The sequence below is a fragment of the Fontibacillus forbon genome, from assembly GCF_046559655.1.
Taxonomy (GTDB): Bacteria; Bacillota; Bacilli; order Paenibacillales; family Paenibacillaceae; genus Fontibacillus.
Window position 1 is genome coordinate 343,932 of the sequence record NZ_JBKGFV010000004.1, and the last position, 57,671, is coordinate 401,602.

At 50.7% G+C, this 57,671-nt stretch carries 38 protein-coding genes and 1 riboswitch (2 of these 39 cut by a window edge); of the genes, 11 read left to right on the forward strand and 27 right to left on the reverse strand.

From position 1 onward, the window contains the following. The 3 genes from ACLB09_RS17360 to ACLB09_RS17370 all read right to left on the reverse strand — a co-directional run. Nucleotides 1–737 carry the 5' portion of a glycosyltransferase family 4 protein gene (locus ACLB09_RS17360; RefSeq protein ID WP_410771118.1) on the reverse strand. It extends 598 nt beyond the left edge of the window, so only the first 737 of its 1,335 coding nucleotides appear in the window; the start codon lies at nucleotides 735–737; its stop codon lies beyond the left edge, outside the window. A gap of 10 nt (nucleotides 738–747) precedes the next feature. Beyond that, nucleotides 748–2,574, reverse strand: coding sequence for a non-ribosomal peptide synthetase (locus ACLB09_RS17365; protein WP_410771119.1), 1,827 nt, complete (start codon nucleotides 2,572–2,574; stop codon nucleotides 748–750). Between the two features lie 195 nt (nucleotides 2,575–2,769). After that, complete coding sequence (locus ACLB09_RS17370; protein WP_410771120.1) at nucleotides 2,770–3,474, reverse strand: response regulator transcription factor; 705 nt, start codon at nucleotides 3,472–3,474, stop codon at nucleotides 2,770–2,772. Nucleotides 3,475–3,872: 398 nt separating this feature from the next. On the opposite strand from ACLB09_RS17370, the gene ACLB09_RS17375 reads away from it, so the two are divergent. Continuing rightward, nucleotides 3,873–5,540 carry an alpha-amylase family glycosyl hydrolase gene (locus ACLB09_RS17375; RefSeq protein WP_410771121.1) on the forward strand — a complete coding sequence of 556 codons (1,668 nt, stop codon included), beginning with the start codon at nucleotides 3,873–3,875 and terminating at the stop codon, nucleotides 5,538–5,540. Nucleotides 5,541–5,615: 75 nt separating this feature from the next. On the opposite strand, the gene ACLB09_RS17380 is transcribed toward ACLB09_RS17375, so the two are convergent. The 5 genes from ACLB09_RS17380 to ACLB09_RS17400 all read right to left on the reverse strand — a co-directional run bounded on the left by ACLB09_RS17380 (nucleotide 5,616) and on the right by ACLB09_RS17400 (nucleotide 13,255). After that, a complete protein-coding gene (locus tag ACLB09_RS17380; protein ID WP_410771122.1) occupies nucleotides 5,616–7,286 on the reverse strand; it encodes a glycoside hydrolase family 13 protein in 1,671 nt (556 codons plus the stop codon). A gap of 250 nt (nucleotides 7,287–7,536) precedes the next feature. Beyond that, nucleotides 7,537–9,600 carry a methyl-accepting chemotaxis protein gene (locus ACLB09_RS17385; RefSeq protein ID WP_410771123.1) on the reverse strand — a complete coding sequence of 688 codons (2,064 nt, stop codon included), beginning with the start codon at nucleotides 9,598–9,600 and terminating at the stop codon, nucleotides 7,537–7,539. 102 nt (nucleotides 9,601–9,702) lie between these two features. Continuing rightward, on the reverse strand, nucleotides 9,703–10,548 hold the full coding sequence (locus tag ACLB09_RS17390; protein WP_410771124.1) for a sugar ABC transporter permease: 846 nt from the start codon (nucleotides 10,546–10,548) through the stop codon (nucleotides 9,703–9,705). Further along, on the reverse strand, nucleotides 10,545–11,840 hold the full coding sequence (locus ACLB09_RS17395; RefSeq protein ID WP_410771125.1) for a sugar ABC transporter permease: 1,296 nt from the start codon (nucleotides 11,838–11,840) through the stop codon (nucleotides 10,545–10,547). Before ACLB09_RS17395 ends, ACLB09_RS17390 begins: the two co-directional genes overlap by 4 nt. Before the next feature lie 83 nt (nucleotides 11,841–11,923). After that, nucleotides 11,924–13,255, reverse strand: coding sequence for a sugar ABC transporter substrate-binding protein (locus tag ACLB09_RS17400; RefSeq protein WP_410771126.1), 1,332 nt, complete (start codon nucleotides 13,253–13,255; stop codon nucleotides 11,924–11,926). Between the two features lie 668 nt (nucleotides 13,256–13,923). Here ACLB09_RS17400 and ACLB09_RS17405 point away from each other — a divergent pair. Beyond that, nucleotides 13,924–15,669: an alpha-glycosidase gene (locus ACLB09_RS17405; protein ID WP_410771127.1), complete on the forward strand. Its 1,746-nt coding sequence runs from the start codon at nucleotides 13,924–13,926 to the stop codon at nucleotides 15,667–15,669. A 65-nt stretch (nucleotides 15,670–15,734) separates the two neighbouring features. Here ACLB09_RS17405 and ACLB09_RS17410 read toward each other — a convergent pair whose 3' ends face one another. Beyond that, nucleotides 15,735–20,993 carry an alpha-amylase family glycosyl hydrolase gene (locus ACLB09_RS17410; RefSeq protein ID WP_410771128.1) on the reverse strand — a complete coding sequence of 1,753 codons (5,259 nt, stop codon included), beginning with the start codon at nucleotides 20,991–20,993 and terminating at the stop codon, nucleotides 15,735–15,737. A gap of 460 nt (nucleotides 20,994–21,453) precedes the next feature. Here ACLB09_RS17410 and ACLB09_RS17415 point away from each other — a divergent pair, with 460 nt between their 5' ends. The 3 genes from ACLB09_RS17415 (at nucleotide 21,454) to ACLB09_RS17425 (ending at nucleotide 25,681) form a co-directional block, all read left to right on the forward strand. Beyond that, a complete protein-coding gene (locus ACLB09_RS17415; RefSeq protein ID WP_410771129.1) occupies nucleotides 21,454–22,488 on the forward strand; it encodes a LacI family DNA-binding transcriptional regulator in 1,035 nt (344 codons plus the stop codon). Nucleotides 22,489–22,577: 89 nt separating this feature from the next. Next, the gene (gene pgmB, locus ACLB09_RS17420; protein WP_410771130.1) at nucleotides 22,578–23,237 is read left to right on the forward strand and encodes a beta-phosphoglucomutase; all 660 of its coding nucleotides are present in this window, start codon (nucleotides 22,578–22,580) and stop codon (nucleotides 23,235–23,237) included. Between the two features lie 125 nt (nucleotides 23,238–23,362). Beyond that, nucleotides 23,363–25,681, forward strand: a complete 2,319-nt coding sequence (locus ACLB09_RS17425; RefSeq protein ID WP_410771131.1) for a glycoside hydrolase family 65 protein — start codon at nucleotides 23,363–23,365, stop codon at nucleotides 25,679–25,681. Nucleotides 25,682–25,805: 124 nt separating this feature from the next. Here the strand turns inward: ACLB09_RS17425 and ACLB09_RS17430 are convergent, their stop codons facing one another. The 7 genes from ACLB09_RS17430 to ACLB09_RS17460 form a co-directional block, all read right to left on the reverse strand. Beyond that, nucleotides 25,806–27,167, reverse strand: a complete 1,362-nt coding sequence (locus ACLB09_RS17430; RefSeq protein WP_410771132.1) for an MATE family efflux transporter — start codon at nucleotides 27,165–27,167, stop codon at nucleotides 25,806–25,808. A 19-nt stretch (nucleotides 27,168–27,186) separates the two neighbouring features. After that, on the reverse strand, nucleotides 27,187–27,846 hold the full coding sequence (locus ACLB09_RS17435; protein ID WP_410771133.1) for a RibD family protein: 660 nt from the start codon (nucleotides 27,844–27,846) through the stop codon (nucleotides 27,187–27,189). A gap of 29 nt (nucleotides 27,847–27,875) precedes the next feature. After that, nucleotides 27,876–29,012, reverse strand: a complete 1,137-nt coding sequence (locus ACLB09_RS17440; RefSeq protein WP_410771134.1) for a sugar ABC transporter substrate-binding protein — start codon at nucleotides 29,010–29,012, stop codon at nucleotides 27,876–27,878. Nucleotides 29,013–29,034: 22 nt separating this feature from the next. Next, entirely contained in the window at nucleotides 29,035–30,987 is a 1,953-nt protein-coding gene (locus tag ACLB09_RS17445; RefSeq protein ID WP_410771135.1) for an alpha-amylase family protein, read from the reverse strand. Between the two features lie 32 nt (nucleotides 30,988–31,019). Next, nucleotides 31,020–32,060, reverse strand: coding sequence for a zinc-dependent alcohol dehydrogenase (locus ACLB09_RS17450; RefSeq protein WP_410771136.1), 1,041 nt, complete (start codon nucleotides 32,058–32,060; stop codon nucleotides 31,020–31,022). A 262-nt stretch (nucleotides 32,061–32,322) separates the two neighbouring features. Continuing rightward, complete coding sequence (gene pulA / locus ACLB09_RS17455; RefSeq protein WP_410771137.1) at nucleotides 32,323–34,281, reverse strand: type I pullulanase; 1,959 nt, start codon at nucleotides 34,279–34,281, stop codon at nucleotides 32,323–32,325. 76 nt (nucleotides 34,282–34,357) lie between these two features. Continuing rightward, nucleotides 34,358–36,394, reverse strand: coding sequence for an amylo-alpha-1,6-glucosidase (locus tag ACLB09_RS17460; RefSeq protein WP_410771138.1), 2,037 nt, complete (start codon nucleotides 36,392–36,394; stop codon nucleotides 34,358–34,360). A gap of 312 nt (nucleotides 36,395–36,706) precedes the next feature. Here ACLB09_RS17460 and ACLB09_RS17465 point away from each other — a divergent pair, with 312 nt between their 5' ends. Beyond that, nucleotides 36,707–37,366, forward strand: a complete 660-nt coding sequence (locus ACLB09_RS17465; RefSeq protein ID WP_410771139.1) for a DUF2628 domain-containing protein — start codon at nucleotides 36,707–36,709, stop codon at nucleotides 37,364–37,366. A 507-nt stretch (nucleotides 37,367–37,873) separates the two neighbouring features. Here the strand turns inward: ACLB09_RS17465 and ACLB09_RS17470 are convergent. Next, nucleotides 37,874–39,310 (reverse strand): NAD(P)/FAD-dependent oxidoreductase, encoded by a 1,437-nt coding sequence (locus ACLB09_RS17470; protein WP_410771140.1) that lies wholly within the window; start codon nucleotides 39,308–39,310, stop codon nucleotides 37,874–37,876. A 58-nt stretch (nucleotides 39,311–39,368) separates the two neighbouring features. Further along, a riboswitch (purine riboswitch) is annotated at nucleotides 39,369–39,468 on the reverse strand. A gap of 259 nt (nucleotides 39,469–39,727) precedes the next feature. Between ACLB09_RS17470 and ACLB09_RS17475 the strand changes: the two genes are divergently transcribed. Beyond that, on the forward strand, nucleotides 39,728–41,041 hold the full coding sequence (locus tag ACLB09_RS17475) for a hemolysin family protein (protein ID WP_410771141.1): 1,314 nt from the start codon (nucleotides 39,728–39,730) through the stop codon (nucleotides 41,039–41,041). A gap of 71 nt (nucleotides 41,042–41,112) precedes the next feature. Here ACLB09_RS17475 and ACLB09_RS17480 read toward each other — a convergent pair whose 3' ends face one another. From ACLB09_RS17480 to ACLB09_RS17510, 7 genes are all read right to left on the reverse strand, one after another. Beyond that, nucleotides 41,113–42,477: a DUF4129 domain-containing protein gene (locus tag ACLB09_RS17480; RefSeq protein WP_410771142.1), complete on the reverse strand. Its 1,365-nt coding sequence runs from the start codon at nucleotides 42,475–42,477 to the stop codon at nucleotides 41,113–41,115. 66 nt (nucleotides 42,478–42,543) lie between these two features. Further along, a complete protein-coding gene (locus ACLB09_RS17485) occupies nucleotides 42,544–43,404 on the reverse strand; it encodes a GNAT family N-acetyltransferase (RefSeq protein ID WP_410771401.1) in 861 nt (286 codons plus the stop codon). Between the two features lie 57 nt (nucleotides 43,405–43,461). Then, a complete protein-coding gene (locus tag ACLB09_RS17490; RefSeq protein WP_410771143.1) occupies nucleotides 43,462–44,547 on the reverse strand; it encodes a DUF58 domain-containing protein in 1,086 nt (361 codons plus the stop codon). 3 nt (nucleotides 44,548–44,550) lie between these two features. Further along, entirely contained in the window at nucleotides 44,551–45,528 is a 978-nt protein-coding gene (locus ACLB09_RS17495) for an AAA family ATPase (protein ID WP_410771144.1), read from the reverse strand. Nucleotides 45,529–45,655: 127 nt separating this feature from the next. Continuing rightward, entirely contained in the window at nucleotides 45,656–46,768 is a 1,113-nt protein-coding gene (locus ACLB09_RS17500) for a hypothetical protein (RefSeq protein ID WP_410771145.1), read from the reverse strand. A 143-nt stretch (nucleotides 46,769–46,911) separates the two neighbouring features. After that, complete coding sequence (locus ACLB09_RS17505; protein WP_410771146.1) at nucleotides 46,912–47,220, reverse strand: thioredoxin family protein; 309 nt, start codon at nucleotides 47,218–47,220, stop codon at nucleotides 46,912–46,914. A gap of 418 nt (nucleotides 47,221–47,638) precedes the next feature. Continuing rightward, nucleotides 47,639–48,067, reverse strand: coding sequence for a VOC family protein (locus ACLB09_RS17510; protein WP_410771147.1), 429 nt, complete (start codon nucleotides 48,065–48,067; stop codon nucleotides 47,639–47,641). 133 nt (nucleotides 48,068–48,200) lie between these two features. On the opposite strand from ACLB09_RS17510, the gene ACLB09_RS17515 reads away from it, so the two are divergent. Beyond that, nucleotides 48,201–49,145, forward strand: coding sequence for a helix-turn-helix transcriptional regulator (locus tag ACLB09_RS17515; protein ID WP_410771148.1), 945 nt, complete (start codon nucleotides 48,201–48,203; stop codon nucleotides 49,143–49,145). Between the two features lie 54 nt (nucleotides 49,146–49,199). On the opposite strand, the gene ACLB09_RS17520 is transcribed toward ACLB09_RS17515, so the two are convergent. Together ACLB09_RS17520 and ACLB09_RS17525 are read right to left on the reverse strand one after the other, a co-directional pair. Continuing rightward, nucleotides 49,200–51,116 (reverse strand): beta-N-acetylhexosaminidase, encoded by a 1,917-nt coding sequence (locus ACLB09_RS17520; protein ID WP_410771149.1) that lies wholly within the window; start codon nucleotides 51,114–51,116, stop codon nucleotides 49,200–49,202. Nucleotides 51,117–51,185: 69 nt separating this feature from the next. Next, nucleotides 51,186–52,046, reverse strand: a complete 861-nt coding sequence (locus ACLB09_RS17525; protein WP_410771150.1) for a helix-turn-helix domain-containing protein — start codon at nucleotides 52,044–52,046, stop codon at nucleotides 51,186–51,188. A 131-nt stretch (nucleotides 52,047–52,177) separates the two neighbouring features. Here ACLB09_RS17525 and ACLB09_RS17530 point away from each other — a divergent pair, with 131 nt between their 5' ends. From ACLB09_RS17530 to ACLB09_RS17540, 3 genes are all read left to right on the forward strand, one after another. After that, complete coding sequence (locus tag ACLB09_RS17530) at nucleotides 52,178–53,236, forward strand: Gfo/Idh/MocA family protein (protein ID WP_410771151.1); 1,059 nt, start codon at nucleotides 52,178–52,180, stop codon at nucleotides 53,234–53,236. A 572-nt stretch (nucleotides 53,237–53,808) separates the two neighbouring features. Then, nucleotides 53,809–54,687, forward strand: coding sequence for a sugar phosphate isomerase/epimerase family protein (locus ACLB09_RS17535; RefSeq protein ID WP_410771152.1), 879 nt, complete (start codon nucleotides 53,809–53,811; stop codon nucleotides 54,685–54,687). 23 nt (nucleotides 54,688–54,710) lie between these two features. After that, entirely contained in the window at nucleotides 54,711–55,571 is an 861-nt protein-coding gene (locus ACLB09_RS17540; protein WP_410771153.1) for a sugar phosphate isomerase/epimerase family protein, read from the forward strand. A gap of 353 nt (nucleotides 55,572–55,924) precedes the next feature. Here ACLB09_RS17540 and ACLB09_RS17545 read toward each other — a convergent pair whose 3' ends face one another. Then, nucleotides 55,925–57,671, reverse strand: partial view of an endo-beta-N-acetylglucosaminidase gene (locus ACLB09_RS17545; protein ID WP_410771402.1) — the 3' portion only. Its footprint extends 1,055 nt past the window's final position; the window shows 1,747 of its 2,802 coding nt (coding positions 1,056–2,802); the start codon falls outside the window, past its right edge; its stop codon occupies nucleotides 55,925–55,927.

Consider the following 57,671-nt stretch of genomic DNA (forward strand, 5'->3'; position numbering starts at 1 on the left):
CTCATTTCTTCCAGTTCGTCTTCCTTCGTCGCCCAGGTCGGAACCGCCGCAAAGTTGAGGTAAGGCATCTTCCGTGCCAATCCGATGAAAATCGAAAAACCTTTGATCGCCGAAGGATTGATTGCGGTAATATACATATTGTCAAAGCTCGCCAGGAAAGGAAACGGACCCGGACCGTACGAAGGAAAATAGATGACCTCGGAATCGACGCCCGCATAAGCCGTAAAGTAATCCTTCAAATATTCGCTAACCGAAATGATGCCGTCCAGTCTCTTGTACAAATCTATCTTCGACAAGTCTTCCTGAAAGCACTCCGGCCCGAAGGGCAGCGTCGCCTGGCTGTGCGAGAGATAAATACTCCGCGTACCAGTTTCCAGTACCGTTTCCAGCAGCAAATGGGTATTGTCTTCCGATACGACCGTGATGTCCGGGGAAAATTGCTCAATGATGCTCCTGATGAACGGGAACACTTTGAATCTTTCTTTTATGGTGTAGGAGATGACACCGCTTTTTAAAATGACCAGCTTCTCGCCGGGATGATCCTCCAATACTTCAATTGCGCCGGAACGCAGCTGCGCCGACAGAAGTTCTTCGAATCCGGTGATGGACACCGCGGGAGAAATCACGCGGCATTCGTGCCCTTTCGCTGCGAGTCCTTCCATCAGGATACGGTTAGCTTTATGCGCCCCGCCGTAAGGATACAGATACTCCATCGACTGAACCAGCAGTATTTTCATGTTCTCCCTCCTAGGCTTGGTTTTCCAGTTCGGCGAGCAACAGTTCCAACTCGGCCGGATCAAGCTGTTCCAACTGATATTGTTCCAGCGTTGCAGCCATTTGCTCAATGGTCGGCTTGGTCCCGAAAATGATATGCAGCGGAACATCCCCTCCGATAAGCGACCGGATGCGGGATACGATTTGAGTCGCCATCAGCGACTGTCCGCCAAGTTCGAAAAAGTTGTCGTGTATACCCACTTTATCGAGCTTCAGCACCTCGCTCCAGATCGCGGCAAGCTCTTTTTCCAGGTAACTTCCGGGAGCGACGTAAGGAACATCAAGATCCGGCCGCGCATCCTCCATGGACGGAAGATGCTGACGATCGATTTTGCCGCTGGTCAACAAGGGGAATTGCTCCAAAAACAAATAGCGGGTAGGAATCATGTAACTTGGGAACTTGGACAGCAAGTAACTGCGAACCTCGCTAATGTTCGGCTTGAATCCGTGCGCCGCTTTCAAATAGGCACCCACATAATTTTTTTCCGATTGATAAACTACTACTGCCTCTTCAATTCCGTTATATTCCCTCAGCGCATGCTCCAATCCCCCAAGCTCGACGCGGATTCCGGACACCTTCACCTGCCGATCGGCTCGTCCTACCCATTCCAAGGCTCCATCCGGCCTTCTCACGCACAGGTCGCCCGTACGGTACAACCGGTCGTTGAAGCCGTCCGCAAAAGGATTGTCCAGGAACGCCTTGTCCGTCAGTTCCTGTGCATCCAAATATCCACGGGCCAACCCGACGCTGGAAATGTACAATTCCCCGGTCTCACCTGGCTTTACGGGCTCCATACGGGCATTCAGCAGATAGACCGCACTACCGGCCAGCGCTTCCCCGAGCGAAATCGAAATATCGTCGGCGGTACAATGATGAACGGTAGCGCAGACCGTAGTTTCTGTAGGCCCGTAGGCATTAAGAAAACGGACTCTCGGTGCCCAATACTGAATCAGCTTCCTCGTGCAGGCCTCGCCTGCCGTGATCAATGTTTTAAGGTGCGGAAGTTCTTCCTGCGGCAGCCCATTCAACAGAGACGGCACCAGGGTAACGACGGAAATCCGCTGATCCTTCAATATCCGGTGCAGGTCTTCCCCGGCATAGGTTCCTTCGCCCGGCAGGAGCACGAGCGTTGCTCCGGAGATCAGCGTCGTGAAGATCTCGGAAACAGAAGCGTCAAAAGAGAGGGAGGCATACTGCAGCACTCTGTCCCGGTCGTTCAAATGAAAATGTTCTATTTGAGCATGCACGAGGTTCGGAATCCCCCGATGCTCGATTTGGACCCCTTTCGGTTTTCCGGTCGAACCTGAGGTATAAATGACGTAAGCCAAATCGGAAGGAGCACTATCGAGCCCCAGATTCTCTCCGGATAGCGCATAAATCTCATCGTTTTCTTGATCAAGCAACACCCAGCTGTCCGAAATAGCGGCCCCGGATTGCCGAACTGCATTCATTTTGGATTCCAGGCGAGCAGTCGAAAGGATGAGTTTGAGTTTGGCACCTTCAACCATATGCGCAATCCGTTCTTCTGGAAGAGCCGTGTTGATCGGTACGTAGGCGGCCCCGGATTTCAGCACGGCAAGAATCGAGACAATCAGGTCAGGCGAACGCTCCAGAAAAATTCCGATCAATTGCTCCGGTCCCGCGCCTTTGTCTTTCAAATAGCGGGCAAGCCGGTTCGCTCTTTCGTTAACTTCACCGTAACTCAACCGAGTTTCGCCGAATTCCAGACAGCAACGATCAGGATACCGGACTGTAACGTCTTCAAACATCTTGTAAATCGCGGAAAAATGATGGTCCATGCTTGTCCCCCTTTGGATTTTCTGCCGATCTTTCCGGCTCATCTTCTTTCAGAACATTCTACGGACTAACCGGTTTTTGCACTTGTGCAAACGTTAGCACCATCATTTTTATCTTATCAATTCCAGTTAAAGTTCAGTTAAAGTCCAAACAAGAAGATATATAATATTTAATCCGGATTTCAAAGGATCTTTGGGTCATTGCGCGGCTTTCCCGTTAAACTTATATCCGGCGCCCCTGACGGTGTGGATATAGAATGGTTCGCTGGGGTTAATTTCGATTTTTTGTCGCAGGTTATAGATATGGACCATGACCGTCCGGAGATCGCCAAGCTTGCTGTCGCTCCAAATCAAGTCATACAGGGATTCAATGTGAAAAATGCGATTGGGGTGTTTGGCGAGGAGCACGAGAAGTTGAAATTCTTTGGCGGATAGCACGGTTTCCTGGCCATGGGAGGTAACCGACTGGCTCGACAGGTCGATTTCTAATCCCGGAAAATGCAGCAAATGCCGCTGATTGACCGGAAAAGCGCCTTTATATCTGCGGATTAGCGCCTGGACCTGTGCGAGCAGCAGTTCACGGTTGAATGGAGTACAGATGTAATCATCTCCGCCTGCGCTTAACCCGGATATGGTCAAAGCCTCTTCGGAACCGGCGCAGACCAGAAGAATCGGACTATCGCTGAACCGCCGGATTTCGGTGCATAAATCAATGCCTGCCTTAGCGGAGGTCGTCATATCGACCATGATCAGGGTTGGAGCGTGGGCACGTATCAGGTGGACGACGGCCGAATGGTCAGCCGGGCCGCAATAGACATCAAACCCGTGCTCAGACAGAAATCGAAACAGAAAGCGGCATAAACTGTCATTGTCAGAGACAACAATCATTTTTTCACGACTCAATCTCCGTATCCCTCCTAATGTTTTTATGCAAGCGTTATCACCTACCTATATCATTTACAAAACCCTGCTATTCGTCAACGATCAATTGGGACTTTATGTAAGAAATAGTTCTAAAGTTCTAGTTTATCTTTAAAATAATAGAAGAAAGTCTGTTTTCTTCCTATTTTTAGAATATAGTCGAAATAAGACATCTAATTTTTACATCTTAAATTGAGCGTAAACCTTAGTTATTAGTCGATAATTAAAGAAAATAAGCGATTATATTTACTTAATCGCTTTTCATCGTTCCATATTACCATTTAAGACAAACTTTCGATGTGCAAACGTTTTAACAAAATGATAATCTCAAGTATGATGAAGACAATAGCAATGTTATGTAATAGGGGGAATAAAAAAACATGAATATGCAACAAGCCAAACTTTTACGCCGATGCATTAAATGGATTGGAAGCGCTACCTTAACGGTTGTTCTTCTCACCGGCTGCACCTCGGGGGGATCCGGCAATAACGTCTCTAAAGCCGAAAATGCCAATACGGCTTCCGCCAAGACCGTGGCCATAGACCCACAGCCGTCGACTGTTTTTTACGAAGTATTCGTCCGTTCTTTTTATGATTCCGACGGAGACGGGATCGGGGATTTCAAGGGGTTGACGGAAAAGCTCGATTACCTGAACGACGGGAATCCCGATACGGACGATGATCTTGGGATCGGCGGAATTTGGCTCATGCCGATCAATCCTTCGCCGAGCTATCATGGTTATGATGTGACCGATTACCGCAGCATCAACCCCGACTACGGGACGATGGAGGATTTTGAAGAGTTTCTTGATGAAGCGCACAAACGCGGAATCAAAGTGATTATGGACCTGGTTGTTAATCATACCAGCAAGGAACATCCTTGGTTTCTCGAGGCAGCCCGGGACAAGGAAAGCAAATACCGTGACTGGTATATTTGGGCGGAAGATCAGAAATTGAAGACCCGGGGTACGAGTTCGGCCAGCAGCAGAAATCCATGGCACAACGCAGGTGGAGACCATTATATGGGCATCTTCTGGGAAGGCATGCCGGACCTCGATTTCGACAATCCGGAGGTTCGCCAAGAAATGAAAGATACCGGTCTATTCTGGCTGGAGCAAGGCGTTGACGGCTTCCGGCTCGATGCCGCGAAGCATATATACGAGGATCTCCGGACCGACAAGGGGCAAGAAACGACCGATGCAAACGTGAAATGGTGGCAAGAGTTCCGTAGCAGCCTCGTGGAAAAATATCCGGATACTTATCTTGTGGGAGAAATTTGGGACCCCTCCGCCGCCTTGATTGCAAATTATCTGGATAATGCGCTTGAATCCGGTTTTAATTTTGGCCTGTCGGAAAGTATCATCCATTCAGCAAAAAAAGAAAAAGACAACAATATCGGTTTAACGCTGGAAAAAACCTATAGCCTGTTTAGAGAAAAGTCCGGGGATGAGTTTGTGGATGCCACTTTCCTGACCAACCATGATATCAACCGGGTTATGACTCAGCTGGACGGGAATGTAGACCATGCAAAAATGGCAGCCGGTCTGCTGTTGACTCTCCCTGGTAATCCGTTCATCTATTACGGGGAGGAAATCGGCATGCTCGGCGCCAAACCGGACGAAAGCATCCGCGAACCTATGCAATGGCACAAAGGAGGCAGCGGCCAGGGGCAAACTACCTGGGAAGCCGTGAATTTCAATACGGGGGCGGAAGGCACGAGCGTTGAAGAGCAAATCTCCGATCAGGACTCACTTCAGTCCCATTACCGTAAACTGATCGCAATCAGAAACAGCGTGCCTGCGTTAAAAGACGGCACCATCGGAGATGTGGATTCCGGCAATAAGTCCGTTACCGCTTATCTTCGCCTGACCGATCAGCAGACCGTGCTGGTTGCGCATAATCTTACGGAAACCGAGCAAAGTATCGATTTGACCAAAGCCGGGAAAGACTACAGCTTCAAGTCCGTCCTGAAAGCTACCCGCGAAGGTGCAACCTTGGAAGGGAACAAGCTGACGATTCCGGGATACACCACCTTGATCATCGAATAGAATGAAACGCGGCCTGCGTTGCCAAGCCCCTCTCGGGTCCGGTAACAGCAGGCCGCTTCTGTTCTCTTGCAATCGTTATCCGTTTAACCGGTAAACCCGGGCTTCATAGGGCTTTAAATTAAGCGCTAAAATACTTTCCTCCGGGTCCGCCTCAACATTGCTAAGCAGCAGTTCGGAAGAAATCCAGACAACGTCCTGGGGTAGGATGAACTCTGTTTCATCCGCGAAAAGATTAACGATGATCAACAGCTTATCCTTGCCGAGCGTCCGCGTATAGGCATAGATATAGTGATCGTCGGGCAGGATCAGGTCATACGTACCGTATACGGCAACCGGGTGCTCTTTCCGCAAGGCAATCAGTTTCTTGTAATAGTGAAAGATTGAATCCGGATTCCGAATCGACTTTTGCACATTAATGTCCGGGTAGTTCGGATTGACCCCGAACCAAGGCGTGCCTGAAGTAAATCCTCCGTTATCCGAGTCGTTCCAAGGCATTGGCGTCCTGGAATTGTCCCGTCCGTTCTTCCAGATCACCGGCATGATTTCATCGTGGCTCTTTCCGTTCGCCCTTTCGATGTTGTACCAGTTTCTCATCGATACATCGTTATAGTCATCAATGGAATGGAACTGTACATTGGTCATCCCGATCTCCTGGCCCTGATAAATGAACGGAGTTCCCTGCATCAGAAAGTACATCGTCGCCAGTGCCTTGGCCGACTTATCCCAATGCTCCCCATCATCGCCCCAGGTGGACACGGAGCGGGGCTGGTCATGGTTTTCCAGGAACAGCGCGTTCCAGCCTTTGTCTTCCAGTCCCTTCTGCCATCCTGACAAAATCTCTTTCAGCCGGAGCAGATCAAGGCCGTTATCCAGGTTCTTCTGCCACAAGCCCATATGCTCGAACTGAAAGATCATATCGAACTTTCCGTCTTCTTCGCCCACCCAGAGATCCGCCTCTGACACGCTGACTCCGCTGGCTTCGCCGACCGTCATAATATCATACTTGTCGAACGTCTCCCGCTTAAGCTCCGATAACAGCTCATGAATGCCTTCCCGGTTCATATGCCCCGCTTCCGACGGCAGATACCGCAAATTACTGGGATTCGGCATATCCGGGAATCCCGCCGTCTTCTTGATATGGGAAATCGCATCCACCCGGAAGCCGTCGATCCCCTTATCCAGCCACCGGTTGACCATATCGTAAATCTGTCTGCGCATCCGGGGATTTTCCCAGTTCAGGTCCGGCTGCCTCCGCGAAAAGACATGCATGAAATACTGGCCGGTCCCCTCATCGTACTCCCAAATCGAGCCGCCGAACAGGCTGGCCCAATTGTTAGGTTCGATCCCGTCCTTAGGATCGGCCCAAATATAATAATCGCGCTTCGGGTTGTCCAGCGACGACCTGGACTCGATGAACCAGGGATGCTCATCCGAGGTGTGATTGATCACCAGGTCCATGATCAGCTTCATGCCCCGCCGATGCACCTCGCGCAGCAACTCGTCAAAGTCCGCCATCGTCCCGAACTCGGCCATAATGTCCTCATAATCCGAAACGTCGTATCCGTTGTCATCGTTCGGAGATTTATAGATCGGACAAATCCAGATCACGTCGATGCCGAGCTCCTCCAAGTAATCCAGCTTGGAGATTACGCCCTGCAAATCTCCGATGCCGTCTCCGTTGCTATCCATAAAGCTCCGCGGATAAATTTGATAGGCTACAGCCTCTTTCCACCATCTTTTGTTCATTTCGAAACTCCATTTCTGTGTTTGTGCAACTCCCAGATGCAACGTTTCCGGAAACGTTATCGGAAAATCGTGAAGCATACCGCAAAGGGAAGATGTTTCTGCTTGTTTGATTATATAATGATTGGCATGTACGGTCTACCATCTTCGACAAATCCCATATAAAAAAACAGGAGCCTCATCCCGGGCTAATTTGCCCGGAAAAACGGCCCCTCTGCATCTTCTTGTTTCTTGTTCCATTTTATTAGGATTGTTATTCGGCTGCCTCTACCTGAAATACGCTTAACGATTTTTTCAGCGATTCCGACAGTTCCTCCAGCCGGTTCGAAAGGCGTACAAGTTCTTCACTGACCTTATACTGTTCGGATGACATGGAGGCTACTTCCTCGGTAGATGCGTTTGTCTGTTGAACGACCGAGCTGACGCTCGTGATGAAATCCCTCAGCGAGCTTTGGGACACCAACAACTCTTTTACGGAAGCGGAGGAGGCTTGAATTTCACCGACGAAACTCTCCATTTCCCGGCTTACGTCCTGGAAGATCGAAGAGGCTTCTCTAACGGAGGCAAGCTGCTCGTCAAACATCGGCGTCACGCTCGACAATACGTTGACCGTATCTTCGATGGCGGCCTGGATCTCCTCGGTCATGGCCGATACATTCTGGATCGAATCATTCGATTGAGCCGACAGTTTACGAATCTCCTCCGCGATTACCATGAAGCCCTTGCCTGCGGAACCTGCGCGGGACGCCTCAATCGAAGCATTCAACGACAAAATATTCGTCTGCTTCGTCATCTCAACCATCGGTGCCAAAATACTGCGAATGGAGTAAGTGCTTCTGCTCAACTTGCCGGAATTTTCTTCGATCACGGTAGTCATGCGGGACACAGCCTCGGTCTTGTCCACCAACTGCTCCATATAGTCCCGGCCCTGGCGGCTGACTGCTATCACACGGCCCGCCGACTCGTCCATGGCGTCATTCAAATCGGCCATACGGTTCATCTGGATCCCGATTTCTTCCGCCAGCTCCGTGCCCTTCTCCGCTTCTTCGGCCAGGCTTGAGGCGCCCTGAGCGATTTCGCCCGTAGCAGCCGCGATTTCGCCGGCCGTCACGGAAGTATCTCGCGAAGCTTTGGTCAGATTTTCGGCGGTTCCCAGCAGTTCCCGGGTAGATCCGTTGGTCCGGTCGACCAGCAGCGAGATTTGTCCCAACATGTTATTAAAGCTTTGTCCCAGGCGCCCGATTTCATCCTTGCCTTTGAAATTCGTGCGTACCTTCAGATTCCCCCGCTCTCCCTCTTCCATCAAACGGGACAGCTTCTGCAGCGGCTTACCGACCATTCTGAACAGATAATAGCCGATGGCGGATGCCACCAGAATCGCCAGGATCAAAACAAATAAAGTGACATAAATCAGCCTGTCGGCCGCGCTCAGGAAGTCGCTTTCCGGGGCATACCCGATAAGACGCCAATTCACGGTTTCCAGCTGTCTGAATACGACAAGTTGCTTCACGCCGTTTTCATCATTCGCATCGAAAGAATTTTGGCCGCTCTTTACTCGTTCCTCATCCAGACCGATAAAGGACTTCGTTTCGATCAAGCTTGGATCGGAAGAATGAACGATGGTGTTCTCGCTTGTAATGACGCGTACTTCGCCGGTTTTCCCGATTTTCAAGTTTGATAGCATATTTACCAAGGCCTTATCTTTAATCTCTATAAGTAAAATATACTCGGCTTCCGGACGCTTAAGGTTTTGCAGCACTCTGCCCATCGTAATCGTCGGTTCATTGAAACTTTCAAAAAAGCCCTTTTTCAAGCCGGGAATCCATACGGTTTTTCCTGCTCCATCTATTATGTTTTGGATTCTGGCCTTTACATTTTCATTGTCTTGTTGAGTCCCGCTCGCCCCGGACGAGGCATAGATGCTGGAGAGGTCTTTACTTACCAGTCGGATCCCGAGCAATCGATCATCCGAACCTTTCATAGAATCCAGCTTGTTCTTTATTCTTGTTTCCGCATCAGTCTTTTTGATGATTCCAACATCCGTGGTTGTTACCGTTTCCAAATCCGTCTTTAAAATTTGATCCACCGCCATTTGCCGGGAGATCGACTCATATTCTGCAAAGATAATATCCAACTTGTCAGCGGCCTGCTCAATCGCTTGTGAAGAGGCAGATCCAACTTGTCCGCGAATAATTTCCCTCGACATCAAGTAAGAGCTTATTCCGAGAATTGTTGACATAAGAACGACTGTAACGAACAGGATGATAAATAGCTTCATTCCAACCGACTTGAATTGAATCGGACCCCTAAGCTTCACTTATGTATCCCCCTTTTGACGGACAATCGTATGTATTGAAAAGGGTATAGGATCTCAGAAGGCCTAAGTTTCTGAGGCTATACCCTTGTCAAAACTTTTCGTTTAACCTTTGCTCGCGCCGGACGTCAATCCTTCAACAAGCAAGCGCTGCATAAACATAAACAAAATCGTAATCGGAACCGCGATTAGTACCGCACCAGCCGCGAACACGGTAAAATTGGTGTTCTGGCTGTTAGCAACCATGTCCCACATCCCTACTGCCACCGTCCATTTCGGCTTAGAACGTAGAATCAATCTCGCGAAGATAAAGTCTACCCACGGTCCAACAAATTGCAATAAAGCAAGATAAGTCAAAATCGGTCTGGACAAAGGCAAAATGATGGAGCTGAATATTTTGAAATTACTTGCTCCATCGATCCGAGCCGCCTCATCAAGTGATCGTGGTATCGTATCAAAGAAGCCTTTGGTAATAAGGGTTAATCCTAAAGGAGCCCCGGCGGCATAAACCAGAATAAGAGCGATATGAGTATCTAGAAGACCCCATTCTTTGAATAGAAGAAAGATAGCGATCATACTCATAAATCCAGGGAACATTCCCAATATTAATAGTACTGACAATGCATTTTGGCGGCCGCGAAAACGAAATCTTGAAAGGGCATAGCTAGTCAGCAGAGTAAGCAATACGCCTAAAATCATCGAAGCCAGAGATACCTTCAATGTGTTCATGTACCATTGCGGGAACATGATTTGATTCGAAGTAAATAACTCACTAAAATGGTCCAGTGTGAACTTCTCAGGGAACAATGTTTTACTATACAGCGATTTACCTGGGCGAAATGCTCCAAGTACGATCCAAAGAGCTGGGTAAATCGCGGAAATAGCCAAAATAGTCAATACAACATAACTGGAAGTTAAACGGATTCCATTCCGAACTTTTAACCGGCTCATTGGATCATATCCTCCTCTTTAAAGGACTTAGTTCTGCGATAGTTGTAAATCGAGAATGAGGCAATGATCAAAAAGATAATAATACCTATTGCTGAAGCCATGTTGTACCGATTATTGGTTAACGTAAGCTTATACAACCATGTCACCAGCAAATCAGTTGCACCCGCGTTTTGATAGGTCCCTTTGACCGGATCGCCCCCAGTTAATAGGAAAATAATATTGAAGTTATTAATGTTTCCTGCAAACTGTGTAATCAAGGTTGGAGCAGTAGTAAACAAAATCATTGGCAATGTAACGATTTTAAATTTCTGATATCCCGTAGCCCCATCTACTTCTGCAGCCTCGTACATATCTTTCGGAATAGTCGTCAACACTCCCATAATTAACAGCATGGATACTGGCACACCTACCCACATATTAACAAGAATAACCATTACTCTTGCCCATGTTTCATGTGTCAGCCACGGTGCTCCAGGTATACCAAAATAGTTCAAATACTGATTGATCGGCCCAAATTGACCGTTAAACATGTTTCTCATAACAAGAAGTGAAATGATTTGCGGTATTGCGTAAGGAATAATTAAAATGGTTCTCCAAAAACCTTTAAATTTAATTCCCTTTTGGTTAATAAGCAACGCTACAAGCATACCTCCGAAGTATGTAGTTACAGTTGATAATACCGCCCAGATAATCGTCCAGGTAAGAACTCCATAGAAGGTTTTGCTCCAGCTTTTAAGAGCCAATAAATTTTTAAACGTATCGAATCCGACCCAGTCTACCAGCATGGCCGGCGGAATATGCTTCGGGGCAGAATAATTTGTAAATGCCAGCATGATCATAAAAATAATTGGCATTACTGTAAAAAACAAAATACCAAGTGCAGGCAAAGTCAAAAGTGTTACTGCAAATTTATAATCCAAAATGTAGCGAATGGATTGTTTGAAATTATTAGGCTCTTTGCCTTGATCTCTTTCATTGCCAATTTTTCTGGCATCTCGAATATTAAAGTAATAAGCAATCAAGAAAACAACAAGATAGATCAGCGTAATCAAGCTTTGAATCATTATAAATATCGAATGGTCGTAATCATGAAGATTATTGGGGGTTCTCGGTGTATCACCTAATGTTACAATTCCCCATAGTGCAACACCTAAATTATTTATGAAATAGAAAATACTAAAAGCTTCAAATGCCAGAAAAAGCAATCCCTTTATATATTGGCGGTTATATATTTGTCCCAATCCCATAAACAGTACTGACAGTATCGTTGCTTTATTCCGATGCTGACCCATTCTCCACCTTCTCCTCTCCCTCGGAAATCAAGGTTACCCGCCGCTAATAGCGGCGGGTGATAAATCATTTGGGCGATTCGGAATTATTCCGCAGCTACCCCGTTGTTCAAATCAGTAATTTGCTTAACTGCATTTTCAAGGGTTGCTTTTGGATCTACATCTTTGTTCCAGATGTCAGCAAAAGCTGCATTCGCCGCACCCCAAACGTTATTCATTTCAGGAATCGAAGGCATCGGCTCCGAATTCTTAGCTTGCTCTGCAAACCCGGAAATAAATGGATCGTTTTTGATTTGGTCAGTTTCCAAAGCTTCCAGGTTAGTAGGAATTGAACCGATCAATTCACTAAGAAGCAATTGTCCGTCTTTGTTTGTTGCAAAGTCAGCATACAATTTGGCGGCATTTGGATACTTAGTAAATGAACTTACATCATAAGTTTTGATACCGGAGAAAGTAATAGCCGTTTTACCAAGAACCGTAGGAACCGGAGCCAGACCTAAATTGTCCCCGAGAGCTTCTTTATATGCTGCAAGTTCCCATGGACCGTTGATATCCATTGCAACATCTCCTGCAGTGAACAAGCCGCGTTTAATGTCGCCGTTGATATCACCGCTCGGTACAGGAAGGACTTGTTTAAGATCTTGGAAAACTTTCATGCCTGCAACTGCTTCAGGGGTTGCAAGACCGATATCGTCTTTGTTCGTCCCGTTGTCACCGAAGAGATAACCACCATTGCTTGCGATGAATGGATAGTTAAAATACAAGTTTCCGGATTCCCACATGAGAGCGTATTTTTTCTTAGTTTTATCGGTGAATTTTTTACCGAACTCAATTAATTCTTCAAACGATTTTGGAGCCTCAGGGATAAGGGATTTATTGTAGTAGAGAGCTGTTGTTTCAGCCGCTCTTGGGTATCCATACAGCTTACCGTCAAAGGAAGCCCCCACAATAGACGCCTCAGTATTTCTTGCTTTCGTTTGCTCTGCAAATATGTCATTTTCCAAGATCAATCCGGAAGTTACTGCATTACCGATGTGATCGGAAGGAATTACGATGATATCTGCTCCAAGACCAGACGGACCGTCAGTAGTCAATCTACCGATTTGATCCGGAACCGGCACTTCTTCAACTCTAACCTTTACACCGTATTTTTCTTCAAACTGTTGCGCAATTTGCTCAGTAAATGCAATCTCTTCTCTACTTTCCCATACCAGAAGCTCAGCGCCTTCTTCAGGCTTGATTTCTTCAGTTGTCGCTTGGTCGGTTCCGGTATTCTGATTCTCCGCAGCCGAGTTCGACGGTGCAGGCTGATTTGCTGCGTTGTTAGTTGTGTTGTTACCGTTGCCGCCGCACGCCGCCGTAATCGATGCAAACAACGACAGTGTAGCGATTAAAACTAGTGTTTTCTTGAATTTCATAAAGCTAACCCCTCCCAAATTTTATACGAAGCACGGTTTACAGAAACTTTGCGCAAACGATTTCAGAGATGATCGAGAAAATTCCGTTTTATATGCGTTTCTTGTGGAATTAGTCATCATTTCTGAGTAGAAAGCGCTTTATCGATGAAATAATCATACAACATAGCAAACACATTGTAAAAACGTTTGCACATGATGTTTTTAGGCATATATGCTCATATTTCTCCAGAACACTCCCGTATGCTCCCGTTTTCGCACAATTGCTGTTTTTTATTGCTCGTACCATCATTAAAATTGTGTGCATCTTTAGCCTATTCGCAAGGCATTTCCGAGAAACTCATGTCCTTGTTCGGGAAAGGAAAATCCCCTTGAACTCCTCTATCTTGTGCAATGGTTTGAACAATGCTATAATCCTGAACCATGAGCGGGTCCGTCCGCATAGCAACCGTCACACTTCCCGTCTACAACTTGAAGGCAATGTTATCTCAAAGGTACATCCTCGGCTTTATCATTGCCGGGATGTGCCTTTTTTAGCGCGGCTCGATGATATAGCAATACCCCAAAACGGTTAGTATATCTTATAAGAATAACATCGTGCCGTTAAGCATTGTCTTCGATAAATCAGCGAGACGGAACCACACTAGCCAAGACTAAGGAGGAAATTAATCATGCTGCTTGAAGCGGTCTATCACCGTCCCAAACTGAACTGGTCCTATGCCTATGATCCCGAGACGATCCATCTTCGCCTCCGCGCCAAAAAAGACGACCTTTCCGAAGTTTACGCCTTCGCGGGCGACAAATACATATGGAATCAAAGCAAAGAGCTGATCCCCATGTCGAAGTTCACTTCGGATGACATGTTCGATTATTGGGAATGCGCAATCAAGCCGACCTACCGCAGATTGAAATACGGCTTTTTGCTGAAATCGGGTGAAGAAGAGATTTGGATGACGGAGAACGATTTCTCCAGGGAGCGTCCTCCGGTCCCGGACCGGCTGTTCGAGTACCCGTTCATTAACCCCGCCGACGTGTTCAAGGTACCGGCTTGGGTGAAGGACGCCGTATTCTATCAAATTTTCCCCGAGCGCTTTGCCAACGGCAATCCGGACAATGATCCCGCTGGCGTATTGCCTTGGGGCGGAAAACCGGAACGGGAAAATTTCTTTGGAGGCGACCTTCAAGGCGTCATCGATCATCTCGATCATCTCAGCGAACTCGGGATCACGGGCATTTATTTTACCCCCTTGTTCGAGGCAACGACGAACCATAAGTACGACACGGCCGACTATATGAAAATCGATCCCCACTTCGGTGATATCGAAATGGTGAAAAAGGTGGTCCAGGCTTGCCACGAACGCGGCATTCGCGTCTTGTTCGATGCGGTCTTTAATCATTCGGGCAAAACGTTTGCTCCGTTTGTCGACGTCTTGGAAAAGGGCGAGCAATCCCGTTACAAGGATTGGTTCTCGGTTCGCGAATTTCCGCTTGAGGTCAACGACGGAGTCCCGACTTACGATACCTTTTCTTTCGAGCCGCTCATGCCGAAATTAAATACGGACAACCCTGAAGTTAAGGAATACTTGCTGAACGTAGCGGAGTTTTGGATCAAGGAGGTCGGCATCGACGGCTGGAGACTGGATGTAGCCGACGAAGTGGACCATCAATTCTGGCGCGACTTCCGCAAAACGGTGAAAGCTGTCAATCCGGACGCCTACATTCTCGGCGAAATTTGGCATGAATCTTCCCCTTGGCTTCAGGGCGACCAGTTCGATGCGGTTATGAACTATCCTTTTACCGATGCCGTGCTCGATTACGTAGTGCGCGGTACCCTGGATGCCAAAGGATTTGCCAGCGCGATCGGCAGGCAGTTGTCGCGATATCCGCAGCAGGCCAGCGAAGTGGCCTTCAATCTGCTGGACAGCCATGACACGCCGCGCCTTCTGACGCTCTGCGAAGGCGACAAGAACAAAATGAAGCTGGCCGCTCTTTTTCAATTTACCTATGGCGGCACGCCGTGCATCTTTTATGGCGACGAAATCGGCCTCGACGGCGAGCAGGATCCCGACTGCCGCAAGTGCATGGAGTGGGATCCGGACAAGCAGGATCGCGGTTTGTTTGAATTCTACCGCAAGCTGATCTCGGTCCGCAAAGACCTTTCCGCCCTGCGGACAGGCTCCATCACCTTCCTGCTTGCGGAAGAAGGCGGCAGCAAGCTCGTCTATGAGCGCCGGCTCGGCAAGGAATCCGTGCTCGTGCTGCTGAACAACTACGATGCGGGGCAAACTTTGGAAGTTCCTGCCGCCGGACGAACATGGCGCGACGCAATGAGCGGACATAGCTACGAAACGGACAACGGCAAACTCGCCGTAAAGCTCCCGGCTTACGGATATGCGGTATTGACGCAGTCCCAATAAACCCGGTCGGCAAAAAAAGCCTCCTTCCATCGCGGAAGGAGGCCTTTTAAAGATGACTATTAAAATTATAATTCCGCTTTCTCCATGAAATGGATCAGCACGGCCGCTACCTGTTCGCGCGTGGATGTCGCTCCAGGTTCAAACGCGTTATTCCCCATCCCATTAATAATTCCCAATGCTTTTGCTGCCTTGATGCTATCCACGGCATAAGAAGATGCCTCGCCCAGGTCGGAGAAACCGGCATCGACGGCCCCGGCGACTTCACTTGCCGTTTGCCCGGTCACATGAGCATACGCCTTCATCAGGATTGTCGCCATTTGTTCTCTGCTTATCGTCTGATTACCGCGGAACGTGCCGTCCTCGTACCCCGTTACGATTCCCAGCCGGTTCAACTCCGCGACATAGCCGGCATAATAGCTGTCTTGGGCGACATCGCTAAGGTTGAAATGCCTACCTTCGGCATCGAGTCCCAAGGTCCGCCCCAGGAACGCCGCGAATTCTCCGCGGGTCACGCTGCCCTTCGGGTTAAACCGTTCGGCATCCACCCCGGAAGCGATATGTCTCGCCGCAAGCAGTTCAACATACTCCTTGGCCCAGCCGCTCGTCACGTCGCTGAACGTTTTGTTGTATTCCATGACCACAAAACTAGCCAATTGGTCACTCAGGAAAGTAATGCTGTTGCCGTCCCATTTTCCGCCTACGTATACCACGGACCCGTCTTCGTTGACCGCATAGACTCCTGCCTTGTTCTTGTCCCCAATTCCCCTCAAGGCCGCTTCGTCCAGAGTCAGCGTTATTTTAACTTTGGTCCCAAGGTTTACTTCAACGGCTTGTTTGTCGGCTCCCATACTGGAAATTTTGAAATCATGAATGTTTCCAGCCGGAGCATATGCCCCGTCCTTGGCGATGATTTTGCCTTTCAGTTTTTCCGCCGTTTCGGTACTCGGCGCTTCTTTGCTGAATACGATTTTTCCGTCCGCATGAATCGAGGCAGCCGGAATGCTCCCGACAGGAAGTTCGATCGTAACCTCAGGGAATGCGAGTTGAAGAGCGGCCTTTTGCTCCGCGGCCTTGGCAACTGCGCTTCCCGGGATCACGAGCTCAGCTGCTTCTCCCGCAGCTACCCCGGAGACTTGAATGATTACCGCTTTCTTGCTGTTCACGGCTGCCGCAATGGCTTTCTCCAAATCGGCCGCGTTCACTTCTGCCGTCTTACGGCCGTTCTCGCCGGCTTTAGCCGTTACCTTCACGGATTCGGAAGTTGCCGGAGTTGGTGCCGTGGTGCTTGGAACAACGGAAGATCCCGAGGATCCCGAGTCAGGATTCGATGGTCCCGGAGGAGTTACCGGGCTCGAAACCGCGGCCAGCACGATCGTCCCTCCGTCCAGACTGGACGGCAGAGTTAACGTCACTTTACCGTCACTGTCTGCCTGCACCGTTTGATTGCCGTACTGCTCAACCCATTTCGTATTTTTGTAGCCCGGTACCGTAAAAGAAATTTGCTGTGCAGTGGTTTTGGTATTAATACCGACGACTACGCTCTTGCCTTGGTACGTCCGGGTAAACACATCATATCCGTCCATGTCGGAGCCCCCGATTTGCGCACGGGTCCCTTTGGAGAATATCTGCGAATAGCTGTCGCGAATATGCAGCATTTTCTTATAGTGTTCGTAAATATGGCTGTAAGTCGGGTCGTTCAATCCGTCCCAGTTGAAATCGTACCGGTTTTCGCTAAACTCTCCTTTGGACATATCCCCGGCGTTCATGCCGGACTGTCCTACTTCTTCGCCATAATAGATGACGGGTTGGCCCTTGGCCGTAATTTGCAAGGAAGCCGCAATCTTATGTTGAGCCTGCAAGCCCTTCAATACCTCTGCGTCCAGAGTTCCGTCCTTGAATTTTTGACGATCTCCCTCCGGCACCAAGCTTGCCAGGAATCCGTTCTCGTCATGGCTGCTCAGGAACTGGCCGAGCGTGGCCGCATTATCGATTTTTCCGTTGCGGTCCTGAAGCTTCCGTTCGGCGGACTGAATTCCGCCTTTGACGAATTCGCTCGCAATTCCTTTAAACGCGAAATCAAGCTCGGAATCCATCGTGCCCGTACGCAGAAAACCGCCGTCATTATCCACGCTTGCGCCGAAGTTTTCCCCGATCATTTTGAAGGCCGGATTGATTTCGGTCATCCGGTTTTTGAAAGCCATCCAGGTTGCATTCTCCACATGTTTGATCGTATCTACGCGGAAATAGTCGATCGTGTTGCCGCTAGCGGTCTTGGACTTCTCGATCCAGTCGGATTGCCATTCGATAATTTGCTCGCGCACCGCGGGATCTTCCGTTTTGAAGTCGGGAAGACCGGCTACTTTGTTCTTAATTACGGGATCCTCGTTGGTATCCCGCAGCATTCCGGTGAATACTCCGCGCTCAGTCTCTGTAGGAAGATTACTTAAACCGCTCCAGTTTGGACTCAACTGATCCATGCCATAGCCGGTATGGTTCAAGACAACGTCAACCATCACCTTGATGCCATTGTCATGAGCGGTATCCAAGAGTTTCTGGAAATCTGCCAAATCCCCGAGATGCTCGTCGATTTCAGTAAAGTCTTTTGCCCAATAGCCGTGGTAAGCATATTGATTGCTGTTAAAATCGACTCCCTTGTTAAAGTCGATATTATCTACGATCGGCGTAATCCAGATCGTGTTGATGCCGAGATCTTTCAGATATCCGATCTTTTCGGTAACGCCTTTAAAATCCCCGCCGTGATAGGTTTCCGCGTGGCTGAGGTCGTAACTCTCCTCGTTCGGATCATCGTTGCCGGTATCCCCGTTCAAGAATCGATCCGTCAGCATGAAATAGATTCGTGCCTCATCCCAGTCGAAATCGTCTTTTCCGACCGATTGCCGCGTTTTGACGGTTACGGAGGCAGCATGCGTATATTTATTGCCATACACGTCTACTACCGTTACGGGAATGTTCTTCATGCCTGTCGGAACCGAATCTTTTACCGCGATCGTCAAAGCTTGGAGGCCATTGTCGATCACCGTCTCCGTTTTACCGCCCAATGCGGACAGATCGGCATAAATGCTGCGGATTTCATCATCTGCAATCCCTGCCAAGTTTAAAGAGAGCACCGAGTTTTCATTGTAGGAAATCTCGGCCGGCATAGTTTCGGATTGAATGGACGGGTGCAGCACCTTGTACGTGATCCGTGATTTCCCGTCCGCTGTATTTTTCGGATCAAGCACTTCCTCGGTAATTCCGCCTTTGGTTACAAGGTAAGAATACTCGAAGGTGCCTTCTTCCAGGTTCCGCAGCGTGTAGGTAAACCTTTCGTCTTCCCGGCTGTAATCCATCGGATATTCATTGCCGTTGATTTTCAGTTTCACGCTTTCGATGCTGTCCATTTCATTCAGTTTGAATAATCCGAAATCCCGATAATAGAAGGTGGCATTGCCGTCTTCCAAGAACGGTGCCGTTGTCCCGGGCAAGGTACGGAATGCCCCTTTCCCCGCATCGACAACCACTTTGGTCAGCACTTCGCTGCCGGTTTGAATCTCCCGGTCATAGTCCTGGTCGATCAATGCCCAACCATCGCTTCCTTCTCTTTTGTGGATCTTGAATCCGATTTTGCCCACTTCGGAAGTGATCGGAATGATGACGGTCGATTTGTTGCCGTCGACCTGGCCGGCCGCAAAGGAGAAATCCTTATCTTTGTATCCGGTATACCATGTCCACACGCTCCAATCGTTAAAATCGGCGTCGTCTTTGACATAAGTAAACTGAATCCGGCGATATTTTTCATCCTTCAATTTTTCTAAATCCGGCTTTTCATAAAATACTTCGCTGATTCCTTGAACGATCCAGACTTCGACGTTCTTGCCCTCTTTGATCCGCACCGTCCGCTCGGCATCTTGGTCGGCCCATTCATTATCGGCTGTAGATAGCCTTGGGATCACCCCAATTTGCTTGTACGGAAAATAATAAGTTCCCTGGGCATACCCCTCTGGCGTTTGGTTAAAATCACCTCGCTTACTCTTTCCTTCGTCCGGTTTTACGGGAAACATCCATAAGTTCCACTGATCGGCCGTTTCGTCAAAACGGTAGTAGTTAATGGTGTAAGCATTCAAATTATCCACCAGATTGACCGTTGCTTCGGTTGTGTACTTGTCATAAGCCGCTACGATCGTAACTTGACCCGAAGCCGTACCCGGTTCGACGGTTAGAATATTTTGTTGAATCGCCACCCCGGATACCGGATTCTTCAAAGACCAGGTTGGCGTAACCTCTGCATAATTGCCTTCGGTATCCAATAGCCTGGCTGCAAGTTCCAATTCTCCGCCAATGGCGACGTTTTCATCGGATTCGATCACGATGCCGGGCACGATCGCTACCGAATTCGGCGGGTTTCCGCCCGATTTTCTCGGATTCAACGGATCCAGGAAATCCCCGCTCCAGCTGCCTTGATTCGGAATGAATTTATATTCGTAGATGCCGGCTGAGAGAGGAATAGTAAGGCTGTAAACTCCATCCTTCAAAATTAATGCCTCGGCCGTTTTTTCGTTCCAGCCATTCATTTGTCCTACCAGATGGGCCGAGGTCACCCCGGATGGAAGTTTATCCTCGGGTATGTTAAACGTCACCGTCCCGTCATTGTTAATAGCCGGGCTCTTCAGTGCATTTTCGGTCACCTTTACCGTTTTGACGATTTTCCAAGGCTCATGCTTGGCCTCAATCTCAATATTGCCGGTGTCGGCATTAGCCGCAACGCTAAGTTTACCTGTGGTACTGTCGAAGGAAACTCCGTTCAGCCCCTTGGTTAACGTAAGCTGTACCGGATCTTTGGTATCGCGATCACCCGTAAAATAGACCGCATCGATCACCGTGGATTCCCCTAATCCGATTTCCGAAGGCGGTGATTGGTTAAACTTGATTCCCGGAACGGATAATCCGGGATTGCCGCCATTCTTGACCGGATTCAGCGGATCGCCCTTCCAGCCATCCACATCCAGCCCGTATTGGTACCAGCCCGCTTCAATTTCTCGAGTCAGGGTCCATACGTTGCCCTCTGCCAAAGTTAGGGGGATTTCCTCCCAGTTGTTAAAGAAGTCGCCCTTAACTATAGCCTTCTGCTCCAGCCCGGTCCCCTGATAATTGAACGTCACCTGCGTTCCGGTTGCACTTCCTTCTCCGATAACCGGACTGGCGAGTCCGGAGCTACTTACGGTCGGATCATCCGCTCGCGCTTGGGTGAGAAAACTGCCGAATGAGCCGACAATCAGGACAAAAATGAGCAGCCGGGAAACCCAGCCCTTCAATCTTTTGTGCATTTCGCTTAGACCTCCTAAATGAATGTTCACTGCAGGTAATCAAATCTTTGCATGCAAAAAAAGACTGTGCGAATAGGCCTCCTTTCCGATTCGAAATTTGCGCAAACGTTTGACTAAAAATGTATAATAAGTCTGTTGCCGTCTAAGGAGTACACCCAGCCAGGAAAGCGCTTTTATATTTCTCATTATATTATCTTAAGCGCTTCCAAATGTTAAAACGTTTGCACGATTGATATTTAGAAGATTTTATCCCTAAATCCACTGTTTACTTTATAAAACTCAGGATTACTCTTAATTACTTATTATTTCAAGATTAAAGTAAAAATCTCTCAATCATTCCCATCCCTAGGTGAAAATGCGCAATATATGACACCCTTTCGCGGCTTTATCTATTTACTTTCCGTTATGTTTAGATTAATATTACAATGTAAAGCAAACGGTTCCACAGAGGAGGTTTTTTATGGCTGTTACCATAAAAGATGTTGCCAAAAAGGCCGGAGTATCACCCTCTACCGTGTCCCGGGTGCTGTCCAATCATCCAAGAATAAGCGCCGAAACTTCGAGAAAAGTAAAGGACATTATGGATCAGCTTGGATACCATCCGAATATCATGGCAAAGAGCCTGGTATCCAAAACTACCAACAGTATTTGCATCATGTTGCCGAAGTCTGCCGAAGAATTGTTTTCCAACTTCTTCTTTATGGAGTTAATTCGCGGAATTGTCACACAAGCGAGCCGCTTAGGTTATGATGTGCTGATCAGTTCGGGAGCCAACGAGAAGGAAGAGGTTGAAGGCGTATCCAGACTGATTAATGGACGCCGGGTAGACGGAGTGATTTTACTTTATTCGAGGCAAGACGACCCAGTTATCGATTTTCTGCACGAGAACGGTCATCATTTTGTTCTAATCGGACGAAGTGAACAATATCCCGATATTTTATCGGTGGATAATGACAACGTTCAAGCATCCTATGATGCCACGAAGCATTTGATTTCTTTGGGACATGAACGGATCGGGTTCGTCAGCGGACCTCCCGACCTGGTCGTTTCCAAGGATCGGCTAAAGGGTTATCTGGATGCATTGCATGATTCTGGACTTGAAATGCGACCTGAATGGATTGTTGAAGGGGAATTTCTGCAGGATAGCGGCTATCGGGCCATGTCTTTCTTTATGAATTTGCCCAACCGTCCTACGGGCCTGGTCCTGATCGACGACGTCGTATCATTCGGCGTGTTGCGTGGCCTGCATGAGCTCAAATACAAAGTCCCCGAAGATTTATGTTTGGTCAGTTTCAACAATATTCCTTTGTCTGAATTGTCGACACCACCGCTCAGCAGCATTGATATCGGAATTTACAATTTGGGATATACCGCTTCCCAGGTTCTGATCCAGTCGATTCAAAACAACAGCGACAAGTCCTATCAGAAGCGGCAAATCATTCCGCACCGGTTGATGGTTCGTGAGTCTTCCATGTATTCGATATCGAAAAAATAAGGGCGGGACACAAAAAATAATCGAAGCGCTGGCTTCTTTTATTTTTTGCAATTTGTTCAAACGTTTGCGCTATTGGAGGAGGAGAGGTTATGACCTCAATTAAAGCATGTTTATTCGACCTGGACGGTGTGCTCGTCGACACCGCCAAATATCATTATCTTGCCTGGAAGCGCCTCGCCGAAGAGTTGGGCTTCGAATTTACGGAGCAGGATAACGAACGGCTGAAAGGCGTAAGCCGGATGGCTTCGCTTGATATTCTGCTGAGCGTCGGCGGAATTGAGTTGGAAGAAGCAACAAAACTGGAGCTCGCTGAGCGCAAAAACAACTGGTATTTCGAAATGATCACCAAAATGGATGATTCCGAAATTCTGCCGGGAGCGCTTGATTTTCTGAAGGATTGCCGGGAGAATGGCTTGAAAGTCGCCCTGGGCTCCGCCAGTAAAAACGCCATGACGATTCTGAACAATACGGGACTCACACCGTATTTTGACGCCATCATCGACGGCACCCGCACAACCAGCGCGAAGCCCGACCCCGAAGTATTTACGCTCGGAGCTTCCGAACTGGGCGTTCCGCCGGAACAATGCGTCGTCTTTGAAGACGCGGAAGCCGGAGTCGAAGCGGCTAGTCGGGCCGGGATGCGCAGCGTTGGCATCGGATCCCCGAGCACGCTGGGCAAAGCCAATCTCGTTGTCGCCTCGCTTGGAGAGATGACGGTAACGCGTCTGCAAGAGATTGCATCCGTATAACGGGGGGATACTAACGATCAACCAGGCATCAATGATCATGCGCAAGAGAACGGACATTCTTTTTTAGCAATCCTATTCATATAACCTTATTCACTAGAATTACTTTAAGAAGGAGCCGGTAAATCGTGAAACAATATTTAAAAATGGATGAATGGTCTATCATCGAGGAATCCTTTGACCCTGCTACGCACGAAATTTCCGAAAGTATATTCAGTATCGGTAACGGATTTATGGGCCAGCGGGCTAATTTCGAAGAGCAATACAGCGGTAAATCCCTTCAGGGAAGCTATATGGCCGGGGTCTATTATCCCGATAAAACCCGCGTAGGCTGGTGGAAAAACGGATATCCGGAATATTTCGCGAAAGTTCTTAACAGTACGAACTGGATCGGAATCAACGTGCTCATTAACGGCGAATCGCTGGATCTGGCCAAATGCGAGGTCAAAGATTTCGTGCGTGAACTGAACATGAAGGAAGGCTACCTTTCCCGCCGTTTTGTCGCTGTAATGGAGAACGGTAAAGAGGTTCAGGTGGAATCCGTCCGCTTCGTCAGCATGAAACGCCGGGAAATCGGAGCTATCCGCTACTCGGTTACCCCGGTCAATTTTTCCGGAACCATCCGCGTCGTGCCTTACCTGGACGGAGACGTCCAGAACAAGGACTCCAACTATGACGAGAAGTTCTGGCTGGAGGTAGAAAAATCGGCGGCACCCGAGATCTCCTACCTAACCTTAAAAACCAAAAAACTCGATTTTCACGTTACGTCCGTTATGTCATTCGATGTATATAAAAACGGCGAGAAGCTGGAGTTCGAAGCCTCCGTTTCCGAACGCGAAAAATACGTTTCCGCGGAAGCCGCTTTTGAAGTCGAACAAGGCGCTACGCTTACTCTCTACAAATACGTAGCCAACGTGACTTCCCGCAATCACGGATTAGGGCAGCTTGTGGAAGCAGGCAAAAAGGCGTTGCTTGAAGCGCATGCGGCCGGTTTCGACAGCCTGCGTCAAGAACAGGCCGATGCCTGGGCCGAAAAATGGAAAGGCAGCGACATCATTATTGAAGGCGACGTCTCTGCTCAGCAAGGAATCCGCTTTAACATTTTCCAACTGAATCAAACTTACACCGGAGAAGACGATCGTCTGAACATCGGGCCGAAGGGCTTCACGGGCGAAAAATACGGCGGCAGCACCTACTGGGATACCGAAGCCTACTGCGTACCGTTCTATCTGAGCACCGCGGATTCGGGCATTGCCCGCAACTTGCTGATTTACCGTTACAAGCACCTGGAAAAAGCGAAGGAGAACACCAAGAAGCTCGGCTTTACCAAAGGCGCGCTTTATCCGATGGTTACTATGAACGGCGAAGAATGCCATAACGAATGGGAGATCACTTTTGAGGAGATTCACCGGAACGGTGCTATCGCCTACGCGATTTACAACTATGTAAATTACACCGGAGATAAATCCTATCTGAGCCAATACGGCCTGGAAGTGCTTGCGGAAATCTCCCGCTTCTGGGAAGAACGCGTCAACTTCTCCAGCGTAAAAGGCAAATACGTGATGCTCGGCGTAACCGGCCCGAACGAATACGAGAACAACGTCAACAACAACTGGTATACCAACCGGATTGCTTGCTGGACGATGGAGTATACGCTGGAAGTGCTCGATTATTTGAAAAAGAACGAAAACGCCCGCTATCTCGAGCTGATCGACAAATTGACGCTGACGAACGAAGAAACCGCCAAATGGCAGCACATCATCGACAATATGTACTATCCGGTCGACGAAGAGCGCGGAGTCTTCCTGCAGCAGGACGGCTTCCTCGACAAGGATCTGGTTCCGGTCAAAGACCTGGCGCCGGAAAACTTGCCGATCAACCAGAACTGGTCCTGGGACCGGATCCTGCGTTCCTGCTACATTAAACAAGCGGACGTGTTGCAAGGCCTGTTCTTCCTGAGCGACAGATACGATCTCGAAACGAAAAAACGGAACTTCGACTTTTATGAACCGTTGACCGTTCACGAGTCCTCCCTGTCCCCTTGCGTGCACTCCATTATGGCCTGTGAGCTCGGCTATCAGGAGAAGGCGTATGAAATGTACCTGCGCACCGCGCGTCTGGATCTGGACAACTACAATAACGATACCGAAGACGGCTGCCACACCACAAGCATGGCGGGAACCTGGATGGCCGTCATCCAAGGGTTCGCCGGCTTGCGCGTGAAAGATGACGAACTGGTGCTTCAGCCGTTTATCCCTTCGCACTGGAAATCCTTCTCGTTCAATGTGATGTTCCGCGGAGCAACGTTGAAAGTGAACGTTGGCGAAGACAGCATCACCGTGACGAACGAAACCGACACGCCGGCCGCGATCCGGATCTATGACCGCAGCTATACGGTCAGCGCCCACGGCGAAATCCAGGCGCAAAGATCTTCGGTGACGATCTAAGCAATAATGATATAAAAGGCAGGACCTGCATAATAACGCGGGTCCTGCCTTTTTTAATAGCTACTTAGTCAAAAAATTCAAAATCAATTGTGCGCTTCTTTCACGCTCTTCAGAGCCCACGGGCTTATGCCGCGATATCGCCAACCAGGTTTTTAATCCACTTGCGCGACCGGATCCGGGCCAAGCCGATAATTAGCCGAACAACCTCCTCCAGCGAAAGCACAAGATACACCAGGTAGACCGGTTGTTTGAAGACAAACGACAGCAACAGCCCTGACGGAACCCCGATCAGCCACGTTGCCGCGGATTCCATCGCGAACACGAACTTGCTGTCCCCGCCGCTGTTCAAAATTCCGCCGGCCATGATCATGTTTCCGACCTTGACCCATAAGAAAGCGGCAAATACCCAAACCAGGTAAATTCCCAAACGATGGGCTTCTCCTGAAATATTAAAGAAAGAAACATACCAAGGCGAAGCTGCCGCAATCACCAGGCCGACGACAACGGAAACGGAGATGCCCAATACGATGAACCGTTTGGCATACTGCATGGCCGTTTCTTCTTCCCCGGCTCCCAGCTTGTTGCCGACCATCACCCCGCCTGCACTGGCCAGGCCTGAAAGCAACCCGATACAGATGCCCTGCAACGGAAAGGTAATCGTCATGGCCGTCATTTCGGAGGTCCCCATCCGGCTGTAAATCATGGCATAGGCCGTCTCGCCCATCACCCAAATGAATTCGGTGAGGATGATGGGATAAGTCGTTTGAACGAACTTTCTCAGGAGAGGTCTGGGGACCTCGAACAGGCTGCCGAAATCGACCGAACCCGGAAGCCTGAACTTGTAGACCGCTCCAATGATCAACGCGCACTCCACGATTCGGGCGATTAACGTTGCGATAGCCGATCCTTTTAACCCCAATTCCGGAAAACCCCAATTCCCGAAGATCAGCAAATAATTCAACACGATGTTCAGACCTACCGTAAACAAGCTGACGAACATCGGCAATTTAACGTGCGTCGTGCTTCTTAAGATGGCGGAATACATCATAGTAAACATCGTCGGCACATAGCTCAGCGAGATGATCTGCAGAAAAATGTATCCCTCCCCCAAGATCCGCTCATCCGTCGTAAATAAGGACAGGCAAAGCTGGGGCTGAAAAAATACGAGCAACGTAAACAGAAACGACAATGCAAACCCGGCCATGAGGCCGATACCGAGCAATTGGGAGATACTCTTGCGGTCCTGTTTTCCCCAGAACTGGGCCGCATAGATCGAAACGCCGGCAGAAAGACCGGCCAGCACTACGGAAATGACTCCGTATATTTTCGTCGCCATTCCGACGGAAGCGATGGCCACATCGCCCAACTGTCCCACCATCAACTGGTCCGTGAGCGTGAGCAAAGACATGATCAGGCTTTGCAGCGTTACCGGAAGGGCAATTTTATATACGTTTTTGTAAAAATCCTTTTTTAACTCATCGCTCATTTAACCTGATCCTCCATATTCAAACCGCTTTTAAATAGCGCAGCAAGGTGTAATTATCCTTCGGCTCCACTTCGACCACCTTGAATTTTTTGGCAAAATCGAGCTTGGTGTATCCTTCTCCATCGACCAGCGTAATATTGGACGCCCCGCCGATAATGATCGGAAGCTGCATCAGTATGATCTCATCGACCAGGTCCTGATTGAAAACATGCCAATTCAGAAAGCCTCCGCCTTCCACCATCAGGCTGTTGATCCCGTACTTCTCCTCCAGCAGGGTGAACAATTGTCCGAAATCCACCTCGTCTTTCCCGCAAATCAGGCATTCCTTGCCCCGTTCCCGCAGCTGTTCGATCTTATGTTCATCCTTGCCGTTTTCCGTCGTTACAAGGAGGGTTTGGCCCCCATCCGTCAGCACGTTGCTATCCATCGGAATATCCATGGTTCTTGTGGGGATGATCCGCACCGGATTCTTATTCTCTTCATAACGGTTCGTCAAAAAGGGGTTATCCGTAGTGATCGTATTTTTCCCGACCATAATCCCGTCGACCTTTCCCCGAAATTTATGAATGTATTCCATATCCTGACCGTCAAAGAGACTGAACAAGGGTTTGCTGGACTGACCCGGACCCAATGTCAGTTTACCGTCGATTGAAATTTGGCTAAATACGCTCGTTTTCATGGATCATCCCTCATTCCTAATTTTATTGTTTACAAGACTCCCACAGACTGCTTAAATTGTTGATCCATCGCGCTCCAGGCAGCCTCCTCGCCTTCTTCCGCCAAGATTAGCAGACCGGCGCGGACCGCCTCCCAAACCGAAGCCATGGCCGGTTCAATCGGCATGGACCGGCTCTCTTCCAACAATGTCGTAAGTAATCCCCTATTAACGTCGGTCAAGTCTTTCAACTTCTCGCGTGCCTTGGAATGAACGGGAATCCGCTGAACCTCCGTCCCCCATTTCATTTGGCTCTCTGCACTTAGCATGAAGGCTGCAAAAGAAACAATCTCCTCCCTCAGCTCCGATTCCAGCGAATAGCCGGGAAAAACAAGGCCTATCGCCGAGGACATGGAAATGGAAGGACGCCCTTGAATGGAAGGAAGCCGGGCAACGCCTAGCCTTTTCTTCATATGCCGGTCCAGGTGATTATAGATCCACTCTCCGCAAATGATTGCACCGACTTCCCCGGCAATGAATCCCTCCAGCAATTCCGTCGAACCGTTCATGCTGGCCAAAAGGCCGCGGTCCATCCGGATTCGAACATATTGCAAGGACTGCTTCATCTCGCTCTTGGGAAGATAGGGGGTGCCTTCCAACATGGGCCAGCCTCCGAATGCCGTCAAAAAGGGGATGAACCAGTAAGGCTCCCGCAAATCGGCGGCGACGGGTATAATGCCTTTTTCCTTCAATCCGTCTCCAAGATCTTCGATCTCCTCCCAGGAGACTGGAGGCTCCGGATAAATTTCGCGATTGTAATACAGCACCAAATGATTTCCCGTAAGCACCGGCAAGCCATAGGCTATTCCTTCCGACCGCATGGACTGGAGAAAACCGGAGCCATGCGGGGCCACCAACGACAGCAACCCGTCCGGTACCCTGGAATACTTCGCTTTCTCCCCGAATCCGGCCATATCCGCTGGAACCAAGGCCATTTGGGGGGCTTCGCCTCCCTCGCCCACTTGGTTCAATCGGGTAACCAGCTCCGAAATATTCATCACTTCGGGAATAACCTGAATGTCATTTTGCCTGGAGTATTCGAGGCATAGACGTTCCAAGAGTTCAATGGAGGTATCTCCCGGTCCGTCGAATTCATGCCAAATCACCAGCTTCTTCGGATGTGATCCCATCTTTGCACCTGCCTCCGTGTCTTTATATTTTGATTTGGGGATGATAGAAAATCATGCCCTGATAGGGTTGAAGCAACGACTCGCCATGCCGGTCCGCTGCGGAAGGCAACCATGCCGGCTCCGAATCGGCCCGGCTGTCGATCAGGACCGTCCATCCTTCCGATGCGGGATATACGGCATCCAGTTTTACGGTTTGCGGTACTTCAGGACTTAAATTAAAGCAGCCGACAAGCAACTCGCCTCCGGACAAATAGGCGTAAAGCAGCACCTCGCCCTGGGCATCCGGTATAAAAAAATTACGGGGCTGCACCAGATAGTCCAGCTGGTTCTTGCATGAGTACAAGCGGTTCAGGAGGGGGATCATGGGCAGCGGATGAGTCCAGTTAATCGTTAACTTGTTGAAAAATGCCCGCGGGATATCCGCGCCTCCCGTATTGTCTCCAAGGCCGCAGTTCAGCGGCTGCTCTTCGTTCATCTCCATTCCCGTAGTCAAATAGGGAACGGCGTTCGGCAAAAAGCTGTTAAACACACTCATCATCCGTGCCAGCGGGATTCCTCCACGGCTGGTAATTCTCGGCGTATCCGCCGTTTCGGAACAGGCAAAGACGTGAATGGCCAGTTCCGGAAGTTCCTTAAGATAAGCCTGCAGCGACTCCACGGAAATATCCGTCATGATGTTCCAGCCGCTGCCCAGCATGATATTATAGCCGGTACTCGCCGCCTTTCGGTGGTTGCGGTTAAACAAATCTTCGCTGATCAGGATGGCGTTCGGCCTGATTTCCTTGATTCGCCGGAACATTTCCTCGAGAAGCGCCACGGGCAGAACATGACCGATGTCGATCCGAAACCCGTCGATGCCGTAAGTATGTAGGTTGAATTCAACGGCTTCCACCAGCATGTCCCACAATTCTTGATTCGGCTGAGATCCGGGGTACATATTGCATTTGATCGTGTCAAACAGCACGTACGGCGGTTGGCCGGGCTGTATCAGGTGCCGGACTTGCGGCGAAACGTCCTTGTACAGCCTATAAAAGGCGATATCCGTCCAGATCGGCTGAACGTCATTGATCCAGTCGGAATGTGCCGGCGCCGTCGTAATTCCCATTTCCGCCTCCACAAGGGAAAGCAGCGGCTCGCCGGATTGCCGGGCACGTTGCTTGAGGCACTGCCAAAGCAGCGGATTCAGTTCATTCGGCGGCGGGGAAAATTTGCCCAGAAACGAAGACGTTTCCGCGCTGCGATAGACGGTCTCCAGCTTGTCCGGCTTGCATTCTTCAAAGAACCCGAGTTCCGGAATGTGCGGCGGACGGAAACCGTCCAGATGTTCTTTGCCGATCCAGTACACCCAATCCGGATGCTCCTCAATAATTTCACTATCCCGGGCGGTCACCCGGGGGATAAAATCCACGACGACTTTCATGCCCAGCAGATGGCAAGCCTCAACGAGCGAGCCCATTTCGTCATGAATCGTAAATTCGGCGATACCGTCCAGCAAGGGATCGTGCAGCTCGGGATCAAGATCAAACAACGAATGAACCGCGTAGGGGGAACCGACATCGCCCTTCCAATGCATTTGGCTGTACCTTGTGACCGGAAGCAAATACAGTATATTTACGCCCATCTTCTTTAGCATCGGGAGCAAAATCATAAACCGCAAAAAGGTCCCCGATTGAATCCTTCCGTCATGGTTGTAGTCCCATGCCGCGGAATAACGGACCAGAGATGAATAAATGACGCTTCGATCCAGGTTTCTTCCCTCCGAGAAGGCGTGTGATTGTGATAATTGAAACAGGTAATTAAGATGATGCAAGAAAAAAGGTACGGGGTGAACTTCAATTTCATTATTTTTCGTGTTCAGGATATCCGGGTATCGGCATTCGTTCCAAACCGCCGGAATCCAGATCGGCGGCAGTTCTTCGCGCTGGCGGGAGGCCAGATAACGGTATATATGTCTCAATCCCTCTTGGCGTGCCATAGACAGCCATCCCCTTTCTTCAAAAATTCCGCTCAGAACGCGAACACGGTTTTCATCGTTTCGGACGGCAGCATATTACCCGTTGACAACTCATAGCCCAAAAGCTCGTGAATGGCCGTCTCATAATGTTTAAGCGGATAACGTTTCGTCACCAAAGACGCCAGATCGGGATGGTTTGCCGCAAATTGGAGCGCCGTTTCGAAGGTATTCAGATATTCTCCGGCTCCTATGATTTTGACGGCATTCTGAGTGTAATGAGTCGGAGTTAAAAGATATTGAAAACCTCCGTTAATGCCGAAGGGAACAATTCTTCCGCCTCGCTCTACCCATTGCTCCGCAAGACCCATTTGAGTTCCAACCGTATCGATGACAACATCATATTTCCCTGATTCCCGTAGCTGGAGGCCTGTCTCCCCTGTTAACTCCCCAGGTGTGATGACCTTCTCCGAAAACCGCCGAGAATACGACAACCGGTAAGGATTTATTTCCGTCGCCATGGTGATGCACCCCAGGGATCTGCTTACGATTTGACACAGCAGCCCCATCGGGCCGGATCCCAATATCAAAACCCGGTCTTCCCGGGTTACTTCGGCTTCCTTGAAATTATGCAGTACGCATGCAAGAGGCTCGACAAGGACCGCCGCCTCCCAACTCATGCCCTCCGGTAACTTGTGAACAAAAAATTCGTCGGTAACGAAATAAGGGGCAAACGTACCGGGAATATTCAGACCGGCGATCGGCATTCCTTGTCCATCCGAACCGATGCAGAGATGCAACTGCCCTTTCCGGCAGAACCGGCATTCTCCGCAGCTTTGATTAGGGTCGATCACGACCCGGTCCCCTACTTGAACCCGATTTACCGCAGCGCCAATGTCAACGACGGTCCCCACGGCTTCGTGGCCGCGAATCACGCCGGGAAGTCCCGGTTCCTTCCCGGAAATAACGGCAAGATCCGTACCGCAAATGCCGGTCAGTTCGACTTTTATCTTTACGTCTCCTGCCTTGCAACAAGACGGACCTTCCTGCTCGACAAGTTCCAATCGGCCATGCTCCGTCCATATCAATGCCTCCATTTTGAATTTCCCTCCTCTCACGTCATGATTCATTCAGGTTTGTTCAAACGTTTGCGCAAAACGCTTGAACACATCTTAACACAGTTATTTGTAAAAGTAAGGGAAATCTTGTCGAATAATTCCTTTATTTTCAGAAATTTTATGTAAACCCCCTGATTTTGCATCCGGTTTCTGCAAATTCAAAAACCGCAGGTTGTTCACTCATTCAAGTGTTCATCCTGCGGTTATTTATAAGCTATTCATTTGTTCAGCATGGGACAGTTTATGGAGTTATGTTCAAAACAACCATGCCGATCCCATGGACTTCCAGTTTGTTATTTCCGAGTGTTTGAACAAATTCGTTTCCGTAATGCACTTGCCACGCTCCCAGATCAGGCAGTTCCAAGGAAACCGGATCCGCATTGGCGTTGTAGAGCACATACAGATGGCGGTCGGAATCGCCTCCGGCATGATTCCGCAGCGTATAAGCCACGGCATGACCCGGCGCCGGTTCAAAATACAAATGCTCGCGAACTTCCTGAGCCGTCCGCAATCGGAAAGCGGGGTGGGACTTCCGCAGCTTAATAAGGCTCGCCATGTATAATACGTCATTTTGACGACTTGCGCAGCGTCCCCAATCCAGCCAGTTGATCTCGATCGCCGATTTATAGCTGTTCTCCACCCCGTTTTTGGTTCGCATGAATTCCTGTCCGGCATGAATGAACGGGATACCTTGACCCGTGAGAATCATCGCCGAGGCGAGCCGGTGCATTCGAGTACGTTGTTCTTCCGGTTCATTCGCGGAGGAAATATTCAGCTTATCCCATAGGGTATGGTTATCGTGGCATTCCACGTAATTGACGTTTTGCACCGGCTCTTCCGCAAACTGTTCAATCACCCCGTCGTAGCGGATGCCGCCGACAACGCCGCGTTTGACGCCGTCCTCAAGCCCGCCGCCCCGGCTGACAAAGCCTTTCGATCCGAAAATAAAGGTGTCCCCTTTCACCGTATCGCGGATGCCGTCGTTGAAATGAGCGATATTCGGCATGCGCCAGGCGTTGCCTTGATGGGCGCGACGATCCTCCGGCAGGACGGTTGCCATGTTCCAGCCTTCGCCGATCATCAGGATCGAAGGATCGATCTCATTGATCCGGCGCCGGATTTCGTTCATCGTATCCACGTCGATCAGGCCCATCAAATCGAACCGGAAGCCGTCGATATGATACTCGCGGATCCAATGCAATACGGATTCGACGATGAATTTTCTCATCATCGGTCTTTCGGATGCGCATTCATTGCCGCAGAACGAACCGTTCGAGAAAGTTCCGTCGGGGTTGTAGCGTAGATAGTACCCCGGAACCAGCTTGGTGAAGTTGACCAGATACCCGTCATACACGTGGTTATAAACCACGTCCATGATCACCCGCAAACCCCGGTCATGAAGACTCTGGACGCACTGCTTCAATTCGCTGATCCGGGAGGCCGGCGCATACGGATCGGTAGCGTAAGATCCCTCGGGGACGTTATAATTTTTCGGATCGTAGCCCCAGTTAAAATGCGGCTGATCCAGCTTGGTTTCATCCACGCTCTCCGTGGAATAGTCGTAAATCGGCTGCAGCTGAATATGCGTGATGCCCAGACCCGCGATATGATCCAGTCCTGTCGGAATACCCCCAGGCCCACGAGTGCCGCTTTCGGCAAGGCCGAGGTATTTTCCCTTATGCTTGATACCACTGTCGGGATGGATCGATAAATCCCGGACATGCAGTTCATAAATCACCGCGTCCACAGGCGAAGAAAACGGCGGCATCGCTCCGGTCCACCGCTCGGGATCGGTACGGCCCATATCGAGAACGACCGCCCGGTCGCCATTCACTCCGACCGCCTTGGCATAAGGATCGGCCGCCTCGTTCCAACTGGCGCCTACCTTGACCCGGTACGTGTAATAAACGCCGTGGTAATCCCCAGCCGTTTCCAGTACCCACGTCCCTTGCACATCGCGGGTCATCGCCCGTTCCCGCATAGGCAGGCTGTCCCAGGAGGAATACAACACGACCTTCGCCTCCGACGCCGTCGGCGCCCATAAGCGAAACATCGTTTTCTCCGGCGTATAAACTGCTCCCAGATCATCGCCGTTATAATAAAACTTTTCGTCAAACGCCTTGTCAAAAACCGAAATGCCTCCGGTTACCGCCGGATCGCCATAATCCATAATCACATCTATTTCCTTCTGTACCGACAATGGATTCACTCCAATCATATAAAATTGTCGCGCCTTTGTTCCCAGGGTTTAAATCACGAGTTATTTGAACAACTGCTTAATTTAAATAAGGCAAAACGTCCTCGGTATACGCCCGCAAAATCTCCCCGACGCTCCATGCCTGCGAGAAGCAACCGCGGCCCGTGCAGGCAAACTCGCCGTCAAAGATCTCGGCGATCCCACCGATGGCCCCGTCCTGAAGATGATCCTCGAACACCTCGCACATCTCCTTGGCCGCGGACACGGCTTCCTCGCTGTAACCGTTTACTTTACAGTAAGCGGAAATAAACGCACCTAGCGGGAAGGCCCATACGGTTCCCATATGATAGGCGCCGTCCCGGTCAATGAGCTTGCCGATATACCGGGGCTTATATTCCGGATCTTCAAAAGAAAGCGACCGCAGCCCGTAAGGTGTATACAAATGCTTATATACGGTACCTACGACCGCTTTTTCTTTCTCTGCGGGAAGCATTGTAAACGGTAGCGAGACTGCCCAGATTTGATTCGGCCTGATTTTTGCGTCATTTTCCAATAACCCCTGGCCCTGGTCCACATCGACCACATCGTACAAACACTCCGCCTCTTCATTCCAAAACCGGCGGTTGAAGGATTCGCGCACTTTTCGTGCTAATGCATCATATGGCTCCATGTCCCCAAAACGTTCCGCCAGTTCCGCCATAACACAAAGCGCATTGTACCATAGGGCATTGATTTCCACCGGTTTCCCGTGCCGCGGGGTGACTACCCATTCGCCAACCCGTACATCCATCCAGGTCACTTGATCCAATCCACCGCCTGCATGGATTAACCCGTCCTCGTCCATGCCTATGGAGAAGTCGGTTCCTGTTTTATAGGCCCTAACGATTTCTTTAAGCTTCGGATAAATTTTCTCCTCAATAAACCGGTAATCCTCGGGACTTCCGGTATAACGCAGGTACTCATGAACGGAATGAAAATACCAGAGTGAAGCGTCGACCGTATTATAGAGCGGCTCCTGGCCGTCATCGGGAAACATATTCGGGATCAGCCCGTTCTGTACGTACCTGGAGAACGATTCCAGAATTTCTCTGGCATCCCCGAACCGCTTGGTCGATAACGCAAGCCCTTGCATCGCGATCATCGTATCCCGTCCCCAGTCGGTAAACCAGGGATACCCGGCAAGCACGGTTTTAAGTCCCGTCGATTCACGGTGAACGATAAAATGGTCGGCAGCCTCCACCAGACGGTCGGCCAACCGGTTTCCGTAACCGGCATGGGCCACCAGCCCATCCATTCGTTGCTTATATTCACGGACTATGGTGAATCCGTCTTTGTCGTCGAGACAATCTATGGAACATTTTACATAGAAGGATTTCTTTTCATACGGTTTCAAAGCAACGTGAATTTCATAGGGAGTATAATGGTAGTCCACCCCCATGAATCCGTTACGATTCTCAAACTTGTAATAGTGAGCCTCTTCATATAAATAGGGCGGCGTTGCCATCGTCACCGGAAACGCGGATCTGTCCACGTATTCTCCCTCGGAGGTCATGAAGTAGATTGCCGTTTCCGGCTGACCGTCGGGTATCAGCTTAAGCCTCTTTCCCGTCTGCTCCGTTTTAAAAGAGAGACTCCCCTTCTCCGAAGCTTCGCCCGGCGAACGGTGATTGAACAGCGGGACCAGCTTTAAGGTCGTTTGCTCCCGGCCCCCCGTCACTTCATAACAGACAGTCGCCGTATTGCGGCCGTATTCCATGGCAATCGTTTTGCGGATCGATACGTCCTCCACCTGATAGTGATACTCCGGGACGGTATCCAGTTTAAAGCGTGTTAAATAATGCTGTCCGTCCTTCCGCCAATTCACGTATTGCTGCGACGTCAAATCATAGGTTTTGCCGCCGATCTGCACCTGCTCCTGGGTTCTGGTAAACACCAGCACCCGGTTCACGGGCGCTTTGGTCGAAGCGATCAGATATCCGTGGGACATCCGGAACCCGCCCCCGGGCACCGAATGGCTCGCATAACCGCCGATCCCGTTGCCGATCAGCCATTCCCGTTCATTGCCTTCCTCGATCGTGCGCCAGGCGCTCCGCCCCAATACGTAAGCTCTTTCCATGCCGCATTTCCCCCTTTGCCGCTACGGAAAAGTGGTCCCGCACGCAGCTACTTAAACGTTTACTTAACCTTTATGTGCTGCATTATATCATCGCTTTCCGGCATGGGTCAATCGTTTGCACAAAGATGCCGAAACAATCTACTGGCTCTATTCATTTCTGCCTCATCTTTTCCGATAAATATAAATGACTTAGTTCTTTCGAACTATTACGATGCAGTTGAAATAAGTCGGTCGGAGGTAGCCATGTTTTGTTCAAATTGCGGTACTAAACTTTTTGAGGATGACAAATTTTGCGTTAGTTGCGGGAACGTGGTGAAACCACGGGAAGAAACGGCCGTTCCCCCACCTTCGTTCGCGCAACAACCCGGTTCAGCCGGATATGCGGCCGGGGCAGGGCGGCAGGGACTAAACACGGAGCCAACAGAAGATGACTTGGCTTTGTTCGTCGGCAAGAAGGCCGACGAGTATTTGGGGTTTTGGAAGGAAGACCGGCGCTGGAATTGGCCCGCCTTCCTGTTCGGCGGGTATTGGATGCTGTACCGCGGAATGTATCTGTATCTGCTGCTCTACCTGGTCGTGATGAGCTTCATGGTCAATATTTTCCGCGCTATCATGTTCCCCGTATATTATTTCTCGGGAGACGTCGTCGTCGCGGTTCTGGTCGCCAATATCGTCCTTCAGGCCATCTTTGCCCTGTTCGCCAACAAGATCTATCTGCATCATGCCCGGCGGAAAATCAGGGCACTTAATTCCCGCTTGGCCAACTTCCCGGAAATTCGGGAAGAACGGATAGCGGCTGCCGGCGAAACAAGTCTTTACATCCCCATCGCCCTTGCCGTATTGCCTTTATTGATCGGTATCGTTACTACTCTCTTTTATTCGGTCCACGTATACAAGGAGATCAATGAAGAGATTCGTTACCAGCAAGATAGCAGCATGGTCCAGCCTTATTCCTATTCCCAGGTAATTTAAAAAGAACGGTGGAGCATCCTATGCTCCACCGTTCTCTGTTTAATCATTGTCTTATTTCCCGTCATTGGATAATTTCCAATGAGATTCAATAATCCGGGAGTAGGGAAAAGCCCGATTGGAAGTTTTCCAACCAAAGCCTCCATTTAAAGTTGAATTTAGCTAAAAGGGCGCACCTTCATTGTATTTTCTCCAATGAGCGTAGCTGGAACAAGCATCCGAGATAGTTTTGATTGGATAACATCCAATGAAACCACGGCTTAACCTTCATGATCTCATTCACCCACCCTTTCGCTTACTCCTTTCTTACTCCCTGATTACTCCTTGATTGTTCTATCCATACTCCTTGCGTACAGCTTGATTACTCTATCCATACTTCTTGCATACATCTTGATTACTCTATCTATACTCCTTGATTACTCCCTGATTACTCTATCCATACTCCTTGCGTACTCCTTCACTCGCCTTATCACTTACTTCTTCCCTAACTCGCTCCTCCGCTCCTTGGCGCTAAACTCCCGCCTTCTCCAGCATACCGCGGGCGATCCAGACACCGGCCGCTCCCGCCTGGGCCAGGCCGCGGGTGATTCCGGCCCCGTCCCCGCCGCAGTAAAGGCCGGCGATTTCGGTTTCCAGCGATTCCGACAGCTTCGGACGCGCCGAATAGAATTTGGCCTCGACGCCATAGAAGAGCGTATGCTCGGAGGCGATGCCCGGGGTGACTTTTTCGAGCGCCTCGACCATTTCGATCAAGCTTTTCATCGTATTGTAAGGCAGCACGAGCCCCAGATCTCCCGGAACGGCTTCTTTCAGAGTCGGCTCCAGAAAGCCCTCCGAAATGCGCCCTGCCGTCGAACGCCGTCCGCGCAAAATATCCCCGTACTTCTGGATGATGACGCCGCCGTTCGAAAGATCGTTCGCCCGCTGGCAAATCTCCCTCGCATATTCGTTCGGTTTATCGAACGGATCGGTAAACTTGTGCGAAACCAGCAGCGCAAAATTTGTATTGGACGATCCCAGCGCGGGATCCTTATAGGAATGGCCGTTGGCCGCCATGACGCCGCTATGGTTCTCCACTACGACATGTCCCGACGGATTGCTGCAAAACGTACGGACACGCGTGCCCACCGAAGTATTGAAAATGAACTTTCCTTCATAGAGATGCTCATTGATCTCTCTCATGACGACATCGGAGGTTTCCACCCGGACGCCTACATCCACTTGATTGTTCGTCATCTTCAGGCGGCGCTTCTTCAATATGTCGGTCAGCCAGGCCGAACCGTCGCGTCCCGGTGCCACCATCACCTGGTCCGCCTCATACGTATCGCCGTTTTTCAAAACAATGCCCTGAACGCGATGCTTCCCGTCTTCCTTGACGGTAATCAGGTCTTCCACTTCCGCTTTATAAACCATGTCGATCCGCGTATTCAAGTGTTCATATATGGATTTCAAAATCTCCAGGTTTTGTTCGGTGCCGAGATGACGGACCCGGGCACGCAGCAGTTTCAATCCCGCGGCATATCCCCGCTGTTCGATCCCCCGGATCGCGTCGGTCATCGGATCGGTGATGCTCTGAGTCGCCCCGTGCTCGAGATTGATCGAATCCACATAGGTAATCAGTTCAAGCACTTTGGAAGGCGCAATGTAATCGGTCAGCCAGCCGCCGAACTCGGTCGTAATATTAAACTTGCCGTCACTATAGGCACCAGCACCGCCAAATCCCGCGGTAATGGAGCATGCCGGCAGGCAACCGGCAAATTCCTTCTTACCCGCGGCCGGAGGACAAAGCGTTATTTTTTCCTCCAAAATCGGACACCGGCGCCGATAAATATCATGCCCTTTGTCAACCAGCAGCACTTTCCAGTGCGGCGCTTTCCGGGTCAATTCGTAACAAGCAAAAATCCCTGCAGGACCGGCACCAACCACAATTACATCGTATTTACTCATCTGTCTCCTCCTGGGTCTATGGATAAATAGGCATAAAAAAATCCCGGCTATGAATAGGTATGCATAAGCACCCATTCGTAGCCAGGAATTTGTGGTTCCTTGTAGAGACCCTCAAACCGTATTTTTGAGGATATACGAATCGTTTGTAAGACACATTTCAGTTGTCACATTCACGCTAGTAATAATATCGTTAAAAGGCGTACGAGTCAATAACCAATTATTTTATTATTCGTATTTTGACGTAACCCAGAAATAATAAATTCATAGTAACCACCAAAATCATTGTAAAACACGAACATTAAAGTCTATTTCCAAAGCAAAAAAGCCGCTTCAAGTTCGCATTCATATTTAAATTGCTATATAATAGTCTTATGTTTTTATTCATATTTTCTAAACAAAAAGGAGTAGATGTAGAGAATGGACAGTGACAGGCTTTTGGTATTAAATTTGGTTTTGGTCGTGGTTCTGATTGCGCTGACGGCATTTTTCGTGGCGGTAGAATTCGCGATCGTCCGGGTACGGGCAAGCAGAGTGGATCAATTGATCGCCGAAGGGCACAAGAAGGCGTTATCCGTCAAACAGGTAACCTCGAATCTTGACGGCTACTTATCGGCGTGCCAATTGGGGATCACCATTACGGCTCTCGGACTCGGTTGGCTGGGGGAACCTACGGTGGAGAAAATATTGCATCCGGTGTTCCACAGTCTCCATATACCTGAAGCATTAAGCGGTGTGCTTTCATTCATTATCGCGTTTGTAGTAATCACTTATCTTCACGTCGTTGTCGGCGAATTGGCGCCGAAAACGATCGCCATCCGTAAAGCGGAGAGCGTCGCCATGTTTACGGCGAAACCGCTCATTTATTTTACCAAGATTATGCGTCCTTTTATCTGGACGTTGAACGGTTCGGCCAACCAGCTCGTAAGGCTGATCGGGGTCAAACCTGCGTCCGAGCATGAGGAGGCCCACTCGGAAGAGGAATTGCAGATCATCATCAATGAAAGCTTCGAGAGCGGAAAGATCAATCAAAGCGAATACGGATATGTGAACCGGATTTTTGCTTTTGATAACCTGCTCGCCAAGGAAATTATGGTCCCCCGCACCGATATGGTGTGCTTATATACGGATAAAACGCGCCAGGAAAACCTGGACATTATCAAGGAACAGCAATATACCCGGTTCCCGGTCGTGGAGCAAAGCAAAGACAATGTTATCGGTATCGTGAATACCAAGCAATTTTTCCTTGCTTATGAAGACAACCCGAATCTGGAGGTTGCTTCACTGCTGCAGCCGGTCATGGCTGTATCCGAGGTCACTCCGGTCAATGAGCTGCTTAAGCGGATGCAGCGCGAAGGCACTCACATTGCCATTCTGATCGACGAATACGGCGGAACGGCCGGCCTTGTCACCATTGAGGATATTCTGGAAGAGATCGTCGGCGAAATTCGCGACGAATTCGACAAGGAAGAAGAACAACCGCTTGTACAGCTCAGCGATACCCACGTCGTCGTCGACGGTAAAGTGACCGTTAACCAGATCAACGATGTGCTGATGTCCGACCTGGATACGGAGGATGTCGACACCATCGGGGGATGGCTTTACGGGAGACACCCTGAAATGAATGTAGGGGAAACGCTGGAACATCAGAATTTGTTGTTTAAATTGCTCGATAAAGAGCCTCACCGTTTCAGAAAGCTTGAAATCATCAAGCAGACGGTACAGCCCGAATAGGGAGCTCAATTAATATAAATAAAGAAACCTCAACCCCGGACGATGTCCAAAGGGTTGAGGTTTCTTTATTTTTACAGCTTCATCTCCGTTTTGATCCGGGTGACTTCATCCCCCTCCGGTTCCTGCCCGCCGTAACGGACCCGGTAATACAAACCGAGGAGAGCATCGGCGGTCGACCGGCGTTTCCCCCAGTCACTTTTTCCGGCCCGCGGCTTGGATGCGGGAAACCTGCGAATGTCCGCTTCCGTCTCCTGCGGCGTAAAGTGCGGTTTTACTTCGTATCCTTCGGCTTGCTCCGCTTTTAACATGCGCCGGTACAAGTAACGAACCCGTTCCCGGTTATCGGAGAGATCCTCCCACCGTTCCCCTCTGCCGCGACGGGAAGAGAAGGGGCCGAGCCACCCTCTCCATTTCTTCATCCCCGACTCCCACGCCTTCAGCGTAGTTTCTTCATCCACATAAGCCTCGTTTTTCGCGTCCGTGCTCGTCTTGCCCATCAAGCTCAGGAAGCCGTCGATCCACCGGCGCCATATGCCGCCCGCGTTCTTGTATAACCAATACAACACCGCCGCGAGCAGCGCGAAAACCACGAGTGTTCCGATTCCAAAAAACACGGTATCCAAAACCTGCGACAGCCACCCCGGCTCATGCGTCTCAGGCGGCGGCGATAATTCCATCGCAGGCGGCTGCATCACATCTTCCGGAACCGGCTCAGGCTCATCCCGAGGACGGAACAACCAGCCGAAGATTTGCCGCAACAGGCCCAATAGCACTCCGCCGACCCAGCGCCCTGCCCCGGCCGCCAGCATAACAGCCACAAGCACGATCGCTCCGATCCAGATCATGTTATGCCGCCGCAATCCGTGCGGCAGCGGATTACCCGCTCCCTCCTCCGAAAACGTGCTGTACCGCAAATACATCGCATTGGAAGAAAATAACGCCCAGGCCAGACAGAAAACGCCCGACCAGGTAACCAGCGGAAGTGATTCCGCGAGTTGGGGAAACCGCGGAAACAGGATGCCTGCGAGCAAATAGCCGGCGATTCCGTACCAATACAGTTTCAGTCTGTTTCCCCGCCCTGCGGATGAAGTGCCTTGAATGCCAAAGGCCATTCCCGCAAGCAAAAAAATCGGAAACTCCATTTTGGAACCCGTCCCGGATCCGGCGACAGCAGCCAGCCCGGCGAATCCCGCTCCCAACAGCAAGGATGCTGCAACTTGCTTCCAAAGTACCGGCAGGCCGGCCCGAACCAGCACGCCGGCGAGAGATACGAGAGGAAGAGCGCATAACACCCGAAAACTCAGATATTCGGGCAATACCAGGTAGGTATACGCAAGTACGATTACGGGCAGAAAAAACGCGGTCTCGAGAAGACATAAGCCCCACAGCGCCAGCGACCTGGTGAAATAATCAAGATGGGTATGGACGGATTTCATGCTCAGTCATCACCTCCATGATGAGGCTACAAAATGCGGCTCGCGGCTCACGGCTCACGGCCAGAATCATAATGTTATGTACATCTCGTATAACGAAATGGAATCACGTTGGAATCCATAACGGCTCAGAAACCCTTCCATCAGCGCGTTATTGGTCATGGAGATGGACATTTTGGCGAGAGCGTGTTCTTTGACGGCTGTCTCCAGCAGCAATGTCGCCGCTCCGCGGCACCGGGAAGAAGGATCCACGAACAGGATGCTGATTCGTCCGGTGGAAGTAATTCCGAGGGTTCCGATCCTTTTTCCATCATGAAAAGCACCGTAAAATACATAATCGCCCGACGACTGGATGTACTCCAGATCATTCTGCCAATTCACATGAAAATAGCGGTTGCTCTCGACCCCGGATTGGAAACTATTCCAATCGATCCGCGACACCGTAATTTCGGCTTCCTCCTTATCGCCTGCGGATTTCCGGCAGCTCATGTCATTTAAGCTGAAATAAGACAGATCGTACACTTTCGAATACCCCTGTTTACGGTAAAAAGAGATCGCCCGGTCGTTCCCTACGATAACTTCCAACATCAACTGTCGGCATCCCTGTTTGATGGCCTCTTCCCGGTGCAGTTCCATCAGCCGTGCGCTGACCCCCTGTCCCCGCTCCTCCGGGTCTATTGCCAGCGAGCCAAGACGCATGGTGCGAATGCCTTCATACGATTTGATGCCGCCAAGGGCGATTCCGACCGGTACGTCTCCGCGCAACGCAACGAAGGAATGCTCCCTTGCATTGCCCTCGGGACCAAAAAAACGGTCGGCAAACTGTTCCATCGTAAAATTGAATTTGATGATGTAATCCGAAAACCCGGTTTGAAATGCGCCATACAGGACATCCATTTCGACTTCCGTCGCGCGGTAATATTGAACCATTGTCATCGATCTTCCCTCCCATAATCCCTTATCCAAATATATTTCCATCCCCGGACTTCACGCGTGCGCGATTTCCGGAATTTCCATCCATTCGATCCCGTTGCCATTCCGCTGCAGCAGTTCGGCCTGAATGCGAAGCTTCTCCCCTTGATGGCAAGAAATGATGAGATAATCGGTATCTCTGGCGTTGGCTTCGACCGCTTCTTCCAGCAATCTCGACATCGACGCGGTTCGATCCAAAGCCAGCCGGGCCATGGTTTCCAGCAGCCATTCCAGCTGTCCACCATCACCGGAAGGTTCAATCCGGACCGGGTCCCGGGGGCCATCCATTAACCGCCCATTGCACAGCAGGCCGGTTTCAATCCCGTTTTGCAGCGCATAGCTCGCTACGGAGGCAGCAAACCGGATGCCAAGCTCAATCCGCTCCGGATCGAGAATATTCCTCCACATTGTCTCACTCGACTCTACGTTCAGGCAGATAATCAACCGATGATCTGCCGTGTATTCGCGCTGATGCACCTGCATGGTGCCTGTCCGCGCGGTGGCCTTCCAGTTGATGCTTTTCAGCGCATCGCCGGAACGGTATTCGCGGATTCCCGACGTCAGGAACGGGTCCTCCACGATCCAACGCCGTACGGCTAGCTCGCCGAGCCAGCTGTGGTTCGGAAGCGGGAAATCCTCCAGCGCCAAAATCCGCGGATACACGAGCAGCTCAAGATTCAAAGCGAACTGCCTGACTTTCTTCACGATGCCCAGCGGATCCCCCGTCGTCAGCGTGGCCGACTCCAGGCGGTACAAACCGCGCCGCGGGCACGACAACTGATGACGCCGCGTGATTTGACGGTACGGCCGAAGATAAAACAGGCTGATATGATTCTGATAAATATCTCCCGCATACACGTCCAGATTTTTTTGCCTGCCGAACATGATCCCCGCCGCCATGCTGGACTCCAGCCGGAGCCAGGGCAACGGCAACGGCTTGGCGTTCGAAATGACCTCCACCATTTCCAGGGATTCATCTTCAAACACGGCCGCCTTCGTGAAATACCGGGTATACTTTACACCCGTTAAGGACCAACGCTGATAGATCCTGGCCAACAGGAACAGTATCAAAAATACGGTGACGATAAACCAGGGAAGCATAAGTCAGTTCACCTGCTTCCCCTTGGCGGTCAGCAAGTCCTCCGTGGGCACCTCCACCTCGGAGAGCACCTGCCGGACAATTGCGCGCTCCGGCGATTCTCCGGCTTTAAGGCCGTGGCGCAGCAGCAGCCGGTGAGCCAGCACCGGAACGGCAACTTCCTTAATGTCATCCGGCGTGACATAATCGCGTCCCCGGAGTAGCGCATAGCCTTGCGACGAGCGCAGCAGAGCGCCGCTGGCCCGCGGACTGGCGCCCAGTCTGACCTCCGGGTGCTTGCGCGTCGCTTCGGTAATCCGAACGATGTAACCGAGGAGGTCCTGCGGTACATGCACTTCCGCCGCGCAGCGCTGGGCGGCGGATATTTCTTCGCCCGTCGCCACAGGCGACAGCTCGTCCAAAGGATTTCGCTGACGGAACCGTTGAAGGATGTCCACCCCTTCTTCAAAGGTGGGATAGCCCATGGATATCCGCATCAGGAACCGGTCGAGCTGGGCTTCCGGCAGCGGAAACGTCCCCTGATTGTCGATCGGGTTCTGAGTAGCCATGACGAAGAAAGGAGCCTCGAGTTTGTGAGTGAACCCGTCGATCGTCACCTGGCGTTCTTCCATGCATTCCAGCAGGCTCGACTGCGTGCGCGGCGTGGCCCGGTTGATTTCATCGGCCAGCAGAACATGGGTGAAAAGCGGCCCCTGGCGAAATTCAAAATCGCCGTTCTTCTGATTATAAAAATTGATTCCGCTCAGATCGGAAGGGAGCAAATCGGGCGTAAACTGAACCCGTTTGAATGTCCCGTCCAGCGAGCGGGCAAGCGCCTTGGCGAGCAAGGTTTTTCCGGTACCGGGCACATCCTCCAGAAGGACATGTCCATTCCCTAACAGCGAGGCCAAGAGCAGCTCTATCACTTCTTTTTTCCCTACCACGACCTCTTCGATATTCCGGCAAAGCCTCCCGGCTACGTCCATCGCGTCCTGCATTTTCATGTAATGAATACACCGCCCTTTATAAAGGTATGTAATTTCCAACAATATCTAGTTCATCATATCAAAAAGCCCGCCAGGTTTATAGCGGGCTTATCACGTATGCTTCATTCCGTAAAGGTATGAATAATTAATAGAGTGAACTAATTTGTTGCGCTTCCGCTGCCTCGGCGATTTCACTTTTTAAAGTGATCAGAAGTTTTGATATGATGGTTCCGTCAGCGGCTTTCCGATAGATTGCCTCCAACTGCCCGACCGTCTGCTTGACTTCGGCCAGGAGCGAAATTGACCGTTTCATCGAAGCCGTATAACGCTCCTTGATGACGCCGATGGCATCGGCATACTCCTCGTCGGTCCCTGGAGCAATCGCCAGTTCATAGACGTCGAGGATGCTGTCTCCTTCCCGGACAGGAAAATGTTCATGCGGGGCCGTGCTGTCGAAAATCGCCAGGCTGAGCTCCGGAAAGATCAGCATATCCAGGCTGTTCGGGTCAAATCCGCAATGATATACTTCCGTGTCGATTCCCCGTTCGGCGGCCAAGCCGGCCAGCTTGCGGAACAACGTCGATTTCCCCGATCCCGGACGGCCTTTCACAAAGATGCGCGTATTCAGACGATCGGTCAAATTAGGTACATAATCGACCGCCCCTCGCCAGGTAGCCGCCCCGAGAAAGCGGTGCTTCACCCGCGCCTCCTTGCCATCATCTTCCTGCCGCTTCAAGTAAGTATCGGACCAGTCCAAGGCCAAACGATCCATCTTTTCGCGATCCAGATTGTCGATATAGAATTTCTCCCATTCATCGTGAATCCGCAGCGTGCTCAAGAATGTGGCATAGGCTTGCGCGTAAAGATCCGCGATCTCCTTCTCCAACGCTTGAATTTGATCTTCGGCCCCGGCCAGCTTTTCCCGCTCAAGCGCTTCGTCCAAATGGATGAACGACACTTTTTTTCCTGCCGGACTTGCATTTTCGGGCCAAATCGCCCCGTCCACCACTCCGACCGACAGATCCTCGATTACGATCGCCTCCAGCAAATCGCTGTCCAAGGGATGGTGAATCAGCTGTAAATTCCACTTTCGCCCTTCCCACTCCGAGGCCAAACGGCTCAGCGCTTCCGCCGTTCCTCCGGGATAACCGTGGATAACGTATAGGCTCTCAACGCCCTCAAACAACGAATCCGTAAGGCTGTACAGGCCTGCTGCCGTATTGCCGCGCGCAAAATAATGAAGCTCCCGTTCTGACATTCCCGCCAAAACTCCCTTCCCAAAACCGGTAGTTGAATACCTTACACCTTATGCGAGATTCGCACCCGGTGTGTTTGCCTATATTTCGGGGAGTTGGAATTAATTTTCGAAAATCCACTCCTCATTCAAGAGAAGATACCGGATTACCGCGTCAGCCACTCATGCAAATCTACTACGGACCGCAGCGCGTACTCCTTACGGATCGGGATTCCATTTTCCAGAACGATCAAACAAGGGACGCTGGTGATTTGCCACTTGTCCCGCAAAACGGGAGCAAAATTAATGTTCATCTTCAACACCCGGACCGGAGCCCCCGTCTCTTCTACTATCTCCAGCATCCGCTCCGCCAGCCGACAAGTCCCGCACAAGGGAGTGTGGAAAAAGAGCGCCTCCTTGCCTTCCGATGCATCAATCTGGAGAAGAAGTTCTCGTTCCGTGATTTCCTGAAGCATGGGGCCTCCCTCCTTTCTTCCTTTTAAGTAACTATATCACAAGGATCAGGAGGAATAAGCCCCCGCCAAGCCAAGACGAAGAGCACTACCGCATAAACGATAGCCGATAGCCGATAGTCGATAGTCGATAGTCGATAGTCGCTAACCGACACCCGTAGCCTCGGTGGTGCTCTTCTTCTTTGTAAGGCTCAATTTAGCTGGAAAACCTACAGTTATATTCGCTGAAAGTGCTCCCACGGGACAACTAGCTGGAAAACCTACAGTTAATTTGACGGTTTTCCTAAAGAAGAGGCTCAATTCTGCGAAATAGATGGAGGTTTTCCATCTAAATTAGCTCAAGGGACAATCGAGACAAAATTAGCTGTAGGAAATCCAGTTACTTGGTTACTCTTACTACTTACTCCCTAATCCCTAATCCTTATTCCTTGCTCCCTCCGGTAAATACAAGAAAGGTAACGCCGAATTTATCCGTGACGATTCCGTATGCGGGACTGAAATAGATAGGTGCCAAGGGAAGCTTTACTTGTCCATCCTCCTGCAATTGATCAAAAATCTCCCTCGCTTGTTCCGCCTCCGCAAGCGTAATGCAAACCGTAACCTGATTTCCCTGCTGAAGCAATTCGCCGGGGTCCGTATCGGCCACGAACAATTGCGACTCGCCGATTTTCAAGACGGAATGGGCAATCCGCTTGCCGTCCGGCCCATTCAAAAGCTCTTCCGGGGGATTCGGCATCTCGCCGAAAGTTTGCTTAAACAGGACCTTGGCTCCAAGCACGTGTTCATAAAACGAGATAGCCTCCGCTGCGTTTCCATCCATCATCAAAAACGGGGTTAATATCATATTCATTGTAACTTCGCCTCTTTCTTCTACAATTTATCCGCCGCTACATGCCATCAACTCGGCTGGACTTGGTTCCCATTGTAAGACATAATAGTGACAACTATTGTCACAAATAAAAAAATTCAGGTTGGGGATTAACATGTCCAAATCCAAGCGTTTGATGGAATTGATGATGACCGTGAACCGGAAACGAAAATTCACGGTCAGGGAACTGGCTGACGAATTCGGCGTTTCTACGAGAACGATATTAAGGGATCTGCAGGAACTGAGCGAGCTTGGCGTCCCGCTTTATTCTGAGGTCGGTCCTCACGGCGGGTACCAGGTTCTGAACGAGCGGGTCCTGCCTCCCATCGCCTTTACGGAGGAGGAGGCGGTCGCTATCTTTTTCGCCAGCCATGCCCTTCGTCATTACTCCTTCCTTCCGTTCGAAACGGAAGCTTCCTCCGCTCTCGGCAAGTTCTACAACTTCATGCCCGGAGATGTCCGCGACCGGATCGACGAGATGAAAAACCGGGTTGATTTCGTAACTCCGCAAAGACAATCATCGTTCCCGCATTTGGGCGTATTGTTGGACGCGGCGGTGCGACAGCAGGTTGTCCGTATCGAATACGAATCAAGGGAGGACACGGCTTGCCGGGACATCCAGCCGGTCGGCATCTACGCCAGCGGTGGCCTCTGGTATTGTCCGGCCTACTGCTTCCGGCGCGGGGATTTTCGGCTGTTCCGGTGCGACCGCATCTTGTCGGCTACGGCTCTTCCCGACATGGAGCCCTTGGACCTTCGCCACATCAATTTGGCAAATTGGGAAGCGCATATCCGTTCCAAGCGCCATAATGCGGAATGCTTTGTAGAACTGAGCAAAATGGGAGTGGAACTGTGCGAACCAGAGCTGTCTCGACGGGTCCCGATGCATGTCCGGGAGGACGGGTCCGGTTATTTGGAAGGAACGATTCCGATGGGGGAAATTCCTTTTCTGGCCAGGTTTTTTATCGGACTGGGCCGGGAAGCCACGGTCAAGCAGCCATCCCTGCTGGTGGAGGAAATGAAGAAAATGCTGTCCGAATTGTTGGACAGATATGTATAGGCATTAAAAAGACTGCCCGATTGCGGGCAGTCTTTCGGGTTTGTATAGCCTTTTCTAAATCAAAGCTGCTGCGGAAAAGATACCCTGATAATTGGCATTCACGTTCAACGGCGCCGTCGGCACTCCGTTTTGGTCAAAGACCAGGCGTTCCGCTTCTAGCTCTTCCAGCGAGGATACTCGTCCCTCCGCATAATCCGACAGCCGGTCTCCCGCGCTTTGAATCCGGGCCTTCAACCCGCCGTAGCGGATATCAAGCGCTTCCCAGCCGAACGCCTTATACGTATGCATCCACATCCCGCGATGGGCCAGACGCAAGCTTTCCACGCGTGAAATAAGGTCCGGCAGATCATGCCTGACGATGGAAGCCAGCTCATCTTTCCGTTGTTCTTTATAGTTTCTTGTGATGCGTACGCCCAAGGCAGCTTTTAAAGCCAGCACCGCCGCAAGCCGCTCATAAGTTTCAAACAGCAGGTTGTACGGAGCGGGCATGTCCTCTTTTACCGTGCGCCATTTCCCTTCCATACCGGCATAAAAATCGGGCAATTCCGCTTCGGCGTCCGGTCCGATGTGTCCGTCGAACATCCCGACCATCAAATCCTGCCACAGCAGAAATTTGGACGGATTGGCCATCCAGTGATTCCCGGCGTCTACGCCAGGAACCTCGTCCATGTATTTCAGGGAGATGAGCGGTTCGAACAGATCCAATCCGGTGCAAGCTTTGAGGCGCTTAGCAAGAGTCTCATCGTCGACTTCATCTCCGTAGCCGTGCTCGGCAAACAGCTGCAGCCCGGCCAGAATGACGTAATGGTTAGTCTCATTCCCATTGTCCCCCCAAGCGGTGGCGAACACTTCCTTCAGCCCTTTTTTCTTGGCTGCCCGGAGCGCCGGATGGCTCGTGGTCCATGTCTTTCCGTAGTTTGGAGCGATCGAGTTCCACATGTGAATCCCGCCGGCAAAAATCGGCAGCGAGCCGAACTTCATATGCATGTCGTAAATCTTCTCGTACCCATCTTCCTCGCCCCGTCCGTAATCCCAAAACACGAACTGGACCCCGCTCGGGATTTTTGACATATTTTCAGCCGAAAAGTCCGCATTGATATTATATAGCTGCCCCTGGTTATCGTTAGCCAGCAAATTGAAATACATGTCGCTCCAAATCATCGGATGCAGCCCGTATTTGTTCGTGATCTCCAACACTTTACCTACGTGCTCGTTCATGATCTCGAACCGGTTGCGGTACCCGTGCTGGCGTAAATAGCGGCCCAGGCCCACCTGGAACGCTTCATCCATGCCGATATGAATACGCTTCGACCGGAATGTCTCCGAAGCCGTACGAATCATGGTCTCAATGAATTCATAGGTCTTGGGCTCTCCGGCGAGCAGAATGTCGTTGTGGTCTTTAATGGATTCCGCATAGTTCCATTTCAGGGCATGGAGCAAGTGACCGAGCGTCTGAATGCAGGGAATCATCTCGATGCCGAACAAATCGGCGTAATCGTCGCACTCGCGGAGTTCCGACTTCGTATAACGGCCCCGCATATATCCGAAATACGGCAGTTCTTCGATTTCAAACGTATCCTCGGTATACATCATTAATCCGTTAAGGCCCATGAGGGCCATATACCGGATAAACTGCTTGACCGTATCCACACGCATGACCGCGTTCCGCGAGGCGTCCAGCATCGTCCCGTTGAAGTCGAACCTCGGCAGCTCGGTAATCTCGAAGCTTTCTTCCGCTTTCGCATATTCCGCAAAAAGGCCCAGACCGCGGTAAAAATGGATCTTCCGATCGTATTGGATCCGGCCCCGGTTTCCTTCGCGGGATACCTTCAGCGGGCCTTCTTCCCGTACTACCTCTATGTTTAGCCCATCTCCGGACTGCGGATCTATGCCGAGTATCCCGGCCAGCTCTGTTACTCCGCGCATCAATTCTTCGTTTAAACCCGTAAATTGTAATTTGAGCAACGTCATAAATATCTTTACCTCCGTCTGTCGTCTGTCTGGCTGTGTCCGCTTTGATTCAAGATATCTATTTAATAATTACATTCCGGCCCTGTTTCGGTAGCTTCTCGGAGAAACGCCGGTAATTCTTTTGAACACTCGCGAAAAATAAAACATGTCTTTGTATCCCAAAGCTTCGCTGATTTCTTTCACGCTGACATCTGTGTTAAGCAACACTCTTTTCGCTTCCGCCACTTTGAGCCGGTGAATGAATTCATTCAAAGGGTATCCCGAATATTCATGAACGACCCGCCTTAGCGTCGATACGGAAATATGATGTTTTGCCGCAATTTCCTCCGGTTCCGCCGGCAAATACAACACATTGCCCAGATCCTCGATGATCTGTAGCGCAAACCTGCCCCGGTTCCCCGCTTCCGCCCGGTCCCCTTGGGAAACAAGCTCATACAGCAGCGCTTCCAACTGCAAGGCCGCACGGTCCAGGTTGCTCGGATTGCCGCTGTCGATCAGCATGAACATCATCTCCATTTTATGGAGCAGCGTGTCGTCGAATGAGGCTCTTTTCACCTGATCCGGATCATGCAGCCAATCCTTCAGCCACTCCGCAACCCGTTCCCCTTCCACCGAAAAATAGTACTCGTCCCAATATCCCCCCGAATCCGGCCCGTAATTGAATGTAGCCCCGGGGTAGAGACAGAACCACGATCCGGCCGGAACACGTTGCTTTTCGCCGCGATCGACCTGGTAATACCCCTCGCCGCCCGCGATCGACACGAATGCCCAGTGCTCGAAAGTGGCATCCACGCGCTGCATCGTTCTTCCGGGCAAATGCCCGGCGCTCACCACGGAAAGCGATTTGATTTTCAGCCGCGCCGGCTCGACGGCCGGATTGAAGACCCGAATCGGGTGCGGACTGATCATATAGTCCATATACTTTGTCATACCGCACATTCCCCCTTTGAGATTAGTGTGCTAATTTATTGGTGATTGAACAAATATAACATATTTGTGTGAATTGACAGGGATCATTGTAACAGATTCACGCAAAAATCGAAAGGATGTAAGCGATCGTAATGAGCGAACTGAAGGTTGGCCTTATCGGTAACGGATCGATCTCGGAATCCCATTTACAAGCGTATTTATCAAACCCCAAGGCGGAGTTAGTCGCCGTATGTGATCTTAACGAAGAACGGGCCAGGGAGACCGCCCGCAAATACAATATCCCCCACGTTTATACCGACTATAGGGAACTGCTTGCTAACCCCCTGGTTGAGGCCGTCAGCATTTGCACCTGGAATGACTCGCATGCCGAAATCAGCGTTGCAGCCCTCCGGGCAGGCAAAAACGTGTTATGCGAAAAGCCGCTGTGCAAAACGGTAGACGAGGCTCTTCAGGTAGAGCAAGCCGTGCGCGAAACCGGCAAGCTGCTTCAAGTCGGCTATGTCCGCCGTCATGCCGCCAACATCGCCGTACTGAAAAAATTCATGGATGCCGGGGAACTGGGAGAGATTTATTTTGCCAAAGCCAGCCTGATTCGACGTCTCGGCAATCCGGGCGGCTGGTTTGCGGACAAGGAACGCTCCGGCGGCGGGCCGCTGATCGACATCGGCGTGCATGTCATCGACCTTTGCTGGTATTTGATGGGCAAGCCAAAAGTCAAATCGGTGAGCGGCAACACATACACCAAACTCGGAAATCGCTCCAATATCGAAAATTACGATTTCTATAAAGCGGCCGATTACGATGGCTCCTTTAATACCGTAGAAGATATGGCCAACGCGCTCATCCGCTTTGAAAACGGCGCCTCGCTGCTGGTCGATGTCAGCTTCTCGCTCCATGCCAAGGACAACTCGGCACAGGTTAATATTTACGGAGACAAAGGCGGGGCCGAAATCGAGCCCGTGCTGTCCATCGTGACGGAACGCCACAACACCATCCTTAATATCGAGCCGCAAATCAGCACTCCCGGCTTTGATTTTCAGGGAAGCTTCGATACGGAAATCAATCACTTTGTCGACAACTGCCTCGGTTTGACCGAAAATATCTGTCCGGTGGAAGACGGCGTGGAGATGATCAAGGTTTTGAATGCGATCTATCAATCCGCCGCCGAAGGCCGCGAAATCCACTTTTAGAGGAAACCAAAAAGTCGGCTTTTGATCACGAAGTTATTCAAGGAGTATATCGGCGTCGAATCTTGAATGCAGCCGGGCCTAGCGTATGCTTTCGAAGCATGTTTCCTTCGGAAACATTTAAGTTGCTCACGTAGGTTTTTCCAGCGTATGCTTCCGAAGTCGTTTTCTACGAAAACGTGTAGCTCCACTACTCGGTCCCTAGCTTTATTCAACCTTCTCGGTGCTGAAAACCCGACTGTTTGCTCTTTATTTTATTGAAAACCAAAAAGTCGGCTTTTGATCACGAAGTTATTCAAGGAGTATATCGGCGTCGAATCTTGAATGCAGCCGGGCCTAGCGTATGCTTTCGAAGCATGTTTCCTTCGGAAACATTTAAGTTGCTCACGTAGGTTTTTCCAGCGTATGCTTCCGAAGTCGTTTTCTACGAAAACGTGTAGCTCCGCTACTCGGTCCCTAGCTTTATTCAACCTTCTCGGTGCTGAAAACCCGACTTTTTGCTCTTAGTTTTATTGGAAACAAAAAGTCGAACTTTAGGTCACGAAGTCAAATTTATATAAGGAGGCGAATTTAATATGAACTTGAACAACAAAATCGGCGTGATCGTGGACAGCTTCGGGATTGGTGTGATTGAGGGGTTGAAAAAAGCCAAGGAAGTCGGGGCCGACGGCGTGCAAATCTATGCGGTTTCCGGCGAAATGGACCCGGAGGTCCTTACCGGGAGCAAGCGCAAGGAACTGCGCAGCTTCATTGAAGGACTCGGCCTGGAAATTTCCGCGCTGTGCGGCGATTTGGCCGGACACGGCTTTCAGGATGCGGAGGCAAACCCGGCAAAAATCGAGAAATCCAAGCGGATTCTCGACTTGGCCGTGGAACTCGGCACGAATATCGTGACCACGCATATCGGCATCGTGCCGGAGGATGCAGGCAGCCGCATCTATGAATCGATGCAGCGGGCCTGCGAAGAGCTTGGCGTATATGCCAAGAGTATGAACGCTTATTTTGCGATTGAGACCGGTCCCGAGCCGGCGGCGCATTTGAAGAGCTTTTTGGATACGCTCAGCACCAACGGCGTTTCCGTCAATTTCGATCCCGCCAACATGGTCATGGTGACGGGTGACGATCCTGTGCAAGGCGTCAAAACGCTGCGCGATTACATCGTCCATACGCATGTTAAAGACGGCAAGCGGCTTCGCCTGGTCGACCCGAAAGACGTTTACGGATTTCTGGGCTATAGCGCGATGGACCATCAGAAAATCGCGGAGATGGCTGCTTCGGGCGCAGCCTTCGAGGAAGTTCCGCTCGGCGCGGGACAGGTCGACTTTCAAGCTTACTTCGCCGCGCTCCAGGAAATCGGCTACGCCGGATATTTGACGATCGAACGGGAAGTGGGCGCCAATCCCGCGGAGGATATTGCCAAAGCGGTCTCCTTCATCCAATCTTATCGAGGCTAACTAAAATAGGGAGATGACAAAACATGAAGTTAGGGATTAGTTCTTACAGCCTGTACCAGGCCATGGATCAAGGCCGGATGAATATCGCGGAAGTCATCGACTGGGCCGCGGGCATAGGGGCCAGTCATATTGAAATCGTGCCGGGGCTCGGATTCGACTTCGACAGCGATCCCGGACTGGAAGAACAAATTGTGAACAAAGCCAAGGCTGCCGGCATCGAAATATCGAACTACGCGATCGGGGCCAACTTTATCACGGATACGGATGAAGACTACGAGGCGGAGATTGCCAGGGTGATCGGCGAGGTGGACCGCGTGCATCGCTTGGGTGCGAAACTGATGCGGCATGACGTCGCATCCCGCGAAGATACCTCCATCCTGCGGTTTAACGAGGATCTGGACAAAATCGCCGCGGCCTGCCGCCGGATCGCCGAGCACGCGGCGCAGTACGGAATTACGACCAGCGTGGAGAACCACGGGTACTATGTGCAAGCAAGCGATCGCGTGCAGGCGCTGCTTCATGCGGTGGACCGTCCGAATTACAAAACGACGCTGGATGTGGGCAACTTCGTATGCGTGGACGAAAATCCGGTCACTGCGGTCAAAAGCAACCTGAAATATGCCTCCATGGTGCATATCAAGGACTTTTACATCCGTCCGTCCTACCGCAATCCCGGAGAAGGCTGGTTCCGAAGCTCCGGCGGAAACTACCTGCGCGGAGCGATCGCCGGCCATGGCGATATCGATTTGCCGGAAATTATCCGGGCCATCAAAAGCTCCGGCTATGACGGCTTCCTTTCCATCGAGTATGAGGGTATGGAGGACTGCCTGACAGGCACGAAGATCGCCTTCGACAACGTCAAGCGGATCTGGGACGAGGTTTAGAGCATTTACGCTAAAAATCCTGCCAGGAAGACTTATAAGTCTTGGCAGGATTTTTTCTCGGTCGGATTAAGATTAACGCTCGCTTGCGGGTGAAATGAAATAAGGGACTTTCAGGGCGCTATTCGTGCGTAATAGCGTTATTCGGGGAAATAGCGGTATATTAGGCCCTTATTTAGGCCGAAAATTGGCCATTTGGCTTCACAGCGCCTCTTTTGAACAGAATAGCGCCCTTAAAGGGCGCTATTCTGTTCATGAACCCGCTACTTCCGGAAATAACGCCCTGTTTGGGCGTTATCTTTCTTTCGGGACGGCTTCTTCCCATTCCGGAAGAGCGGACTTTCATGAGCCGGCGATTATTTCAGTCCCATCACTTCGAATCCATAAATCCGCGCGGCCGTATCCCCGCCCTGGGTCGGCTTTTCCACGACAAGCCGGGCATAGCGGGCCGAAGTCAAAGCAATGGCATGCTTGCTGACGCCCTTCGCGTTGTCGGTCACCTGCACCGCATCGGTCCAGTTTTCCCCGTCCAAGCTGAGTTGGATCCGGAAGCTGCGCGTATTGAATGCCGCGGCTTCCCCGCCCGCTTCGGCGTGTTTGACGACGAACTCGCTGACTTTATGTTCGGCACCGAGATCTACCGTCAACGTATGGGGAGCATCGCCCACCGCGCACCATTTGGTCTTGTCGTCGCCGTCCAGGGCAAACGGCGGAGCTTCCTTCTCATTCACATAACTGGATGCGGTCGCTTTCTTGCCAAAGGCCAGATCGGATACCCCTCCGGCGGCTTCCTTGGTGACTGTGATCATTTGCCGCTTCACTACGTCCTCCCCGACCTCATTGATCGCCTTCAAAGTCACTTCAAACGTGCCTTCTTCCTTATAGGTCACCTTCGGATTCCGCTCCGTGCTACCCGACGGCTCCCCGCCGGGGAAGCTCCACGCCCAGCTTTCCGTGACTTCCGAGGACTTGTCGGTAAACTGCACGCTTTCGCCCGGAGCGATTAGCGTACGGTCCGCCTCAAAAGCGGCGATCGGCTTCGGATAAGTCGGCCAGTTAAAGGTAACGGAGGCCGGTTTCCCCTGTTCATACTGCCGATTCACGGGAATGACGACCATTTTCGTAGCCTCTTCCTTGTTCAACCGCTTCATTTCAGGCACATAATAGACCGTGTTCCCGGTCATCCCCGCCAACTCATAAGCGCCGTCCGGCTTGACGCGGTAGACTTGATAATACATCACGTCGCCGCTGTCCTTCGGTGCTTCCCAAGTCAGGCGCGCATCGCCGTAGATGCCGTCCCGGAAGTCGTTTTCCGTTACTTTCAGGTCGGTCACGGCCTTCGGTTGGTTGGCTTTGTCCTGCTTCTGCGTTACGGCCAACTCTCCGATAAACGCCTCATAACCGGCTACGGCCTTGGAGGAAGCGAACTTCAGCGAAATGCCGCTGATCGTGCGGCCCTTATGCTTGTTGAGCTGGACGCTGCCCTCTTTCCACGAACCTGCATCTGCATCTCCTGCGGAAGTCCATTTTTTCGGTTGGAAAAAGACAACCTCCTCCGGGTCATCCGAGAAAGACACCCCGATTTGAACCATGCCCGCTGTGGCCGCATTGTCCTGATAAATCAACGACAATTCACTCGTCGCCGCGACCGGAATGTTCGTTTTATACAGCTTCACCTGAGTCGGATTATCCGCGGTCAGGTCTCCCGCCACTTTCAACGAACTGCCGCCGTAATACGATTTGGTAAAATCGAAGCTCGGGGTAAGCGCTTTCCCTGTGCCGTCCGATTCGGCGATCCAGCGCCAGGTCGGCAAAATGTCCTGGAGACTTCGATTGCTCCAGTCCTTCTCCCGCATGACTTTCCCGTTGACCGCAAACAGATGCCCGTTCCCCGTATTAAAATGCGTAATGAACTCCGGACCGGAAATCACGCTCTTGTCGGCAATATCATGGGCAATTCCACGCCAGGCATAAGGATCCCCGTCCTCCGCACCGCTCGCAGCAGCCTTAGTTTCCGCCGGATTACCGCCAAGCCCAACCCAAAAAATCTGCTCTTTCTTCATATACTGTTCATTCGTCTCCGAACTGTTAAACGCCCAATCC

Bases quoted from the DNA above. Each gene is read 5' to 3' on its own strand.
- ACLB09_RS17540 (WP_410771153.1), top strand. From the start codon at position 54,711: ATGAAGTTAGGGATTAGTTCTTACAGCCTGTACCAGGCCATGGATCAA.
- ACLB09_RS17375 (WP_410771121.1), top strand. From the start codon at position 3,873: ATGAATATGCAACAAGCCAAACTTTTACGCCGATGCATTAAATGGATT.
- ACLB09_RS17435 (WP_410771133.1), bottom strand. From the start codon at position 27,846: ATGAAAACGAGCGTATTTAGCCAAATTTCAATCGACGGTAAACTGACA.
- ACLB09_RS17480 (WP_410771142.1), bottom strand. From the start codon at position 42,477: ATGAAATCCGTCCATACCCATCTTGATTATTTCACCAGGTCGCTGGCG.
- ACLB09_RS17430 (WP_410771132.1), bottom strand. From the start codon at position 27,167: ATGAGCGATGAGTTAAAAAAGGATTTTTACAAAAACGTATATAAAATT.
- ACLB09_RS17405 (WP_410771127.1), top strand. From the start codon at position 13,924: ATGCTGCTTGAAGCGGTCTATCACCGTCCCAAACTGAACTGGTCCTAT.
- ACLB09_RS17365 (WP_410771119.1), bottom strand. From the start codon at position 2,574: ATGGACCATCATTTTTCCGCGATTTACAAGATGTTTGAAGACGTTACA.
- ACLB09_RS17395 (WP_410771125.1), bottom strand. From the start codon at position 11,840: ATGGGTCAGCATCGGAATAAAGCAACGATACTGTCAGTACTGTTTATG.
- ACLB09_RS17400 (WP_410771126.1), bottom strand. From the start codon at position 13,255: ATGAAATTCAAGAAAACACTAGTTTTAATCGCTACACTGTCGTTGTTT.
- ACLB09_RS17525 (WP_410771150.1), bottom strand. From the start codon at position 52,046: ATGACAAAGTATATGGACTATATGATCAGTCCGCACCCGATTCGGGTC.
- ACLB09_RS17415 (WP_410771129.1), top strand. From the start codon at position 21,454: ATGGCTGTTACCATAAAAGATGTTGCCAAAAAGGCCGGAGTATCACCC.
- ACLB09_RS17390 (WP_410771124.1), bottom strand. From the start codon at position 10,548: ATGAGCCGGTTAAAAGTTCGGAATGGAATCCGTTTAACTTCCAGTTAT.
- ACLB09_RS17515 (WP_410771148.1), top strand. From the start codon at position 48,201: ATGTCCAAATCCAAGCGTTTGATGGAATTGATGATGACCGTGAACCGG.
- ACLB09_RS17490 (WP_410771143.1), bottom strand. From the start codon at position 44,547: ATGCTTCCCTGGTTTATCGTCACCGTATTTTTGATACTGTTCCTGTTG.
- ACLB09_RS17510 (WP_410771147.1), bottom strand. From the start codon at position 48,067: ATGAATATGATATTAACCCCGTTTTTGATGATGGATGGAAACGCAGCG.
- ACLB09_RS17495 (WP_410771144.1), bottom strand. From the start codon at position 45,528: ATGAAAATGCAGGACGCGATGGACGTAGCCGGGAGGCTTTGCCGGAAT.
- ACLB09_RS17505 (WP_410771146.1), bottom strand. From the start codon at position 47,220: ATGCTTCAGGAAATCACGGAACGAGAACTTCTTCTCCAGATTGATGCA.
- ACLB09_RS17440 (WP_410771134.1), bottom strand. From the start codon at position 29,012: ATGGGATCACATCCGAAGAAGCTGGTGATTTGGCATGAATTCGACGGA.
- ACLB09_RS17485 (WP_410771401.1), bottom strand. From the start codon at position 43,404: ATGGTTCAATATTACCGCGCGACGGAAGTCGAAATGGATGTCCTGTAT.
- pgmB (WP_410771130.1), top strand. From the start codon at position 22,578: ATGACCTCAATTAAAGCATGTTTATTCGACCTGGACGGTGTGCTCGTC.
- ACLB09_RS17460 (WP_410771138.1), bottom strand. From the start codon at position 36,394: ATGGAAAGAGCTTACGTATTGGGGCGGAGCGCCTGGCGCACGATCGAG.
- ACLB09_RS17445 (WP_410771135.1), bottom strand. From the start codon at position 30,987: ATGGCACGCCAAGAGGGATTGAGACATATATACCGTTATCTGGCCTCC.
- ACLB09_RS17450 (WP_410771136.1), bottom strand. From the start codon at position 32,060: ATGGAGGCATTGATATGGACGGAGCATGGCCGATTGGAACTTGTCGAG.
- ACLB09_RS17520 (WP_410771149.1), bottom strand. From the start codon at position 51,116: ATGACGTTGCTCAAATTACAATTTACGGGTTTAAACGAAGAATTGATG.
- ACLB09_RS17475 (WP_410771141.1), top strand. From the start codon at position 39,728: ATGGACAGTGACAGGCTTTTGGTATTAAATTTGGTTTTGGTCGTGGTT.
- ACLB09_RS17380 (WP_410771122.1), bottom strand. From the start codon at position 7,286: ATGAACAAAAGATGGTGGAAAGAGGCTGTAGCCTATCAAATTTATCCG.
- ACLB09_RS17410 (WP_410771128.1), bottom strand. From the start codon at position 20,993: ATGCACAAAAGATTGAAGGGCTGGGTTTCCCGGCTGCTCATTTTTGTC.
- ACLB09_RS17500 (WP_410771145.1), bottom strand. From the start codon at position 46,768: ATGTCAGAACGGGAGCTTCATTATTTTGCGCGCGGCAATACGGCAGCA.
- ACLB09_RS17535 (WP_410771152.1), top strand. From the start codon at position 53,809: ATGAACTTGAACAACAAAATCGGCGTGATCGTGGACAGCTTCGGGATT.
- ACLB09_RS17470 (WP_410771140.1), bottom strand. From the start codon at position 39,310: ATGAGTAAATACGATGTAATTGTGGTTGGTGCCGGTCCTGCAGGGATT.
- ACLB09_RS17530 (WP_410771151.1), top strand. From the start codon at position 52,178: ATGAGCGAACTGAAGGTTGGCCTTATCGGTAACGGATCGATCTCGGAA.